General features: G+C 66.1%; 50 protein-coding genes and 2 tRNA genes (2 of these 52 running past the window's edge). 22 read left to right on the top strand and 30 right to left on the bottom strand.

The window, feature by feature from the left end:
• On the top strand, positions 1-626 hold the 3' portion of the coding sequence (locus tag SJY41_RS15400; protein ID WP_380783094.1) for a VacJ family lipoprotein. The gene continues 463 nt to the left of window position 1, outside the view; the window shows 626 of its 1,089 coding nt (coding positions 464-1,089); its start codon lies beyond the left edge, outside the window; the stop codon is at positions 624-626.
• Positions 627-1,077: 451 nt separating this feature from the next.
• Here SJY41_RS15400 and SJY41_RS15405 read toward each other — a convergent pair whose 3' ends face one another.
• Positions 1,078-2,301: a hemolysin family protein gene (locus SJY41_RS15405; protein WP_380783095.1), complete on the bottom strand. Its 1,224-nt coding sequence runs from the start codon at positions 2,299-2,301 to the stop codon at positions 1,078-1,080.
• 226 nt (positions 2,302-2,527) lie between these two features.
• On the opposite strand from SJY41_RS15405, the gene SJY41_RS15410 reads away from it, so the two are divergent.
• Complete coding sequence (locus tag SJY41_RS15410) at positions 2,528-3,202, top strand: OmpA family protein (protein ID WP_380783096.1); 675 nt, start codon at positions 2,528-2,530, stop codon at positions 3,200-3,202.
• Positions 3,203-3,337: 135 nt separating this feature from the next.
• Here the strand turns inward: SJY41_RS15410 and SJY41_RS15415 are convergent, their stop codons facing one another.
• From SJY41_RS15415 to SJY41_RS15440, 6 genes are all read right to left on the bottom strand, one after another.
• Positions 3,338-3,685 carry a tRNA-binding protein gene (locus SJY41_RS15415; RefSeq protein WP_380783097.1) on the bottom strand — a complete coding sequence of 116 codons (348 nt, stop codon included), beginning with the start codon at positions 3,683-3,685 and terminating at the stop codon, positions 3,338-3,340.
• Positions 3,672-4,346, bottom strand: a complete 675-nt coding sequence (locus SJY41_RS15420; RefSeq protein ID WP_056054264.1) for a glutathione S-transferase family protein — start codon at positions 4,344-4,346, stop codon at positions 3,672-3,674. Before SJY41_RS15420 ends, SJY41_RS15415 begins: the two co-directional genes overlap by 14 nt.
• A gap of 243 nt (positions 4,347-4,589) precedes the next feature.
• On the bottom strand, positions 4,590-9,116 hold the full coding sequence (gene gltB / locus SJY41_RS15425) for a glutamate synthase large subunit (protein WP_380783099.1): 4,527 nt from the start codon (positions 9,114-9,116) through the stop codon (positions 4,590-4,592).
• Positions 9,113-10,555, bottom strand: a complete 1,443-nt coding sequence (locus SJY41_RS15430; protein WP_380783101.1) for an NAD(P)-dependent oxidoreductase — start codon at positions 10,553-10,555, stop codon at positions 9,113-9,115. The genes gltB and SJY41_RS15430 overlap by 4 nt, the downstream gene beginning before the upstream one ends.
• A gap of 151 nt (positions 10,556-10,706) precedes the next feature.
• Entirely contained in the window at positions 10,707-11,516 is an 810-nt protein-coding gene (locus tag SJY41_RS15435; RefSeq protein WP_380783102.1) for an undecaprenyl-diphosphate phosphatase, read from the bottom strand.
• 69 nt (positions 11,517-11,585) lie between these two features.
• Positions 11,586-12,539, bottom strand: coding sequence for a complex I NDUFA9 subunit family protein (locus SJY41_RS15440; protein ID WP_380783103.1), 954 nt, complete (start codon positions 12,537-12,539; stop codon positions 11,586-11,588).
• A gap of 101 nt (positions 12,540-12,640) precedes the next feature.
• Here SJY41_RS15440 and SJY41_RS15445 point away from each other — a divergent pair.
• A tRNA-Leu gene (locus SJY41_RS15445) sits at positions 12,641-12,727 on the top strand.
• A gap of 93 nt (positions 12,728-12,820) precedes the next feature.
• Entirely contained in the window at positions 12,821-14,590 is a 1,770-nt protein-coding gene (locus tag SJY41_RS15450) for a hypothetical protein (RefSeq protein WP_380783104.1), read from the top strand.
• A 134-nt stretch (positions 14,591-14,724) separates the two neighbouring features.
• On the opposite strand, the gene SJY41_RS15455 is transcribed toward SJY41_RS15450, so the two are convergent.
• Together SJY41_RS15455 and SJY41_RS15460 are read right to left on the bottom strand one after the other, a co-directional pair.
• Positions 14,725-15,447: a hypothetical protein gene (locus SJY41_RS15455; protein ID WP_380783105.1), complete on the bottom strand. Its 723-nt coding sequence runs from the start codon at positions 15,445-15,447 to the stop codon at positions 14,725-14,727.
• Positions 15,448-15,476: 29 nt separating this feature from the next.
• Complete coding sequence (locus SJY41_RS15460; RefSeq protein WP_380783106.1) at positions 15,477-16,184, bottom strand: recombinase family protein; 708 nt, start codon at positions 16,182-16,184, stop codon at positions 15,477-15,479.
• Between the two features lie 1,448 nt (positions 16,185-17,632).
• On the opposite strand from SJY41_RS15460, the gene SJY41_RS15465 reads away from it, so the two are divergent.
• Positions 17,633-17,899 carry a hypothetical protein gene (locus SJY41_RS15465; RefSeq protein WP_380783107.1) on the top strand — a complete coding sequence of 89 codons (267 nt, stop codon included), beginning with the start codon at positions 17,633-17,635 and terminating at the stop codon, positions 17,897-17,899.
• A gap of 68 nt (positions 17,900-17,967) precedes the next feature.
• Here the strand turns inward: SJY41_RS15465 and SJY41_RS15470 are convergent, their stop codons facing one another.
• Positions 17,968-18,093 (bottom strand): hypothetical protein, encoded by a 126-nt coding sequence (locus SJY41_RS15470; RefSeq protein ID WP_380783108.1) that lies wholly within the window; start codon positions 18,091-18,093, stop codon positions 17,968-17,970.
• 121 nt (positions 18,094-18,214) lie between these two features.
• Here SJY41_RS15470 and SJY41_RS15475 point away from each other — a divergent pair, with 121 nt between their 5' ends.
• Positions 18,215-18,565 (top strand): hypothetical protein, encoded by a 351-nt coding sequence (locus SJY41_RS15475; RefSeq protein ID WP_380783109.1) that lies wholly within the window; start codon positions 18,215-18,217, stop codon positions 18,563-18,565.
• A gap of 859 nt (positions 18,566-19,424) precedes the next feature.
• On the opposite strand, the gene SJY41_RS15480 is transcribed toward SJY41_RS15475, so the two are convergent.
• Together SJY41_RS15480 and SJY41_RS15485 are read right to left on the bottom strand one after the other, a co-directional pair.
• On the bottom strand, positions 19,425-19,793 hold the full coding sequence (locus SJY41_RS15480) for a hypothetical protein (protein WP_380783110.1): 369 nt from the start codon (positions 19,791-19,793) through the stop codon (positions 19,425-19,427).
• Positions 19,794-20,208: 415 nt separating this feature from the next.
• Positions 20,209-20,282, bottom strand: a tRNA-Gln gene (locus SJY41_RS15485).
• A gap of 185 nt (positions 20,283-20,467) precedes the next feature.
• Between SJY41_RS15485 and SJY41_RS15490 the strand changes: the two genes are divergently transcribed.
• Positions 20,468-21,511 carry a Ppx/GppA phosphatase family protein gene (locus SJY41_RS15490; protein ID WP_380783111.1) on the top strand — a complete coding sequence of 348 codons (1,044 nt, stop codon included), beginning with the start codon at positions 20,468-20,470 and terminating at the stop codon, positions 21,509-21,511.
• A complete protein-coding gene (locus SJY41_RS15495) occupies positions 21,508-22,179 on the top strand; it encodes an RlmE family RNA methyltransferase (RefSeq protein ID WP_056053985.1) in 672 nt (223 codons plus the stop codon). The genes SJY41_RS15490 and SJY41_RS15495 overlap by 4 nt, the downstream gene beginning before the upstream one ends.
• A gap of 428 nt (positions 22,180-22,607) precedes the next feature.
• Here the strand turns inward: SJY41_RS15495 and rpoZ are convergent, their stop codons facing one another.
• Complete coding sequence (rpoZ, locus tag SJY41_RS15500) at positions 22,608-22,952, bottom strand: DNA-directed RNA polymerase subunit omega (RefSeq protein ID WP_133020221.1); 345 nt, start codon at positions 22,950-22,952, stop codon at positions 22,608-22,610.
• A gap of 140 nt (positions 22,953-23,092) precedes the next feature.
• Between rpoZ and SJY41_RS15505 the strand changes: the two genes are divergently transcribed.
• Entirely contained in the window at positions 23,093-24,253 is a 1,161-nt protein-coding gene (locus SJY41_RS15505; RefSeq protein WP_380784161.1) for a phosphatidylserine/phosphatidylglycerophosphate/cardiolipin synthase family protein, read from the top strand.
• Between the two features lie 301 nt (positions 24,254-24,554).
• Here SJY41_RS15505 and SJY41_RS15510 read toward each other — a convergent pair whose 3' ends face one another.
• On the bottom strand, positions 24,555-25,169 hold the full coding sequence (locus SJY41_RS15510) for a class I SAM-dependent methyltransferase (protein ID WP_380783112.1): 615 nt from the start codon (positions 25,167-25,169) through the stop codon (positions 24,555-24,557).
• Positions 25,170-25,350: 181 nt separating this feature from the next.
• Here SJY41_RS15510 and SJY41_RS15515 point away from each other — a divergent pair, with 181 nt between their 5' ends.
• Together SJY41_RS15515 and SJY41_RS15520 are read left to right on the top strand one after the other, a co-directional pair.
• A complete protein-coding gene (locus SJY41_RS15515) occupies positions 25,351-25,674 on the top strand; it encodes an antibiotic biosynthesis monooxygenase (RefSeq protein WP_380783113.1) in 324 nt (107 codons plus the stop codon).
• Entirely contained in the window at positions 25,671-26,981 is a 1,311-nt protein-coding gene (locus tag SJY41_RS15520; RefSeq protein WP_380783114.1) for an MFS transporter, read from the top strand. Before SJY41_RS15515 ends, SJY41_RS15520 begins: the two co-directional genes overlap by 4 nt.
• Before the next feature lie 795 nt (positions 26,982-27,776).
• Here the strand turns inward: SJY41_RS15520 and SJY41_RS15525 are convergent.
• Positions 27,777-30,050, bottom strand: coding sequence for a CDC48 family AAA ATPase (locus SJY41_RS15525; protein WP_380783115.1), 2,274 nt, complete (start codon positions 30,048-30,050; stop codon positions 27,777-27,779).
• Between the two features lie 283 nt (positions 30,051-30,333).
• On the opposite strand from SJY41_RS15525, the gene SJY41_RS15530 reads away from it, so the two are divergent.
• A complete protein-coding gene (locus tag SJY41_RS15530) occupies positions 30,334-31,218 on the top strand; it encodes a LysR substrate-binding domain-containing protein (RefSeq protein ID WP_380783116.1) in 885 nt (294 codons plus the stop codon).
• A 404-nt stretch (positions 31,219-31,622) separates the two neighbouring features.
• Here the strand turns inward: SJY41_RS15530 and SJY41_RS15535 are convergent, their stop codons facing one another.
• Positions 31,623-32,081: a peptidylprolyl isomerase gene (locus SJY41_RS15535; protein WP_380783117.1), complete on the bottom strand. Its 459-nt coding sequence runs from the start codon at positions 32,079-32,081 to the stop codon at positions 31,623-31,625.
• Positions 32,082-32,189: 108 nt separating this feature from the next.
• On the opposite strand from SJY41_RS15535, the gene mgtE reads away from it, so the two are divergent.
• Both mgtE and SJY41_RS15545 read left to right on the top strand, forming a co-directional pair.
• Entirely contained in the window at positions 32,190-33,599 is a 1,410-nt protein-coding gene (gene mgtE / locus SJY41_RS15540) for a magnesium transporter (protein ID WP_380783118.1), read from the top strand.
• Positions 33,600-33,630: 31 nt separating this feature from the next.
• Positions 33,631-34,035: a DUF1489 family protein gene (locus SJY41_RS15545; protein ID WP_380783119.1), complete on the top strand. Its 405-nt coding sequence runs from the start codon at positions 33,631-33,633 to the stop codon at positions 34,033-34,035.
• A 220-nt stretch (positions 34,036-34,255) separates the two neighbouring features.
• Here the strand turns inward: SJY41_RS15545 and SJY41_RS15550 are convergent, their stop codons facing one another.
• From SJY41_RS15550 to SJY41_RS15575, 6 genes are all read right to left on the bottom strand, one after another.
• Positions 34,256-34,978 carry a GIN domain-containing protein gene (locus SJY41_RS15550; RefSeq protein WP_380783120.1) on the bottom strand — a complete coding sequence of 241 codons (723 nt, stop codon included), beginning with the start codon at positions 34,976-34,978 and terminating at the stop codon, positions 34,256-34,258.
• Positions 34,979-35,015: 37 nt separating this feature from the next.
• Positions 35,016-35,747, bottom strand: coding sequence for a head GIN domain-containing protein (locus tag SJY41_RS15555; RefSeq protein WP_380783121.1), 732 nt, complete (start codon positions 35,745-35,747; stop codon positions 35,016-35,018).
• A gap of 195 nt (positions 35,748-35,942) precedes the next feature.
• Positions 35,943-36,476 (bottom strand): CarD family transcriptional regulator, encoded by a 534-nt coding sequence (locus SJY41_RS15560; RefSeq protein WP_380783122.1) that lies wholly within the window; start codon positions 36,474-36,476, stop codon positions 35,943-35,945.
• A gap of 203 nt (positions 36,477-36,679) precedes the next feature.
• Positions 36,680-37,021: a ferredoxin FdxA gene (gene fdxA / locus SJY41_RS15565; protein WP_031393648.1), complete on the bottom strand. Its 342-nt coding sequence runs from the start codon at positions 37,019-37,021 to the stop codon at positions 36,680-36,682.
• A 253-nt stretch (positions 37,022-37,274) separates the two neighbouring features.
• Positions 37,275-37,568, bottom strand: a complete 294-nt coding sequence (locus tag SJY41_RS15570; RefSeq protein ID WP_380783123.1) for an RNA-binding S4 domain-containing protein — start codon at positions 37,566-37,568, stop codon at positions 37,275-37,277.
• Between the two features lie 7 nt (positions 37,569-37,575).
• Positions 37,576-40,068, bottom strand: coding sequence for a helicase-related protein (locus SJY41_RS15575; RefSeq protein ID WP_380783124.1), 2,493 nt, complete (start codon positions 40,066-40,068; stop codon positions 37,576-37,578).
• 257 nt (positions 40,069-40,325) lie between these two features.
• Between SJY41_RS15575 and SJY41_RS15580 the strand changes: the two genes are divergently transcribed.
• Together SJY41_RS15580 and SJY41_RS15585 are read left to right on the top strand one after the other, a co-directional pair.
• Positions 40,326-41,831: a peptidoglycan DD-metalloendopeptidase family protein gene (locus tag SJY41_RS15580; protein WP_380783125.1), complete on the top strand. Its 1,506-nt coding sequence runs from the start codon at positions 40,326-40,328 to the stop codon at positions 41,829-41,831.
• 98 nt (positions 41,832-41,929) lie between these two features.
• Complete coding sequence (locus SJY41_RS15585; protein ID WP_380783126.1) at positions 41,930-42,340, top strand: GFA family protein; 411 nt, start codon at positions 41,930-41,932, stop codon at positions 42,338-42,340.
• A 67-nt stretch (positions 42,341-42,407) separates the two neighbouring features.
• Here SJY41_RS15585 and SJY41_RS15590 read toward each other — a convergent pair whose 3' ends face one another.
• From SJY41_RS15590 to SJY41_RS15615, 6 genes are all read right to left on the bottom strand, one after another.
• A complete protein-coding gene (locus tag SJY41_RS15590; RefSeq protein ID WP_380783127.1) occupies positions 42,408-44,078 on the bottom strand; it encodes an ATP-binding protein in 1,671 nt (556 codons plus the stop codon).
• A 78-nt stretch (positions 44,079-44,156) separates the two neighbouring features.
• On the bottom strand, positions 44,157-44,876 hold the full coding sequence (locus SJY41_RS15595) for a TIGR02186 family protein (RefSeq protein ID WP_380784162.1): 720 nt from the start codon (positions 44,874-44,876) through the stop codon (positions 44,157-44,159).
• A 32-nt stretch (positions 44,877-44,908) separates the two neighbouring features.
• Positions 44,909-45,823: a sulfite exporter TauE/SafE family protein gene (locus SJY41_RS15600; protein WP_380783128.1), complete on the bottom strand. Its 915-nt coding sequence runs from the start codon at positions 45,821-45,823 to the stop codon at positions 44,909-44,911.
• 69 nt (positions 45,824-45,892) lie between these two features.
• Entirely contained in the window at positions 45,893-46,897 is a 1,005-nt protein-coding gene (locus SJY41_RS15605; RefSeq protein ID WP_380783129.1) for a hypothetical protein, read from the bottom strand.
• Entirely contained in the window at positions 46,894-48,324 is a 1,431-nt protein-coding gene (locus SJY41_RS15610; RefSeq protein ID WP_380783130.1) for a glycosyl transferase family protein, read from the bottom strand. Before SJY41_RS15610 ends, SJY41_RS15605 begins: the two co-directional genes overlap by 4 nt.
• A gap of 239 nt (positions 48,325-48,563) precedes the next feature.
• Positions 48,564-49,058, bottom strand: coding sequence for an outer membrane protein assembly factor BamE (locus SJY41_RS15615; RefSeq protein ID WP_380783131.1), 495 nt, complete (start codon positions 49,056-49,058; stop codon positions 48,564-48,566).
• Between the two features lie 133 nt (positions 49,059-49,191).
• On the opposite strand from SJY41_RS15615, the gene SJY41_RS15620 reads away from it, so the two are divergent.
• Positions 49,192-49,698: a ubiquinol-cytochrome C chaperone family protein gene (locus tag SJY41_RS15620; RefSeq protein ID WP_380783132.1), complete on the top strand. Its 507-nt coding sequence runs from the start codon at positions 49,192-49,194 to the stop codon at positions 49,696-49,698.
• Positions 49,695-50,219, top strand: coding sequence for a YceD family protein (locus SJY41_RS15625; RefSeq protein ID WP_380783133.1), 525 nt, complete (start codon positions 49,695-49,697; stop codon positions 50,217-50,219). Before SJY41_RS15620 ends, SJY41_RS15625 begins: the two co-directional genes overlap by 4 nt.
• A 263-nt stretch (positions 50,220-50,482) precedes the next feature.
• Here SJY41_RS15625 and SJY41_RS15630 read toward each other — a convergent pair whose 3' ends face one another.
• The gene (locus SJY41_RS15630) at positions 50,483-51,019 is read right to left on the bottom strand and encodes a SixA phosphatase family protein (protein WP_380783134.1); all 537 of its coding nucleotides are present in this window, start codon (positions 51,017-51,019) and stop codon (positions 50,483-50,485) included.
• A gap of 8 nt (positions 51,020-51,027) precedes the next feature.
• Positions 51,028-53,730: an ATP-dependent DNA helicase gene (locus tag SJY41_RS15635; protein ID WP_380783135.1), complete on the bottom strand. Its 2,703-nt coding sequence runs from the start codon at positions 53,728-53,730 to the stop codon at positions 51,028-51,030.
• 314 nt (positions 53,731-54,044) lie between these two features.
• On the opposite strand from SJY41_RS15635, the gene SJY41_RS15640 reads away from it, so the two are divergent.
• The 4 genes from SJY41_RS15640 to SJY41_RS15655 all read left to right on the top strand — a co-directional run.
• Positions 54,045-54,350: a hypothetical protein gene (locus tag SJY41_RS15640; protein WP_380783136.1), complete on the top strand. Its 306-nt coding sequence runs from the start codon at positions 54,045-54,047 to the stop codon at positions 54,348-54,350.
• A 55-nt stretch (positions 54,351-54,405) separates the two neighbouring features.
• Entirely contained in the window at positions 54,406-55,971 is a 1,566-nt protein-coding gene (locus SJY41_RS15645) for a lysine--tRNA ligase (RefSeq protein ID WP_380783137.1), read from the top strand.
• A gap of 124 nt (positions 55,972-56,095) precedes the next feature.
• Positions 56,096-56,653, top strand: coding sequence for a 2'-5' RNA ligase family protein (locus SJY41_RS15650; RefSeq protein WP_380783138.1), 558 nt, complete (start codon positions 56,096-56,098; stop codon positions 56,651-56,653).
• A gap of 125 nt (positions 56,654-56,778) precedes the next feature.
• Positions 56,779-57,208, top strand: the 5' portion of a protein-coding gene (locus tag SJY41_RS15655; protein WP_380783139.1) for a histone deacetylase family protein. The gene runs 575 nt beyond the window's last position; the window shows 430 of its 1,005 coding nt (coding positions 1-430); the start codon lies at positions 56,779-56,781; the stop codon falls past the right edge of the window.

Genomic DNA, 57,208 nt, shown 5'->3' on the forward strand with positions numbered 1-57,208 from the left:
TCCTGAACTTCCTGCTTCAGTTCAAGCCCGGCAAGGCCGCGGAGACCGTCGGGCGGTTCGCGATCAACTCGACGATCGGCGCGGTCGGCGTGCTGGACATGGCCAAGCGCAAGCCCTTCCACCTGCCGCGGCGCTCGAACGGGTTTGCCAATACGCTTGGCTATTACGGCGTGAAGAACGGGCCGTTCCTGTTCCTGCCGCTGGTCGGCCCGACGACGATCCGCGACCTGCTGGGTGGTGCGGTCGATCGCCTGATCCTGCCGATCGGCGTCGGCAAACCGTTCACCAGCGCGACGTACACTATTCCCGCGGGTATTCTGGGTGCGCTCGATCACCGGTCGGAGTTCGATGAGACGCTGAAGGACCTTCACGACAATTCGCCCGATCCGTATGGGGCGACCCGCGCCTTCTATCTCAACCGGCGGCAGGCGGAGATCGATCATCTGCACGGGCGGGTCGAGGGCGATCCCGCGGGTATGTCGGGTCCACCCCCCAGTGTCGTGCCGTTCGTGCCGAGTGATCTCGAGCCGGGAGCCGTACCGCCGACCGACGGGGCGGCAGCGACTCCGGTGGTCGAGGCGCCTGTCGTCGATGCACCGGCCGTCCACGCAACGACCAGGCCTTAACGCGCCATCTCCGGCCAGAACCGTCACCCCGGCGCATGCTGGGGTGACGGTTGGGATATGTCGTGCATCAAACGGGGAGATCCCAGCGTGCGCTGGGATGACGGATTGTGAGAGCGGCGCCCTACCCCGAAGCATGGGGTCCGCGCGCCAACCTGTCCTTCGATACGCCGCTTGACGAGCTCAGCCGCTACTCGGGAGAACGGAGTGTGATGGCCGCTCCAATACCCGTCACCCCAGCGCGTGCTGGGGTCTCCCGGTTGGGATATGTCGCTTACCAAACGGGGATATCCCAGCCTGCGCTGGGATGACGGGCCTTGGGGCCGTCTTCCCTGCCCGTTCGTGCTGAGCGAAGTCGAAGCACCTGCGCTCTAGGCTTACCCTTCGACTTCGCTCAGGGCGAACGGAAAACGTGGGCGCCCAGTATCATCCTGCGTCGACGGAAGAGCAGCCCTCAGACTTCGCTCACCAGCAACTTGTCGATACGGCGCCCGTCCAGGTCGACGATCTCGAACTTCCACCCCTGTTCGACGAAGCTCTCGCCCTCGCCCGGCAGGTGACGGAACACCGACAGCGCCAGTCCCGCGACGGTCGCGTAGTCGCGGTCCTCGGGGAGGTCGATACCGAGGCGGTCGGCGAGCGAATCCGCCGCCATCGTCCCCGCCACCAGCAACGAGCCGTCTTCGCGGACCACTACCGAAGGCGCATCGTCGGGATCGGCATCCGACTTGAACTCGCCGGCGATCGCCGCGAGCAGATCGGCCGGCGTCACTATGCCTTCGAAATGACCATATTCGTCGTGGATCAGCGCCATCGGCACTTCGGCCTCGCGCAGCGCGAGCAGGGCGTCCATCGCATCGATCTGGTCGATCACCACCGGGGCCTTGCGCATCAGCGCGCGCAGGTCGAGCGGGTCGCCGCGAAACAGGGCCGCGGCGATGTCGCGGGCCTGGACGACGCCCTTGACGGTATCGATCGAGCCTTCGCCAACCGGCAGACGCGTATGCTGCGACGCGAGCAGGGTAGCGCGGATCTCGTCCGGCCCCCAGTTGCAGTCGAGCCAGTCGATCTCGGTGCGCGGCGTCATCACTTCGCGGACCGGGCGATCGGCGAGCCGCACGACGCCCGAAATGATCGAGCGCTCATGCTCCTCGATCACGCCCGACTTCGAGGCTTCGGCGACGATGAGGTGAAGTTCCTCGGCGGTGACATGCTCCTCGGTCTCGCGGTTGAGGCGGAGGATGCGGAAGATCAACGCGCTGGTGGAATCGAGGACCCAGACGACCGGCGCCGTACCGATCGCGAGCCAGCGCATTACCGGTGCCATGAAAGACGCGATCGCTTCGGGTGCCCGCAGCGCGAATTGCTTGGGGACGAGTTCGCCGATGATCAGCGACGCGAAGGTCGTGAGACCGATGACGATCGCGAACCCGGCGGTTTCCGCGGTCGACGCGGAGAGCCCCCAAGCCTGTAGCCGCGCCGCGGTCGGCATGCCGAGGCTGGAGCCCGAATAGGCGCCGGCGAGAATACCGATCAGCGTGATGCCGATCTGAACCGTCGACAGGAACTTGCCGGGGTCCGCCGCAAGGACGATCGCAGCGCGCGCGCCCTTCTTGCCCGATCGCGCCATCGCCTCGAGCCGGGCTTTGCGCGCGGAAACGATCGCGAGTTCGCTCATCGCGAACACGCCGTTCAACGCGACCAGCGCGAGGATGATCGCGACGTCGATCCAGGGGAAGGGGGAAGCGGTGCCATTGGCTCAGCGTCTCTTTGCAGGACAACGGCCCGGCGCACAACCATGCTCGACACATGCTCGCCGATATGGTCATCCCGGGTTCAGTGCGGATGCGGAACAATCGCCACCGACACCGGGTTATCCGGCACATGCCAAAGGGAGAAATTTCGTGAAGACCAAGCTGATCATCGGTGCGGCACTGGCCGCGCTCGTCGCCACCAGCGGCTGCACCACCGATCCGGAAACCGGACGCCAGACGATTTCGAAGACCGCGCTTGGCGGCATCGGCGGCGCGCTCGGTGGCTATCTGCTCGGCGACGTGGTCGGTGGGCGGCACGACCGGACCGAGAAGCTGCTTGGCGCGGGCATCGGTGGTCTCGCTGGTGCCGGGATCGGCGCGTATATGGACAAGCAGGAGCGCGACCTGCGCGCACGCACCGCCGGCACCGACGTGCAGGTGATCCGCCAGGGCGACGACTTGGTGCTGAACATCCCGTCGGGCATCACGTTCGCGTATGATAGCGCCGACGTGCAGCCGCAGTTCCAGCGCACGCTTGACCAGGTTGCCGACACGCTGTCGCAGTACAACCAGACGTATGTCGACGTGTACGGTCACACCGATTCGACCGGTAGCGATGCGTACAACCAGACGCTGTCGGAACGTCGGGCGCGGTCGGTTGCGGACTATCTTTCGGGCCACGGCGTGCAGAGCGCGCGCATCGGCACGCGCGGCTATGGCAAAACGCAGCCGATTGCGTCGAACGATACCGATGCAGGTCGTGCGGCGAACCGTCGCGTCGAGGTGAAGATCGTGCCGATCACGCAGAACGACCTGCGGTCTTAAGGGCCTCTATCGAGAGGCGTCTCCCCGCCAACCGTTCCCCCGCGAAAGCGGGGGTCCAGGAACCACGGGCGTTGCGCTTGGTACCCTGGGCTCCCGCCTTCGCGGGAGAACAGAATCAAGCGGGGATTTGACGGTTCAGAACAGGCGACCACCGTTCGGGACCTGTCCGGTCGGCGAAATCAGCACCACTTTCCCGTCCGCGTCGGGAAAGCCGAGCGTCAGGACTTCGGACATCATCGGGCCGATCTGGCGCGGCGGGAAGTTGACCACCGCGGCGACCTGGCGGCCGATCAGCGTCTCCGGCGTGTAGTGTTCGGTGATCTGCGCGGACGAGCGCTTCACGCCGATTTCTTCGCCGAAATCGATCCGGAGTTTGATTGCGGGTTTGCGCGCTTCCGGGAAGGGTTCGGCCTCGACGATCGTGCCGACGCGGATGTCGACCTTCTCGAAGTCCGGGAACGCTATTTGTTCAGAAATCGACATTGTCGTAATGCGCCGGGGGTGAGATCAGCTCCATCCGTTCGGACAGCAGCGGGCGGAAGCTCGGGCGGCTCTTGAAGCCGCGATACCAGCGCGCGGTCTGGTCGTGGCCCTTCCAGTCGATCCCGCCGAGGTAATCGGTGACCGAGATCTGCGCCGCCGCCGCGAGATCGGCGAGGCTCATGGTCGCGCCGCCGAGCCAGTTCCGGTGATCGAGCAGGTAATCCATGTAATCGAGATGCCCGACCGCGGCCTTCATCGCTTCCCGGAGCCCCTTCGCGTCGGGAGCGGTGCGGTGGGCGAGGCGCTTGACCATGCGCTCGTGGAGCAGCGGGCCGGTGACGTCGCGGTAGAAATGCGTGTCGAACCACGTGACCAGGCGGCGGATTTCGGCGCGGTTGGTCGCGGTGCCGTTGATCATCGCCGCCTTCTCGACGGTTTCCTCGAAGAACTCGCAGATCGCCATCGAATCGATCAGCGGGGCAACGCCGCGCGACGCGTCGACCATCACCGGGGTCTGGCCGGCGGGGTTCATGTCCATGAACTCGTCGCGGCGATCCCAGGGCGATTCGCGCACCAGTTCATAGCCGACGCCCTTTTCACCCAGCAGCAGGCGGACCTTTCGCGAGAAGGGACACAGGGGGAATTGATAAAGCTGCCACATGCCCATCGTTTAGGCGGTGGGGGGCGGGTGTGTCACTAGCGCGGGTTGGCGCCGCGAAGATTTGGTTCACGCGGAGGCGCGGAGACGCGGAGGTGTTGCGTTCCCTGCGAGCGAAGCTCCTTCACCACCGATCGCAATAAGAGAGATGCAGAGGGACTTTAGCTCCGCGTCTCCGCGTCTCCGCGTGAACCCATCTAACTTACACCACCCCAGCGGGCGCCCGGGTGGTGTAAGGGCTGGGGATTATTCCGCGGCAACCAACTCCGCGCTGTCGTCGAGCGGATGGCTCAGGCGGGTCAGCATTTCCTTCGGCACGATCTGCCAGAAATGGCCGGCTACCCGGTCCCAGTCCTCGAGCAGGCCCTTCGACCATTTGCTGTCGGTATGGTCGGCGTGATCACGGACCAGGTCGAGCAGCACGTCGGCCCAGTGGAGCGACTTCACGCGGTCCCAGGTGATGTTCTCCGGGTTGGCGCGCTTTGCGAAGACGCCGTCGGGATCGTAGACGAATGCCATGCCGCCGGTCATCCCCGCACCGAAGTTCGCGCCGACCGCGCCGAGAACGACCGCGATGCCGTTGGTCATGTATTCGCAGCCGTTCGCGCCGCAGCCCTCGACGACCACGGTCGCGCCCGAGTTGCGGACCGCGAAACGCTCGCCCGCCTGCCCTGCCGCGAACAGCCGGCCCGATGTCGCGCCGTAGAGCACGGTGTTGCCGATGATCGTGTTCTCTTGGCTCGCCAAAGGCGAACTCACCGCCGGACGGACGATGATCGTGCCGCCCGACAGTCCCTTGCCGACATAGTCGTTCGAATCGCCGAACACTTCGAGCGTGATCCCCTTGCACAGGAACGCGCCGAGCGATTGGCCCGCCGAGCCACGCAGCCGGATCGTCACGTGGTTGTCCGCCAGCGTCGACATGCCGAACTTCCGCGTGATCTCGCTCGACAACCGCGTGCCGACCGCGCGGTGCGTGTTGCGCACCGAATAGGTCAGCTGCATCTTCTCGCCGCGCGAGAACACCGCGGACGCGTCCTTGATGATCTGCGCGTCGAGGCTGTCGGGGACTTCGTTGCGGAAGGTCGACAGGCTGAAGCGGCGCTGGGAATCATCCGCATCGACCTTCGCCAGGATCGGGTTCAGGTCGAGATCGTCGAGATGCTCCGCGCCACGGCTGACCTGGCGCAGGAACTCGGTGCGGCCGATCACGTCGTCGAGGCTCTTCACGCCGAGCCGCGCGAGGATGTCGCGGACTTCCTCGGCGATGAAGGTCATCAGGTTGATCACCTTCTCGGGCGTGCCGACGAACTTCTGGCGAAGCGCATCGTTCTGCGTGCAGATGCCGACCGGGCACGTATTCGAGTGGCATTGGCGGACCATGATGCAGCCCATCGCGACGAGGCTCAGCGTGCCGATCCCGAACTCCTCCGCGCCGAGGATCGCGGCGATGACGATGTCGCGACCGGTCTTCAGCCCGCCATCGGTGCGCAGCCGCACGCGACCGCGCAGTCCGTTGAGCGTCAGCACCTGGTTGACCTCCGACAGGCCCATTTCCCACGGCGTGCCGGCGTATTTGATCGACGTCTGGGGCGAAGCGCCGGTGCCGCCGACATGGCCGGCGATCAGGATCACGTCGGCATGGGCCTTCGCGACACCCGCCGCGACCGTGCCGATGCCCGCCGAGCTGACGAGCTTAACGCAGACGCGAGCGCGCGGGTTGATCTGCTTCAGGTCGTAGATGAGCTGGGCGAGATCCTCGATCGAGTAGATGTCGTGATGCGGCGGCGGCGAGATCAGCGTCACGCCGGGCGTCGCATGACGCAGCTTGGCGATGAACTCGGTGACCTTGAAGCCGGGCAGCTGGCCGCCTTCGCCGGGCTTGGCGCCCTGTGCGACCTTGACCTCGATCTCCTCGCACGCGTTCAGATATTCCGCGGTGACGCCGAATCGGCCGGACGCGACCTGCTTGATCGACGAGTTCGCGTTGTCGCCGTTGGCGTAGGGTACGAAGCGCGACTTGTCCTCGCCGCCCTCGCCCGAGACGGCCTTGGCGCCGATCCGGTTCATCGCGATCGCCAGCGTCTCGTGCGCCTCGGGCGACAGCGCGCCGAGCGACATGCCGGGGGTGACGAAGCGCTTGCGGATCTCGGTGATCGCCTCGACCTGATCGACCGGCACGCCCTCCGCGGGGAAGTTGAACTGGAGCAGATCGCGCAGGTACACCGGCGGCAGATCGGACACGCCGCGGGAGAATTGCAGGTAGCTCGTATAGCTGTCGGTCGCGACCGCGGTCTGGAGCAGGTGCATCAGCTGCGCGGAATAGGCGTGCGTCTCGCCGGTGTGGCGCTGGCGATAGAAGCCGCCGATCGGCAGCGTCGCCACCGCCGGATCGAACGCGGCTTCGTGGCGGTCGGTCGCGTTGACGTGGAGCGAGGCATAGCCCTCGCCGCTGATCTTGGCGGGCATGCCGGGGAACAGGTCGTTGACCAAGCTGCGCGAGAGGCCGACGGCTTCGAAGTTGTAGCCGCCGCGGTAGGACGAGATGACCGCGATGCCCATCTTCGACATGATCTTGAGCAGCCCCTCCTCGACCGCGACGCGGTGGCGGCGGAGGCATTCGGCGAGGTCGAGATCGCCGAACAGCCCGCGCGACTGGCGATCGACGATCGCGGCCTCGGCGAGATAGGCGTTCACGGTGGTCGCACCGACGCCGATCAGCACGGCGTAATAATGCGTGTCGAGGCATTCGGCGGTGCGGACGTTGATCGACGCGTAGGAGCGCAGGCCTCGGCGGACGAGGTGCGTATGGACGGCGGCGACCGCGAGCACGCCGGCGATGCCGACGCGGTCTTCGCTGATCGCCTCGTCGGTGAGGAAGATCTCGCTCTTGCCCTGGCGGACGGCTTGCTCCGCCTCGTTGCGGATCCGCTGGATCGCCGCGCGGAGCTTTTCCGGGCCGCCACCGACGTCGAACGTGCAGTCGATCTCGGCGACCGCGTTACCGAAATGCGCCTTCAGCCGCGACCAATGCTCGCCCGTCAGGACCGGCGAATCGAGCACCAGCACGCGTTCGCGCTGGTCACGGACGTCGAGGATGTTGGCGAGGTTGCCGAACCGCGTCTTGAGCGACATCACGTGGCGCTCGCGCAACGGGTCGATCGGCGGGTTGGTGACCTGCGAGAAGTTCTGGCGGAAGAACTGGCTGATCAGCCGCGGCTTGTCGGAGATGACCGCGAGCGGAGTATCGTCGCCCATCGAGCCAATCGCTTCCTTCGCGGATTCGACCATCGGCGACAGGATCAGTTCCATGTCCTCCATCGTCTGGCCCGCCGCGACCTGACGGCGTGCGAGCTCGGCGCGGTCGTAGCGCACGACCGCGTCCTCGACCGAGGGCAGGTCGGCGAGCGTGTGGAATTCGCCGATCATCGCGGCGTAATCCGCCTCGCCCGAGATGCGATCCTTCACCGCGCGATCCTGCAACAGGATGCCCTCTTCGAGGTCGACCGCGATCATCTCGCCCGGTCCGAGCCGGCCCTTGGCGACAATCGTGGATTCGGGAACGACGACCATGCCGCTCTCCGACCCGACGATCAGCAGACCGTCGGAGGTCAGCGTGTAGCGCAGCGGACGCAGCGCGTTGCGGTCCATGCCGGCGACTGCCCAGCGGCCATCGGTCATCGCGAGCGCGGCGGGTCCGTCCCATGGCTCCATCACCGACGCGAGATACTGGTACATCGCGGTATGCTCGGCCGGCATGTCCGGGCTGGCGGCTTCGGGGACGAGCATCAGCTTGGCGGTCGGCGCATCGCGGCCCGAGCGGCAGATCGCCTCGAACACCGCGTCCAACGCGGCGGTGTCGGATGCGCCCGCCGGGATCACCGGCTTGATGTCCTCAGAATTATCGCCGAACGCGAGGCTCGCCATGCGGATCTCGTGGGAGAGCATCCAGTTCTTGTTGCCGCGGATCGTGTTGATCTCGCCGTTGTGCGCGAGGCAGCGGAACGGCTGCGCCAGCCACCATTGCGGGAAGGTGTTGGTCGAATAGCGCTGATGGAAGATCGCGACGCGGCTCTCGAAGCGCTGATCGCAGAGATCGGGGTAGAAGACCGACAGCGATTCAGCGAGGAACAGCCCCTTGTAGATGATCGAGCGGCACGACAGCGAACAGACGTAGAAGCCCTGGATCTGGGCGGCGATCACGCGCTTCTCGATCCGGCGGCGGACGAGATAGAGCGTCTTCTCGAACTCGGCGGCGTCCTGCTCCTCGGGCAGGGGCCCGGCGATCATGATCTGCTCGATCTCGGGACGCGTCAGCTGCGCCTTGGTGCCGATCACCGACACGTCGACCGGCACCTGGCGCCAGCCATAGATGGTGTAGCCCGCCTCGATGATCGCGCTCTCGACGATCGTCCGGCAATCCTCCTGCGCGCCGAGATCGGTGCGGGGGAGAAAAATCATGCCGACCGCGAGACGGTTCGGGCGGACCTTGTGACCCGAGGCGGCGACCGCATCGTCGAAGAACCGGACGGGCAAGTCGATGTGAAGGCCGGCGCCGTCACCGGTCTTGCCGTCGGCGTCGACCGCGCCGCGGTGCCAGACGGCCTTCAGCGCATCGACCGCAGACTGCACGACACGGCGCGAGGCGCGGCCATCGGTGGCGGCGACGAGACCCACGCCGCACGCATCGCCCTCGAATTCAGGGCGGTACATGCCTTCAGCGGCGAGACGAGCGCGTTGATCGATCATCGGGGAACCCTGTTCGTTGCTCATGCTGCCACCTTCGCGTTGGCTGCCTTGGTCTTCAGCCACTTGTGCATCGTCGCGGCGACGTCGCGGCCGTCGCGGATCGCCCAGACGACGAGGCTGGCGCCGCGGACGATGTCGCCCGCCGCGAACACGCCGTCGAGCGAGGTCATCAGCGTCTTGCCGTCGACCAGCACGGTGCCCCAGCGGCTGACGCCCAGTTCGGGGGTGGCGAACAGCGTCGGCAAATCCTCGGCGTCGAAGCCCAGCGCCTTGATGACGAGGTCCGCGTCGACCGAGTAATCGCCGGCGGGATCGGGTTCGGGCGCGCGGCGGCCGCTCGCGTCGGGCGCACCGAGACGCATTTTCCGGACCTTGACGCTCGACACGGTATCCCCGCCGTCGAAGCTTTGCGGGCCGGAGAGCCAGACGAACTCGACGCCCTCTTCCTCGGCGTTGGTCACTTCGCGCTGCGAGCCGGGCATGTTGGCGCGGTCGCGGCGGTAGAGGCACTTCACCGACTTGGCGCCCTGGCGGATCGCGGTGCGGACGCAGTCCATCGCGGTGTCGCCGCCGCCGATCACGACGACGTCCTTGCCCTCCGCATTGAGGCTGCCGTCGTCGAAGGCGGGGACGGCGTCGCCAAAGCCCTTGCGGTTCGACGCGACGAGGAAGTCGAGTGCGGCGACCACGCCGTTCGATCCACCGCCGGGAAGATCCATCGCGCGCGCCTTGTAGACGCCGGTCGCGATCAGGATCGCGTCGTGGCGCTGGCGGAGATCGTCGAGGCTCGCATCGGCGCCGACCGCGAAGCCTTCGTGGAAGACGATTCCGGCCGCCTTGAGCCGCTCGACGCGGCGCATGACGATCGGCTTTTCGAGCTTGAAGCCGGGAATGCCGTAGGTGAGCAACCCGCCCGCGCGGTCGTAGCGGTCATAGACGTGCACGTCGTAGCCGTGGCCGCGCAGATATTCGGCGGCGGTCAGGCCTGCCGGCCCTGCACCGATCACGCCGACCGACTGGCCGCGCGACTTGCCGGGGACCAGCGGCTCGACCCAGCCATTCTCCCAGGCGGTATCGGTGATGAACTTCTCGACCGAGCCGATCGTGACAGCCCCGTGCCCGGTGAACTCGATGACGCAATTGCCTTCGCACAGCCGGTCCTGCGGGCAGATCCGACCGCAAATCTCGGGCATGGTCGAGGTCGCATTGCTGAGCTCATAGGCCTCGCGCAGCCGCCCTTCCGCGGTCAGCCGGAGCCAGTCGGGAATGTGGTTGTGCAGCGGGCAATGGACCGAGCAATAGGGCACGCCACATTGCGAGCAGCGTCCGGCCTGCTCTTCCGCGGGCTCGACGGCATAGCGTTGCGCGATCTCGCGAAAATCGTCGGCCCGCTCGTGGGCGGTGCGCTTGTCAGGATAGGATTGCTCCCGGCCGACAAATTTGAGCATCGAATCGTTCGCCATGATAGCCTCCGACAGCCGCGTTATTGCGCGATCGAAGGCTTGTCACGACTAAAACAGCACATAGGTCAGTTATACTGCCTAATAAAACCAACTAATGAGCCCAATTTCGTGCGAGCAGTTCTCAAATAGGCTTATTGATACCGCAACGGCCCTAATTGCTGAGTAGCCAGATCAGCGCAGCCGAACCGGCGACGACGCGGTAGAGGGCGAACGGCACGAACCCGTGCTTCGTGACGATCCCGACGAACCACTTCACCACCAGCAGTGCGACGATGAAAGATACCGCGGCGCCGATCGCGATCGCGCCGAGGCCGACACCGCCGCCGCTCGCGATCGCATCGCGGTTCTTCAACAGCTCGAGCGCGCTCGCCCCCAGCATCGTCGGGATTGCGAGAAAGAAGCTGAACTCCGCCGCGGTGCGCCGCTCGACGCCCAGCGCCAGCGCGCCGAGGATCGTCGCACCGGAGCGGCTGACGCCGGGGACCATCGCAAGGCACTGCAGGAAGCCGATGCCGATTACCGTCTTCAGCGGGATGTCCGCAACGCCGCTGATGTCGCTGCGCGGCGCGAACCGCTCGACCGCGAGGATCGCGAAGCCGCCGACGACCAGCGCGATCGCAACGACTTCGGCGTTCCCGAGCAGCGCCTCGATATGCTTGTGGAGCGCGAGGCCGATCACCGCAGCCGGGATGAATGCGACCACGAGGTTGCGCAGGAACAGCCACGATTTCGGCTCGCGGCGGATCAGCCCCATGCCGACCGCCCAGAACGTCCGCCAATACAGCACGACGATCGCGAGGATCGCGCCGAGCTGGATGACGACGTTGAACACCTCCCAGCGCCCCGCATCATACCCGAGCAGCCGCGTGGCCAGGATCAGGTGACCGGTCGAGGAGACGGGCAGGAATTCGGTGATCCCCTCGACGATGCCGAGGAGGATGACGGTGAGAAGTTCGGTCAAGCGGCAGCTCCGGCGCGGTAGGTCAGGGCGATGTCAGGGCGGTGTCAGGGTAGCGTAGCACGCGCAGGTTCAGGTGACAGGGACTTCCGCATGCGTCTCGGCGCGGCGGCCGAAGCGTCCGGCCTTGCGGAAGCGGACCAGCCAGCCCGGCGCGACCGTCGACAACGGCGTCGCATCGATCCCGAGCGCCGCCAGACCATCGGTGCCGGTCACGACGTTGTCGGTCTGCAGCATTGCCCACTGATCCCTGGTGATCGGCATGCCCGGCAGGAAACCGGCCTTGGCGATCATCGCCCCGGCGAAATCGGGAAGCTCGACGATCGAGGGATCGCGGCCGATGGTCTTTGCGATCCAGCGGATCAGATTGCCCATCGTGATGACGTCGGGGCCGCCGAGCTCCAGCGTCTGGCCGCCGAATGTCTCTGGTGCCGCCGCTGCCGCGACGATCGCGTCCGCCACGTTGCCGACGAACACCGGCTGGAACTTCGCCCCTGCACGCAGGACCGGGACGACCGGCGCCTTGGCGATCATGCCGGCAAAGCGGTTCACGAACTGGTCTTCCTGGCCGAACACGATCGATGGCCGGAGAATCGTCGCGTTCGGGTACGCGTTGAGCACCGCTGCCTCGCCCTGCCCCTTCGACTTGCCATAGGCCGATGCCGAGTCAGGATCGGCACCGATCGCCGAGACATGGACCAGCGCGCCCACGCCGGCCTTGGCAGCGGCTTCCGCGACCGTTTGCGCACCGAGCGCCTGTACGCGCTGGAAATCGCCCGCCAGTACGCCGACCAGGTTCACCACGACGTCCGAGCCGTGCACCGCATGCGCGATCGTCTCGGGCTTGGTGACGTCGGCGCCGACGAACTGCGTCTGGCCGAGTCCGCCGAGCGGCTTCAGGAAAAACGCCTGCCGCGGATCGCGCTGCGCGATGCGGACGCGGGCGCCCGTCGCCAGCAGCGCCTGTGCGACATAGCGGCCGACGAAACCGCCGCCCCCGATCAGCGTCACCAGTTTGTCGTTCATCGCCGTCCGTCCAATTTCTTTTGCCTCCGCGCCCCTTGCCCCAGCAAGAGGTGTGTTGACAAGCATCGCGACCGTCCACTAGAGGCGCCCTCCTACCCCGTGCCCGGATGGCGGAATTGGTAGACGCACCAGCTTCAGGTGCTGGCGATCGCAAGGTCGTGGAGGTTCGAGTCCTCTTCCGGGCACCATTTTCCCCGTAAGGGGTTGAGGCGACGAGAAAAGTCCACATTCCCGTGAGTTACCCTCCCAAATCCGGTACAAGGAATGGGACAAACTCCGTCATGGGCAAGTCGCTCAATTGGGTTCGCGAAGAACCAACAGGCCGCCTCATTTTCCGCCGCGCCTACCCCGAAGCCATCCGAACTTTTCTGCCGAAGGCCGGACAGCGGGAGCTGAAGGTCCCATTGCGGGCCAAGCGTTACATGACGCCGGAAGCGTTCCGACTGTACGACCAAGCCATCAAGCGCTTCGAAGCGGACGTGCGCCACGCCCTCGCCGCTCAGGCCGTGGAGGACCGGAAGGCTACCGGCACGGTCGACGCACTCACACCGGACCTAATCGCCTACCTCGTGACTGCCTTCAAAGCCGACGACCTGGAGCTAGAACAGGAAGCCCGGTGGACCGCTCGCCCCCTTGAAAGGAAACTGGAGGCCCGTCAGCGACTGGAGGAGAATTGCCGGGCGGACCTGACGGAAGCACTCCAGCTTCGCGCCCTTGGGGACATGGAAACGATCCTCAGTCAGTGGGGAGGACCGGCCTTTGACCACGCGGAACTACACGGCGTCTTGGTAGACCGCACTGGGGCGGAGTTTATCGGCTACGTCCGCGCCTTCCATGATGCCCAGATTGAGACATGGCAGGCCATCCTCCGGCGCCTCCAGGGCGAAGACGTCCCCACGCCCGTCGTCCCGCCGCGCCCAGCCGAGCCCGCCAGCGTCGCCCCGCTGCCAGCGGCCCCCGCCCGGACCGGCCAGACATTCGAGGCGATCGTAGAGGCACTCATGGAGAGCCCCACAAAGCCCATGAGCGCTACGACGAAGGAGAGTGTGAGGACGGCGCTCCGGTTCTTCCGGGAGTCCGTAGGCGCCCCCCGCCCCGACGAGATCAACCGTGCGATGGTAGCTGATTGGCTTGAACTCCTGGCCCAGCGCCCCTCCAAGCTGCCCCAAGAATTTCGCAAGGTCCCACTGCCTGCCCTAATCGAACTCTACCACGACCGGCCTGAGGTTCCCCGGCTGTCCGCCAAGACGCTCGTGCAACACCTCAGTGCTCTCGGGGCACGCTGGACCCAGGCGGGCCAACGAGGCCGGCTGGACCGAGAAGCACCCAACCCGTTCAAGGACCATGACCTGGACCGGACAAAGAAGCCCCGCACGCCCAAGGGGTTCTCCAGCGGCGAGCTGGCGGCGATCTTTGCGCTCCCGCTGTTCACCGAAGGCTCTAGGCCCCTCGGAGGCAAGGGGCACGCTTCTTACTGGGTTCCGCTTCTCCTCCTCTTCACGGGGGCAAGGCCTGAGGAAGCCGCGCAACTCCTAGTCGACGACATTTACAGGGACGCCAAGACTGGCCGCTGGGTCCTTCGCATCACCGACGAGGGCGAACACCCCCACAAAGGTCGACAGGGCTTGAAGACCGACGAGAGCCCCAGGAGCTTCCCGATCCCCCAGCCGCTGATCGACCTGGGCCTACTTCGCTACCGCCAAAGCCTGCTGGACTCTAAGGAGGTCGCGCTTTTCCCAATGCTCAGGACGAAGGGCCGAAGGGGCTACCTCTTTTCCGGCTTGGGCTTGTGGTGGAGCGACTACCTGACAGCGAACGGCGTTCACCTACGGGGGACGGGACGGCAACCTACACGCGAGTTCCGCCACACCTGGAGCACGGCGGCCCGAGCCAGCGGCATCCCTCGGGAAAACATGGCGTACATCCAGGGCCACAAGCTGCCCGACGAGACGGCAGGGGAAAGCTACGGCGACCTGAGCCCTCTAGGGTTCGCACTCGACCGACTACGGTTCGACGGTCTCGACCTGAGCGGTGTGAAACCCTGGACATGAGCGTAAACGCCGACCATTTCCCCGCACTGTCAAATTTGACACGCCGAGCCGAAAGACATGAGGTTTTCTGCGGGTTTCCGCCTGTTTTACCGATAACAACATCCTGAGGCCCCTGAAGGCCCCCGCCGGCCTCCTTAGAACGGATGGGCGACCGCCGGCTCCAAGGGTCTCGCCGGTCCCTCGCCGTTCTCCCAGGCCGCCAGCAGGGTCCGGGCGGCGGCCAGTAGTCCCCTCCGGTCCTCCTCTTCAAGTGAATGGAGTAGGGCCGCGAAGGCCTCCAGGTGCCGGCCAGCCTCGTCAGTCCGCCACGCCGTCAGCAGATCGATCGTCGGGCCCTCCAGATCGTCGCCGTCCTCCTCCGGCCCCTCCCCGTCACTCCACGGCTTGAAGGTAGGCCCTTCATTCAATTCCAAGCCCAACTCCCTCAGGCGAGCACGAACCGTCTCATGGCTGTACATGCCGTTAAGGGCCGCCGAGATCACGCGGGAGGACTTCGGGACCTCAGGCGACTCTAGGTGCCGGCCAGCCTCCACGAAGGCCTCCCAGACCTTCCGCTTGTCGGCACGGCCCAGGGCCTTCCCGTGCGTGGTGTTGGCGATCATCGCCTCCCCTCGGGCCTCCTCCAGGCTCATCCGAGCGACGGACGCTTCGATCCCTGAGACCCCGTAGTCCTCATGGGCGAAATAGCGATGGAAGCCGTCGACCAGATACAGGGCTTTGCCAATCCGGGCGACCTTCACGGGCGGAAGGGGCTTGCCGGCCTGGAGCATCCCGAGAAGCGTGCGGACGTGCTGGCGATCAATCCCGCCCGCCCGGAGCTGGAAATCCTCTCGGAGGATGACCGCCTCCAACGCCAACGTCTCCTCCTGCCATTGCCGGACTGAAGTCACGCCGCGTCCTCCTGGGCGTCCTGAGGCTCCAGCCGTGCCATCAGGTTCCGCACAGACGAAGCGTGCCACCGTCCGCCCCTGGGTGTGAGAATACCTTCCTCATTCAACGCCGCCGCAAGGCCCCCGAGGGACGCAATGCCGCCCGCCCGGAGCCGCTGGATGACCGGACGGAGCTGGTCGGCCCTGGAGGTGGCATTGGCGGACACAGCGGCGATAGCGGCTCCAGTGCCCTTGCCGGCCCGCCGGAACGCTGCCGCCCCGTTCGGGTTGCCCAGGCGGACCCCACGGGCCTTAGCGACCGCAAGGGCCTCCTTGGTCCGCCGGGAGATCGCCTGCCGCTCCTGCCGTGCCACAAGGGCCATGATGCCGACCGTGAGATCGTTAGCGTCCGGCATGTCAGCAGCGACGAACCGGACCCCGCTGTCCTGAAGGGTGAGGAGGAAAGTGGCGTCCCTGGACAGCCGGTCGAGCTTGGCGATCACCAGCCGCGCCCCGGTCAGCTTCGCCTGCTCCAGGGCCTTCAGCAGCTCCGGGCGGTCCGAACGCTTGCCGCTCTCGACCTCTTGGAATGGTGGAGCAACGATCGACCAGCCCCGCGAGGCGCACAGGGTCTCTACGGCTACCCGCTGGGCCTCCAGGCCAAGGCCCGATGCGCCCTGCCGTGCGGTGCTCACCCGATAGTAAACCACAGCCCGTTCGATCACTTTACCGCTCCGTTCAAATCTGTCTGACGTTCGTTAGACAGTTTTGTATGGTATGGTCAAGGGCCTTTTAGGAGTGCGGCTCGGGAACGGCAGTCCGACGATTGGGTTACGCGATCATGGACACGGCACCGCACATGGTAGCGCTTGCTCAGCGGCAAGGCATTAAGGCGGCCTACGAGCCCCACATGACCCCTATGGACTGCCCTTGGCCCCCCGAGATGCACGAGGAGGTCCATGCGTGGCTTACAGGCTACAGTGTGGGAAGGCTGAGACGGCAGGGGGCGGAGAGATCGGTAGGGAGTTAGGCCGGGCACGGAGCGAACTGAAGGGCCTCAGGTCCTATCCTGGCCTAGCACCGCTATGTTACAATGTCACATCAGCACACAGGCTACGGCTTTCAGGCCTAATGTCCCCGGCGGTTCGCGACAGGGCCGGACCGAAACGCCAATGTCCTCGACGAAGGCCGCCAGTCCTCTCCAGGTCCCTACGCTCGGCGGCGGCGCCCGTCATCCGGCTGACGTCACGGGACAAGGAAAACCTCAGCTCATTCAGACATTTAGGGTCCCCTTGGGTCCCCTACTGCCCAGCCGGGGGAGCCCATTGCGATCGTCATCAAGCGGGTTCGAAATCGACGGCTTCGCTCGCGCCGCCACAGCGCCAGTCCGACCCTGAGTACACCCGCCGGTCCCTGGAGGATCGCCCAACGCGAGCGCCCGAATATTTCTGGAAAACGGTAGAGTGGAGCAGGAGAGGCTAGGCGCCCAGATCGGGGCCTATTGGCCTGCCGGATCGAATGGGAGATGGTAGTCAGATTAAACGGGGGGCTTCATGAGTACAGGATTTGTCACGACCTACTGGACGGCGATCACGATCGTCATCGCCCTGTATGTCCTCAGCGTACCAATTTGCACGGCGCTAGTCGCGTCAAGCAGGGGAAGAGACTGGGCCAACTGGTTCTGCGTGGGCATCTTGATCGGGCCTCTGGGACTAATTGCAGCGGTGGGTTTGGCACCGATCGACCGGGAGGAGAGACGGGCGCGTACCGGATACCGTTCAAAGAAGCGGACTTGCCCTTGGTGCGCCGAGGCTGCCTACTTGGAGGCCGTCGTGTGCCCCCATTGCCGCAATGATCTGGAACCGGAGGAGGAGGAGGAGGAGGACAACAACCGGAACGGATCACGGCGATAATGCTTGGGTCCCCTATCGCCCCCTCAGGTTCCATCCAGGCCGGACCGAAGGCCGCTGAGATCGATCGGGCCGGCTGTTTCCCGAGGGGGTTCCTGAGGGCTCCACGGGTCCCATTCGGGACGATCTAGAAAACGGCAGAAATCCGCCATTCCTGAATTAGTACGACCGTATAGAGGAACCGATCCTCCGGCGCCGTCCCGCAGATAGTGCCACGTATAGTACAACCAGCCTGCGCAGGCCTTTCGAATATGGACCATATTATGCCTACCCGTTCCGCCCCCATCAATGGCGCTCTCACCCCCTTCTTCCGTCCCGCACCCGGCGGCGGCGCCCTCTCGGACCAGGAGCGCCAGATCGCCCTCCAGCGACAGCGCACCCAGGCCCTCCAGTCCGCTGAGCTTCCCGGCATGGGAGCTATGACCGATCGGGAGCACCAGCTCGCCACCGCACACGCTGCGAAGGTTCCCGGCTTGGGCGCCCTGACCGACCGCGAGCGGTGGTTGATCGCAAACGCTCACCGCTACTGAGCATCACGCCTACCCTCAGTCTCCTTCGGGAGGCTGGGGGTTTCTTTTTGTCCTGTGTACACGCCGCCTTAATCGCAGTTCCAGTCCTCGGTCGTGCCTTCCTCGGATCGCGCCGCGCCGAATGTCGGACGCAGGAAGAGCCACAAGCCGACGACTACTGCTGCGATAAGGCCGCCGGTTTCCAGATTAATCATACCCTATAGTCTCCATCCACACGCCAGAAACGTCTTAGCGGGCGATTGATGCTTTGGCCGTCTTCCCCGCTGGGGTTATTTTTCGACTTCACGCTGACTCACTGATGCGTAAGATGCCGGCATGGATACCGAACGCCAACCGGCCCTGCGGACTTGGCAGGATTGCCTAGTCGACACGATCCTGGAGGAGCTGGCCCTGGGCATGAGCGTCGCCATCCAGCTCCCCGGTTTCTCTGGGCCCATGCTGGTAGAGGATGCAGTCGTGGAAGGCGCCCTGGTGCTCCTCAGCGACCAGCCGGGCACTCGGCACTACATCGGCTCGATGGCTGGCGTTGTGCTCCTCGCTGCACCCCTGGAGGGCAAAGGGACGGGGACGTGGCGCCCCCACGCCTGGACGCCGACCATGACGCTCGACGGGAAACGACCGGACATCAGGTCCATCAGGCCAGTGCCGGGATCGCACGACGTCTGACCGTCACCCCAGGGCGCCTAGATCATAACTAAACGAGGCGGGTGTAGTGAACTCCGGGGTCCTCCAGGTCCTCCGCAAGCTCTTCTAGGGCTTTCGCGGTCTCCAGTAGTGCTTGTGTCATCGCGTCTCCCTCAAAGGTCTCAGCGAGAGCGCGGTATTCGGTAGCCTCGGCCCGAAGCTGTGGGACGGTCTTACTCATTCCGGCATGATAACAACGCGGTAGTCGGTCGGCTAGGCGTTTGGGCACGGGAGGAGCGACAGGGCAGGGCCTCGTTGCATTTAAGGTAAAGGTTGTTAACCTACATCACGTTTGCTGCCGTGAAGACGACGGAACGCACCCGGAGAGTTAACGCGAGTCGACTTCCATGCCCGTCAATCCCGATGAGACCGTAGAGGACCTGAGGATACGGCTGGAAGAGGCTATGGCGCTCGCCGATAGGCTGGATTTGGCGATCGTCAGCGCCTGGATAGCCCACGCAGTCGATAGCGTGAACAGGCTGAGACGGTAGGGCACGCGAGGGAACATGAAGCCCTCCAGGTTCATCGCGCACCAGGAGAGACGCCTTGGTCGCTCGCTCTCAGTTGAAGAAGTCGCGGCAATCCAGGCTGCTAGAGAGGCCTGCGTCGGGGGGAGGAGCGTGACTGTGAAGGCGATGTGGGCGGCGGTGGCGCTATTCCCCGGTGGCGGTAGGTGCATCAGTCCCTCGCCGTCCTGCGAATGTCTGGGGTGTGCCACAGGCCCCTCCAAAGGGCCTTCGCCTGAAACCGACCGGAAGCCTCACTGAGCCCCATGCGGGAGCCGCCGCTACCCTTCCCCCAGATAACTACCATAGGCTCTCAGTGACTCTCCAGGGCCTTTCTAGCCCACCCAGGCCAGCAGGGTCTCCAGGTCCTCCAGTGTAAGCACGATCCGCTGTGCCCCTGAGCCGTCAGCCGGGACCTGATCGACGACGTAAATGCCGCATCCCATGTAATGGCCCGTAGTTCCCTCCCCCAGGTCGACCGTCGCGCCGCTGAAGGCCCGCAAGGTCTCCAGGCCCGCCGATGTCAGCACGGCCTCTTGGCCTTCCTGGGACTCAGGGTCGACTTGGTCGATCGCGACGACGCCGCAGCCAAGGTGATCCGCGAACGTGTTCCCGTCGCCCAGGTGAAGCTCCAGGCCCCCTTCAGATAACTCATTGACCGGCTCCAGGACATCGCAATCCAGGCCTGCATTGATCGGCGTCATCAGCATCTCTTACCTCTTCCGTGTATACGCGGCTCCCCGCGACCACCCCTTGATTACACAGTTCGAAATCCGGTACAAGACATGGGACAATCACAGCCGAAGCGGAGTCGATAACCCGCGGATAACTGTGGACTTTCGGTCACTGGAGCCCCGTCCTCTTCCGGGCACCATTTTTAGCGCCGAGGCGATGCCAAGCATCCAGCCTGCGCCGAGCATCATGATCGATGCGATATTCATACCTTACGCGAATTGCGGCGAGCGGTGTTTGTGTCATGTCCCGCGACCATGCGGGTAAACGCGGTCGACCAGATTCATGGCTGGCGACGCGCCCGACGCTCGTTAGACGCCGTCGCCTACACCCAGGATGCGATCTGAATTCGTGCGGGAATGCCTCGACCGCTCAGGCGGGAAGCGCTGGATGCCCCGTGAGGATTCGAACCTCAATAGGCGGTATCAGAAACCGCAGTCTTACCATTAGACGACGGGGCATCAGCGAGGGCGGGCTCTACGGGGGCGGTTTCGTGCTGTCAACGCCAAGATGATGCCGTTCCGCCAGTTCGCTTGCGTAATCGCGCCGCGGCGCTACATTCGTATCCAAGCACCGGGCGGGTATTTTCCCGCGGCGGCAGACATAGATAGCGAGTTTTACGGCGATGGGGGATGTTTCCACCCGAATGCCGTTCCGGCAGGGCAGTCCTGCCCGTCCGGCGGCGACCCGGCCCTCTCGTGGGCGGTGGGCCGATGCGCAGGCGTTTGCCGCGCTCGATCTTGGCACCAACAATTGCAGATTGCTGATCGCGCGACCGCAGGCCGGCGGGTTTGCGGTGATCGATGCGTTCTCGCGAATCGTGCGGCTGGGCGAAGGACTAGCCTCGACCGGCAAGCTGAGCGATGCGGCGATCGAGCGGACGATCGCGGCCCTGCGCGTGTGTTCGGACAAGCTTCAGCGGCGCAACGTGACCTTGGCGCGGTCGGTCGCGACGGAAGCATGTCGGCAGGCGTCGAACGGCCCCGCCTTCATCGCGCGCGCGCTGGCCGAGACGGGAATCCACCTCGACATCATTTCCGCCGAGGAAGAGGCACGGCTGGCGGTGCTCGGCTGCCATGCGCTGATCGAGCCGGGCGAGGATCCCGCACTCGTGTTCGATATCGGCGGCGGGTCGACCGAGCTCGTGCTGGTCGATACCTCGACGCCGATCCCGACCGTGCTCGACTGGCATTCGGCACCGTGGGGCGTGGTGTCGCTGACCGAACATGCCGGCGGTGGTGAGGGCGAAGACGGCCGCCGCGCCGCCTATGCGAAGATGCGACAGGTCGTCGCGGACAGTTTCGCCGGGTTCGCCGCACGGCTGCCCCGGCATATCGAGCGGCCGCGGTTGCTCGGCACCAGCGGCACGGTGACGACGCTTGGCAGCGTGCATCTCGGGCTCAGCCATTACGACCGCTCGGTGGTTGACGGGCTCATCGTGCCGGCGTCGGCGATGCGGCGGATCAGCGCCGACCTTTCCCATATGTCGATCACGGAGCGCGCCAAGCTGCCGTGCATCGGTAACGAGCGCGCCGACCTGGTGGTCGCGGGCTGTGCTATTCTGGAGACGATCATGGATTTGTGGCCCGCCGAACGGCTCGGCATCGCCGACCGCGGCATTCGCGAGGGCATCCTCCGGCGCCTGATGGGCGCACCCAAGCCCGGAAAAGCCTCAGGAGTGGCAGCATGAGCCGGGGCGGGTCCGGCGGTCATGTCCGCGTGCTCACCGCGCGCAAGCGGACCGCGCAGTCGACGCGCTGGCTCGAACGCCAGCTCAACGATCCGTATGTGAAGCGCGCCAAGGCCGACGGCTATCGGAGCCGTGCCGCGTACAAGCTGATCGAGCTCGACGAACGGTTCGAGCTGATCCGGGGCTCGAAGCGCGTGGTCGATCTCGGCATCGCGCCGGGTGGCTGGGCGCAGGTGATCCGCAGGCGGATACCCAAGGCGGCGGTGGTCGGGATCGATTTGCTCCCGGTCGATCCGATCGAGGGCGTGACGATCTTCGAGATGGATTTTCTCGACGATGCAGCCCCTGGCAAGCTGATCGAAGCGTTGGGTGGCGCGCCCGATCTGGTGCTGTCGGATATGGCGGCGAATACGGTCGGGCATCCGCAGACCGATGCTTTGCGGACGATGGCGCTGGTCGAGACGGCGCTTCACTTTGCCTGCGAAGTGCTGGAGCCGGGCGGGACGTTCGTGTCGAAGGTGTTCGCGGGCGGCGCTGATTCCGAGCTGGTTGCGGAGATGAAGCGGAACTTCAAGACCGTGAAGCATGCCAAGCCGCCGGCTAGCCGTAAGGGGTCGGTCGAGTGGTTCGTGGTTGCGCAGGGGTTTAAAGGCCGAGACCCGAAATAGCGCTGCTATTTCGGACCGGTCGAAAGCCCGGCCAGCGTTGCGCAGCAACAACTGACGACGCGGCTTAGCCGCGGCGCCCTGCCTCAGGGTGGTCGCAAGCAATGCGGCTGGAATGAATCATAAGCATGTTTCCCCGCGAAGGCGGGGATCCAGACTGGGCTCCCGCCTTCGCGGGAGAACAAGGAGAGGGCGTGGGTCGGCGGTTTGCCTGAAGCACGTGCCCTCACCCTTCCCACGACAAGTGCCGCGGGCCCCTTCCCTCTCCCCTTCAGGGAGAGGGCATAAACACAAGAAGAAAGCCCGCGAACCTCTTGGGTCTGCGGGCTTTTCTATTTCACGCCGCGGCAAAGCCGCGTCGTCGGCCGGGCTATGCTCGCCGGCCGGGGTTTCGGCCGAGACGCAGATTAGCTTTCGCTAATCCTGCTGCCTCAACCCTCGTAATCAGCCCCGAGATTCTGGTTCCGCGGTGGGGCCGCAGCGGTAAGCCGCAATGCCTCGGCCGAAGCAGCCAGGCTGCCGACGGCATCGACCTCGTCGTCGTCGTCGACGCGAACCTTCTGCAGGCCCTGGATGACCTGTTCCTTGAGATGCGTCGGCTTGACGTTCTCGTCGGCGATCTCGCGCAGCGCGACGACCGGGTTCTTGTCGCGGTCGCGGTCGAGCGTCAGTTCGGCGCCGCCCGAGATTTGGCGCGCACGCTGGGCCGCGAACAACACCAGGTCGAACCGGTTGGGGATCTTGTCGACACAATCCTCGACGGTAACGCGCGCCATGCGGCTTCCTTCGTAACAACGATAGAATGAGAAAGCGTCGCCTACGGGCAATGACCCGCTAAGTCAAGAAAACCGCCGCGAGGCGGGCATGGACCGGGCGCGGGTTGCCACCGGAGGCCCCCTTGTCCATCACGCCGGCCATGGACGATCCCGAAGAACAGCCGACTTTCGCCGTCGATGGCAACCAGATGAGGTTGCTCGATACCGGCCCCCGCCGCCTCGACGCGGTCCTCGCGCTGATCGATGGCGCCGAGCGCACCTTGCGCGTGCTCTACTATATATACGCCGACGACGACACCGGCCGGCGTGTCAACGCTGCCCTGATCGCGGCCGCCGAACGCGGCGTGGAGGTCGCCCTGATCGTCGACGGCTTTGGCAGCGACGATGCATCGAAGGCCTTTTTCGAGCCCCTGGAGGCAGCCGGCGTTTCCGTGTGCCGGTTCTCCGCGCGGTTCGGTCGGCGCTATCTGCTCCGCAACCACCAGAAGCTCGCGCTGGCAGACGAGACGCGGATCATCATCGGTGGGTTCAACATCGAGGACGATTATTTCGGCACCGCGGCCGAGCAGGCTTGGCGCGACCTGGGCTTGCTGGTCGAGGGCCCGGCGGCGGGGCGGCTCGCCGGCTATTTCGATGCCCTGAAGGACTGGATCCACGAACCCAAGGGCAAGCTGCGGCGACTGAACGCCGCGCTGTCGCATTGGAGCGAGACCAAAGGCGCGACACGGTGGCTGATCGGCGGACCGACACGGCGGCTATCGCCCTGGGCGCGCGCGGTGCGCGACGACATGCGGCGGGGGCGGCGGATCGACGTAATCGCGGGGTATTTCACGCCAAGCCCCGCGCTGCTGCGGCGGCTCGACAAGGCCGGGCGTAGGCAGGCCGACGTGCGGATCGTCACCGCCAGCAAGTCGGACAACAACGCGACCATCGCCGCTGCGCGGTTCACCTATGCGGGGCTGTTGCGCAAGGGCGTGCGCGTGTTCGAATACCAGCCGACCAAGCTGCATACCAAGCTCTACGTGATCGACGATGCGGTCCATATCGGCTCGGCGAACTTCGACATGCGGAGCCTCTTCATCAATCTCGAGCTGATGCTCCGGATCGAGGATGCTGCGTTCGCGGCGCATGTCCGCCGGTATATCGACGGCGAGGTCGCGAAATCGATCGAGGTGACCAAGGCGCTATACAAGGCGAACACCGGCTGGGTGCAGCGGTTGAAGCAGCTCGGTGCGTATTTCCTGGTGGCGGTGGTCGACCCGGGGCTGTCGCGTGGACTGAACTTCGGGATCGACGAATAGGGGGCGACGAGTACGACGAACTCGCTCCACTCCCAAACTCCGTCACCCCAGCGAAAGCTGGGGTCTCCCCGTTGGCACGTGCCGAGACTCGAACCGGGATACCCCAGCTTTCGCTGGGGTGACGGCGCGAGTTTGGGAGTTGGTGGGGCGTTCGGATTGGCATTCGCGCTGGTCAGCGCACTCAGCGCCGACGGCAAAGCCGCCGTCGGACGGGTTCGGCTATTTTAGCCGACCCGCCGGCCGGGCCTGACGCTACGCGGCGCTTTGCTTGCGCATCGACGCGGATGTGACCGCGCCTGCGTCAGTCCTTCCAAGCCCAGTACAATTGCGCGGGCGGCACGTTCCACCACTCCATGTCGTGATCGATCGATTCGAAATGCGGGGTCAGGAAGTCCTTCACCTTGGGCGAGAACTGATAGACCAGGAACGCTCCACCGGTGCGCAATACCGCCTGCGTCGCCTTGGCGATCGCCGGACCGACGCCGGGGGGCAATGTCGAAAAAGGCAGCCCCGACAGGACGTAATCCGCTTTCTCGAAACCGTGGTCGGCGACGATCGTCTCGACCTCGTCCGCCGACCCCAGCACCGCGAAGAAGCGTGGATCGGTGATCGTGTGACGGAGATAGTCGATGAAGTCCGGGTTGGTGTCGATCACGACGAGCTTCGCATCCGACGCCATGCGATCGAGAATCGGACGGCAGAAGGTGCCGACGCCCGGGCCGTATTCGACGAACAACTTGCAGTTCGCCCAGTCGACCGGACCCAGCATCTTGCGGATCAGCTTGTCGGACGACGGCACGATCGAGCCGACCATGACCGGATGTTTCAGGAACCCTGAAAAGAACATCTGCCACGGGGACGGCACGCCGGCGGGTCGGCTGCGTGCACGCCGGGTGGCGGTGGTCGAACTGGGCATCGCGTTCCTTACGGTCAGGGGTCCCGCGCGCTGGCGAGGCTTTGGCCCTCCCGTCGCACGAATTCCGAACGCGTTTCAAGACCCGCAGGTTGCATCGGGCGACGAACCGATGCGGAAGTCGTGCGGTGCCAAGTATTTCCGCGCGCTTTGCCAACCGCACGCCATCGCTTAAGCACGGACCATGAACCAGGGACGAACGGGGGAGATAGCGGTCATTTTCGTATCGTTCCGTAACGATGCGGACGCGATCGGCTATGGCGAGGCAGCTACAGCGATGGGCGCGCTCGCCGCTGCGCAATCGGGGTATCGGGGTGTCGACAGCGCGCGCGAGGCAGGCGGCATGGGTATCACCGTCAGCTACTGGGCTGACGACGCGGCCGCGATCGCCTGGCGCGACAACCCCGATCACGCCGCGATTCGCGAGTCCGGCCGGGACCTCTGGTACGACAGTTATTCGGTGACGGTCGCGCGGATCGACCGTGCCTATAGCTGGGCGCGTTCATGACCGGCGCCGCCCAGGACGGGCCGAGGATCGACCGCCGGTTCGCGCTCATGTTCCTCGTCATGCTGACGATCGCGGCAGGCAATACCGCGTTGCAGTCGGTGCTGCCCGCGCTCGGTCGATCGCTCGGCGTCGCGGACAGCGCGGTGGCGGCGGCGTTTTCGGTGTCGGCGTTGCTGTGGGTGATCGCCGCGCCGTTCTGGGCGAACCGCTCGGATCGGCATGGCCGGCGGGCGATGATCCTGCTCGGGGTCGGCGGGTTCAGCGTCTCGCTCACCTTGTGCGGCGTCTTCCTGCTGGCGGGGATCAACGCGTGGATCGGCGGCACCACCGCATTCCTGTGCTTCATTGGCGGACGGCTGATCTACGGGACGTTCGGCTCGGCCGCACCGCCCGCGGTGCAGGCGCTGGTCGCCGGCGAGACGACGCGCGAGGAGCGGACCAAGGCACTGACGTTGCTCGCCTCCGCATTTGGGCTCGGCACCATCCTGGGGCCCGCGATCGCGCCGTATCTGATCCTCGGCTCGATCGGTGGAATCGAGATCGGGCTGGCCGGCCCCGCCTTCCTGTTCGCGGTGTTCGGCGTGGCGGTGTGGATCACGGTGCGGCGGATGCTGCCCGATGACCGGATCGTCGCCCCGCACGACACGCACGGCGCGAGTTCGGCGTACCCCTCGATCGGTGGTGCGCCAACCGGGGCGTCGGTCGCCGCCGCCACGGAGTCGCATGTCGAGCATGTCGGCTATACCGATCCCCGCGTCCGCGCGTGGATGATCGCCGGACTGGTGATGGGTCACGCGCAGGCGATGACCGGGCAGGCGATCGGTTTCCTCGTCATCGACCGCCTCCACGTCGCGCCCGCGCTTGCGCTGGAGCCGACCGGCATCGTGCTGATGATGGGCGCCGGCGCAGCGCTGCTCGCACAATGGGGGATCATCCCCCGGCTGAACATGAGTCCCAGGCAATTGGTGCTGACCGGGCTGGTGCTGGCGGCCGCGGGCACCGCGCTGACCGGCATCGCGACCTCGCTCTACACGATCGCGACCGCCTATGCGCTGGCGAGCCTGGGGTTCGGGTTCACGCGGCCGGGGTTCACGGCGGGCTCGTCGCTGGCGGTCGGACCAGGGGCTCAAGGCTCGGTCGCGGGCAAGGTGACGAGCATCAACGGCGCGAGCTTCGTGCTGGGACCATCGATCGGCGTCGGGCTGTACGAAGTGCAGCATTCGCTGCCGTATCTGGTCGCCGGCGCGGCCTGCGTGGTGATGATCGCCTACGCCTATGCGACGCTGAAGGATGCGAAGGAAGGCTAGGGTGGGTTAGGCCAAGAACGACTGGTTTCCGGTTCATTACGATTGCGTAACGATTGCCGTATTGTTCAGCGTGGATGACTCAATATTTATCTGAAACCGCCCACTTGTCGTTCAGGCTGGCGACGACGCTTCCCGATTGCCGCCGTTAATTTTCTCCTACATCGTGGCGCAATGACATGGATCGCCGAGATAATCGTCCAAGGCTTCTGGGAAGGTGCTGTCGAAGTTGTTTACGACAAATGGGGATGGGTTGGCGGCGCGGTGGCTCTGTTAGGACCATTCGTAGTTGGTGGAGTGGTGTTGTGGATCATCTTCGGATGACCGCAGACGCCCAATCGCAGACGTTTGAAGGGAAGTATGCCGCTCCCTATTGTGGACGGTCATTCATTCGGTATCGTCGCACAGATGACCGGTAAAGCAGACATCTCGGCTCGGATCGTGGCGATCTGCTACACGCTCGTCATCATCGCAATGGCATGGTTTACGTTTGCGTTCTTTGGATTTGAACTTGGAGGTGACGTAGGCGGGTCGATCGTGTTCGCATTGATCGTGCTATCTCCGATCCCCGTCTGCATTCTCTGCTTCCGAAGAGATTAGCAGCCCGACCGCTTTCCTCCCAAGTTGGCCCCGCCCGAAACTACAAGCTTACCAAAGCTGGTCAGCAAAAGCGCTGCGGCGCCCTGCTTGCGAATCGGTCAGACCGCACCCGCCCCCGGCAAGAGCAGGTTTCGCCCCTTCCCTCCGCCGACTGAGACAGGATGAGGCGCCGGAGGCGGCGACGGGTGCGGAGCGGGTTTAGTCGTCCGTCCTTGCCGGAAAGGCGAAGCCCAGGGGTTGGATGGCGGTGGCGTCCTGTTTCAGGCGGGCGGCCATCTGTTCGTATTCGCGTTCCGTTTCCGGAGTCACGCTGGCGCGGGACTCCTTCAGCGCGCCCTCGAAGTCGGCCATCGTGACTTCGAGCGACTCGATCGAGCGACGTAGCGCGACCAGGCCCGCGCGGCGGACGACGTCCTCCAGGTCGGCACCGGTGAAGCGATCGGTGCGGTCCGCCACGCGGTCGAGATCGACGTCGGACGCGAGCGGCATCTTTTCGGTCTGGATGCCGAGGATGCGGCGGCGCCCCGCCTTGTCCGGCACGCCGACATACACCAGCTCGTCGAACCGGCCGGGACGCAGCAACGCGGGGTCGATCAGGTTGGGGCGATTGGTCGCGCCGATCACGACGACCGATTGCAGCTCCTCCAGCCCGTCCATCTCGGCCAGGATCGTGTTGACGACGCGTTCGGTCACCTGCGGCTCACCCGAGCCGCTGCCTCTTGCCGGCACCAGCGAGTCGAGTTCGTCGATGAAGATCACGCACGGCGCGACCTGGCGCGCGCGCTGGAACAGGCGGGTGATCTGCTGTTCGCTCTCACCGTACCATTTGCTCAGCAGGTCGGACGATTTGGTGGCGATGAAGTTCGCCTCCGCCTCGCGCGCGACCGCCTTGGCGAGCAACGTCTTGCCGGTGCCGGGCGGGCCGTAGAGCAGGAAGCCCTTGGCCGGACGGATGCCGAGACGACGGAACGCGTCGGGGTTCTTGAGCGGGAGTTCGACGCCCTCCTTCAAGCGCATCTGCGCATCGTCGAGACCGCCGACATCGGCCCAGCGCACGGTCGGCGCCTGGACCATGACTTCGCGCATCGCCGAGGGCTGGACGCGTTTCAGGGCGCCGAGGAAATCCTCGCGGGTGACCGACAATTCATCGAGGACTTCGGGCGGGATCGTCCGTTCCTCGAGGTTGAGCTTGGGCATGATGCGACGGACTGCCTCGATCGCCGCCTCGCGTGCCAGCGCGGCGAGATCGGCGCCCACGAAACCGTAGGTGGTGCGCGCCAGTTCATCGAGATCGACGCGGTCGCCGAGCGGCATGCCGCGCGTGTGGATGCCGAGGATCTCGCGACGGCCGCGTTCGTCGGGCACGCCGACAACGATCTCGCGGTCGAACCGGCCCGGACGGCGCAACGCTTCGTCGATCGCCTCGGGACGGTTGGTGGCGGCGATCACGACGAGGTTCGCACGTGATTCGAGGCCGTCCATCAACGTCAGCAACTGCGCGACGAGACGTTTTTCCGCCTCGCCCGACACTTGGCCGCGCTTTGGTGCGATCGAATCGATCTCGTCGATGAACACGATCGAGGGCGCTGCCTTCGCCGCTTCCTCGAAGACCTCGCGTAGGCGCGATTCAGATTCGCCATAGGCCGAGCCCATGATCTCGGGACCGTTGATCAGGAAGAACTGCGCATCCGATTCATTGGCGACGGCGCGGGCGAGACGCGTCTTGCCGGTACCGGGAGGACCATGCAGCAACACGCCCTTGGGTGGGTCGACGCCCAAGCGCTGGAACAATTCGGGGTAGCGCAGCGGCAGTTCGACCATCTCGCGCAACTGGTCGATGGTCTGCGCCATGCCGCCGATATCGTCATAGGTGACGTCGGCGCGGCGTGCGGCCTGCGGCTCCTCATATTCGGAGCGGAGTTCGATCTCGGTATTCTCGTCGATGTGCACGACGCCCTTGGGGCTGGCGGCGATCACCGCGAGGCGGATCTCCTGCAACGCATATGCCGGCGCGTTCATGAACTGCTGGACGTTGGGCGGCATGTTGCCGACGCGCTGATGGCCCGCGGTCGCGACGATATCGCCCTGGCAGATCGGTCGGCCGAGGAACGTGCGCTTCAGCGCGTTGGTCGAGCCCTGCAGGCGAAGGTTCTGCTGCGCGGGAGCGAAGACGACGCGCGTGGCCGGCTTCGACTCGGCCTTGCGAACCTCGACGAAATCGCCCGAACCTACCCCGGCATTGGCACGCTGGAGGCCGTCGAGGCGGAGAATGTCGAGACCCTCGTCCTCGGGATACGGGCCGACGGCGCGCGCGGGGGTGTTCTGCTTGCCGAGGATCTCGATGACGTCGCCCTCGCCGATCCCGAGCGTCGCCATCAACGCGCGCGGCAGATGCGCCAGGCCGCGGCCGCTGTCTTCGGGACGCGCGTTGGCGACCTGGATCTTCCGCGTGGGGGCTTCGCTGTCGGGCATCTCAATTCCTTCGAACTCGAAGCGTGTGAGATGGGGAGCCGGTTCCGCCGGTGCGAGGACTTGAACAGCGCACCGGGTCGTAAAACGACAAAAAAAGGGCCGGCCAATGAAGGCCAGCCCGTGAAAGTTTTTAGGAGAGGATGCCTGAAAGGCGAGGTCTTTTTGCGTCGCGGCGGTTCATGTTGCAAGTGCGAATGAAACCGCTACGATTGCGCTAACTGCAATCGCGTGCATGAATGCGTTCAGCGGTCATTGTCACAATCGTCGAGTCGAAAGAGAGATCATGCGCAGGCTGCCGCCACTGGGGGCTATCGAAGCATTTGTGCAGGTCGCGCGGCTGGGCTCGATCAAGGCCGCTGCCGAGGATCTGGCGCTGTCGGCGCCGGCGCTCAGTCGGCGCGTCCAGAGCCTGGAGCGGTTCATCGCCAAGCCGCTGTTCGCGCGGCGACATCAGGCGATGGTCCTGAACGACGACGGCGAACGGTTGCTCGCGCAGATCGCGCCGGTGCTCGATTCCCTTTCCGATGCCGTCGAGTCGATGACGTCGGGCACCGAGGTGCTGCGACTGCGGCTGGGGATTCTCCCGCTTTATGCCTCGCAGAAGCTGTTCCCGCATCTCGGCGAGCTGCGCACGACGCATCCCGAACTGCATCTCGACATCGATACTGCCGCGCATCTGGTGTCGCGGCTCGGCGACGGGCTCGATGCGGTGATCGCGTTGTCGCGGGAGATCGATCCCATCTTCTACGCGCGACGGCTGGATCGCAATTCGGTGTATGTGATCGGCGCGCGCAGCCTGCTGGAGCGCGCCGATCCGATCACGCGGCCGGAGCAACTCGCGACACTGACCGCGCTGGTCCACCGCGACATGACGGATACGTTCACCGCGTGGCGGACGGCGGCTGGCCTGGAGGACATCGAGCCGCTGGCGATCGACCACTTCGATTCAGGCGCGCTGATGCTGGAGGCCGCGGCGCAAGGGCTCGGCGTCGCATTCATGCATGCGAGCCATTTCGAGGATGCGAACGATCCACGCCTGGTCCGGCTGTTCGATATCGAGGTGGAGAGCCCGTACAGCTACTGGTTCGTGTGCCGCCCGCGGGCGCTACAGACCAAGCCGGTGAAGCTGTTTCACGACTGGCTGATACGGACGGTAGCGGAGGTCTAAGCGGCTTGCGTCACGCTGACGCGAGACTCGCACAGACCCGGCCGGCAGGTCGCTCAGCGAACCTGACCGACGCGGCTTTGCCGCGGCGCAGCCCATAGCTTGAGGTGCCTGCCTATCACAGTCTCCCCAACTACCCGTCACCCCAGCGAACGCTGGGGTATCCCCGTTGGGAAGCGCCGAGGCTCGAACCGGGATATCCCAGCTTTCGCTGGGATGACGGGGTGGGGTGGGATGACGGGATTGCCGTTGACGGATGTGGGGCCTGAGTAGCGAAATCAGGGCAGCGGCCACGACGCGCTTCGCATCCGAAGCGCGCCGCGGCAAAGCCGCGCCGTCGAACGGAGCTATGCTCCGCCGGCCGGCTTCGGCTGTCTCCGGCGCAGCTGGGCTGCGCCGGTGCAGCCTTAAGCTGCCCGTGCCTTCACGATCTTGCCCGGCGCACGCGGCGGCTCGCCCTTGGGCAGTGCGTCGACCAGGTCCATGCCGTCGGTGACTTCGCCCCAGACGGTGTACTGCTTGTCGAGGAAACGGGCGTCGTCGAACACGATGAAGAACTGCGAGTTCGCCGTGTCGGGCTGGTTGGTGCGCGCCATCGAGCACACGCCGCGGACGTGCGGCTCGGCCGAGAATTCAGCCTTGAGGTTGGGCTTGCTCGAGCCACCGGTGCCGTCGCCGCGACCACCGTCACCGCCCTGCGCCATGAAGCCCGGGATCACGCGGTGGAAGGGGACGCCGTCGTAGAAGCCTTCGTTCGCCAGTTCGACGATCCGCTCGACGTGCTTGGGCGCCAGATCGGGACGCAGCTTGATCGTGACATCGCCGCCATCGAGGGTCAGCGTGAGCGTTTCGGGGGTATCAGCCATTCATGTTCTCCTGAATTGATGCGCGGCAGATAGGGAGCCGCACTCCGACTGGCAAATGCACGCCGCCCGCGTTAGGGCCCAACCGCGCATCTTTTAAGGGAGGCAGCCATGAGCGAACTCGAGCTTCCCAAGGTCGAAACCGACACCCAGCCAGAAAATCAACTCGATCGCGACGATCATCTGCGGCCCGAATTCGTCCGCGCCGTGCTCGATGCGGTCGAGGATGGCGACGACGAGGCGGCGCGGGCGCTGGTCGAGCCGCTCCATCCCGCCGACATCGCCGATCTGTTCGAGCTGACCCCGCAGGAGGATCGTGCAGCGCTGGCGCGTGCGGTCACTGACCTGCTCGACGGCGACGTGTTCGCCGAGATGAACGATTACGTCCGCGAGGACCTGATCGATGCGCTGACGCCGACCGAAGTCGCCGATCTCGCGTCCGAGCTCGATACCGACGATGCCGTCGCGATCATCGAGGACATGGACGAGGACGAACAGCGCGCAGTGCTGCGCGCGCTCGATCCCGACGACCGCGCGGCGATCGAGGAGGCGCTGAGCTATCCCGAGGAGTCCGCCGGCCGCCTGATGCAGCGCGAGCTGATCGCGGTGCCCGAGCATTGGACCGTCGGCGACGCGATCGATTATCTGCGCGGCCACGAGGAGCTGACGACCGATTTCTGGGAAATCTTCGTCGTCGATCCGGCGCACAAGCCGATCGGCACGTGCCAACTGTCGTGGATGCTGCGCACGCCGCGCGGGATCGCGATGGCCGACGTGATGAAGCGCGAGCAGACGCTGATCCCGGTCGACATGGACCAGGAGGAAGTCGCGCTGCGCTTCCAGAAATACGCACTGATCTCGGCCGCCGTGGTCGATCATGGCGGGCGGCTGGTCGGGATGATCACGGTCGACGACATCGTCCACATCATCTCCGAAGAGGCTGGCGAGGATACGCTGCGTCTCGCTGGCGCAGGCGATGGCGACATCAACGAGCCGATCGGACTGACGGTGCGGACCCGGTTCACGTGGCTGGTCGTCAACCTCGGCACGGCGATGGTCGCGTCGTCGGTGGTGGGACTGTTCCAGGGTACGATCGCGAGCTTTGCGCTGCTGGCGGTGCTGATGCCGATCGTCTCGGGGATGGGCGGCAATGCCGGCACGCAGACGCTGGCGGTGGTGGTGCGCGCGCTGGCGACCAACCAGCTGACGAGTTCCAATACCGTGCGGATGATCGGGCGCGAATTCCGGATCGCCGCCGCCAATGGCGTGATGCTCGGCGCGCTGATCGGCTGCGGGACGTATGTCATCTTCCGTAACACCGACCTGTCGCTGGTGATCGCGGCGGCAATGCTGACGAACAACCTCGTGGCGGGGCTGTCCGGCGTGCTGGTGCCGATCACGCTCGACAAGTTCCGGATCGATCCGGCGGTGTCGTCCGCCGTGTTCGTGACGACGATGACCGACACGATGGGGTTCTTCTCGTTCCTCGGGCTGGCCAGTCTTTGGGGTCTGCACGGTTGAGCGCCGCGATTTAGCGCCCATATCCAGCCACATGGCGCTTCACCTCACCAAAGTCGCGTTCGGCGCGGAAAGCGTCGATCATCTGGCCGAGCGGCTCCGGCTGCGCGGCGAAGAGGGGCCGGTGTTCCTTACCACGCGCTATCTGCCAAAGCGGCATGAGGAGGTGGCGGGTCAAGGCTCGATGTTCTGGATCCTGAAGCACCAGCTGATCGCGCGCTCGCCCATTCTCGGGTTCGGCGAGGCTGAAGAGGGCCGCGTGGCGATCCATATCGATCCAAAACTGGTGCTGGTCCAGGCGCGGCCCAAGCGCGCGCACCAGGGGTGGCGGTATCTGGAAGGGGCGGACGCGCCGCTCGATCTGGGGGGCGATGCGACCGGGCTGGACGTGATGCCGCCGGCATTGATGACGAAGCTAGCCGAGCTGGCGCTGATCTAGCCGCCGGCGGTTCGGATACTGCTGGCCCCTGGATCGGCATCCAGCGCTGCGCGGTCTAGCCCCTGCCCCCGTGCGTCATCCCGGCAAAATTCGGGATCTTCCCGTGTGGCGTCGGTGATCTGCCTCGAAGATGCCCAGCTATCGCTGGGATGACGGTTCGTGGCGGAGTGGACACCTGCAAAACGCTTGTCCCGCGTTCGAACGAGCGCCCCCTCCTCTGTCACGGCCGAGAAGCCGCCGCCCCCGCCTGCCCGCACGCAACCGGCCCGCCGGCCGCCGCGTCGACCCGGCACTTCGCGTTACCGGCTATCGTTACGGTACCCAGCCCGCTGTTGGTGACCTGAGCCGTATAGCGAGCCGCAGCCTTGATCTCGCCGACTCCGTCGAGATGCGCGATCAGGTCGTTGACCTGCAGCGCCGACGCATCGATCACGCCCGGCCCGCTCGTTATCAGACGTCCCCGCGCAGCCCGGCCGGCAAGCGTCATCTGGCCGGTGCCAATCAGCGTTGCGTTCAGTTGATCCGTATCCGCCGCCGTCAGCGCGAGGCTGCCATTCCCACTCACGGTCACATCGACTCGCATGCCCCGCATCCTGGCGATCGTCAGACGGCCTCCTGCCGCGACGCTTGCAGACGTAAGCCCGGGAGTCGACAGCGTCACGACGATCGGCCCCGCGCTACCGCCGCTGGCCCGTTCACCCCAGCCGCCAGCATCCTTGCGGACCGACAGGGTCGTACCATCGACGCGCACGACGACGGTATCGTCGCCGCGTGGCCCGGAGATCGTCGCGCGCGGCGAGCCGATCGAGACCCGAACCTCGAACGGACCTTCGACGCGAATGCGATCGAAGCTGCCGACCGACACGGTTCGGCTGGCGATCGGAGCCTGCCCGGCAATTGCCGGCGAGGACAGGAGGAGGAGCGGGGCGAGCAGGTATCTCATGCGCGCGATCGTTCCCGCTTCCATCCCCCCACGCAAGTCACTTGCCGCAGCGAACCTCGCCGGAGCCCATTTTCGATGTCGTGCAGCGCGAGTTCGGGCCGAGATCGACATTACCCGAGCCCATCATGTCAACGGTTGCCGCGCCGTTCACGATCGCACGGACGCTGCCCGAGCCACCGATCTCGATCTTGGCGGACGTCGCCTGGAGCTTGGTGCCGTCGACATTGCCCGACCCGGCGATCTCGACCTTGAGATCGCGCGCGGTTCCGCTCGCCCGTGCGGTGCCGGAGCCCGCGACCGAGAACTTGGCGCCATCGACCTGGATCGCGGCAACGATCAGATTGCCGGAGCCGGCGATTCCACCCTTGAACCCGTCACCCTCGACACGGTCGATCGCCATGTTGCCCGAACCGGAAACGTTCGCCTGGGTAAGGCGTGGCAACGTGACGTACACCTTGACCTTGCCGGCTTTGCTCCAGCCGAAGTTCGTCCCGTTCTTCCGACCGATGTTGAGCGTTTCGCCATCGCGGTCGATGCGCAAGCGATCGAGTTGCTCGGTCGGGCCCTCCGCACGGATCGAGAAGCCGGTGCCGACGCGGACGTCGACATCATCCGACCCGCGCAGATCGATCCCGTTGAAGTCGGTGACCTGGTAGATGCGGGTCGTGCCGGCGCCGGAAGCAGCCGCGCCCGAACCTTCGTCGTCGCCGTTCCAGCTGAACGAACATGCCGCCAGAGGAATGATCAGCCCGAGCGCAAGAAAGTTCATCGCATCCTCCTATGTGTGTTGCCGTATCAATACACCGATTCAGCAGAACGCCAAGGGGGATTGCAGGAAGCCACCGCGCCCGGCCGTGCCATCCCGTGGGATAACGCGCCGCGGTCGTTCGAACCACGCGTGGCCCTGAACGAAAAAGGGCGGCCCCGCAGGACCGCCCTTTCGTCTCGGCAAGCTACCCAGCGGTTACGCGGGCACCTTGTCCTTGTTGTAGATCGCGGCCGCGGCGCGGAGGATCTCGAGGATCTTCTCCTGCGCCTTGGGCTCGTCGAGCTCTTCCATCGCGGCCAGTTCGCGCGCGAGGCGGCTGGTCGCACCTTCGAAGATCTGGCGCTCGGAATAGCTCTGCTCGGGCTGGTCGTCGGCACGGAACAGGTCGCGGACCACTTCGGCGATCGACACGAGGTCGCCCGAATTGATCTTCGCCTCATATTCCTGCGCACGGCGCGACCACATGGTGCGCTTGACCTTGGGCTTGCCCTTGAGCGTGTCCATCGCCTCGCGCATGGTCTTGTCCGACGACAGCTTGCGCATGCCGACGCTTTCGGCCTTGTTGGTCGGCACGCGGAGCGTCATGCGCTCCTTCTCGAACCGCAGGACGTAGAGTTCGAGGGTCATGCCGGCGATTTCCGAGCGTTGCAGCTCGATCACACGGCCGACTCCGTGCTTTGGATAAACGACGAAATCACCGACATCGAAGGACAGTGCCTTGGCAGCCATTTGGGGCCTTTCCGGATCAGGCCTCGCCACGACGCCTCGACGAAGGACTCGTCGGTGCTACATCGGGGAGGGACAGGTCTAACTCACGCCAGGCGCACGACATCAGTCATCGCGCCCGTCGCGGACCCAATAGCAGCTTTGCAACAAAATTACCAGCCGAACATGGCAGGCGGCTTGCCCCATCCGGGATTAGCCGTGACTTGTCAGTCGCCTGCGCCGGGTTCTGGCGAGAAATACTTGTCGAACTTGCCTTCGACACCCTTCATCGCGTCGGCATCCGGCGGCGTCTGGTTGTCGTTGCGGGTGACGTTGGGCCACTGCGCCGAGAAGGTCGTGTTCAGCTCGAGCCACTGCTCCAGCCCGCTCTCGGTGTCGGGCAGGATCGCTTCGGCGGGGCACTCCGGCTCGCACACGCCGCAATCGATGCACTCGCTGGGATTGATCACCAGCATGTTCTCGCCTTCGTAGAAGCAATCGACCGGGCACACTTCCACGCAGTCCATGTACTTGCAGCGGATGCAGGCATCGGTGACGACGTAGGTCATTGCAGAACTCCTGGGCCGGATTCCTTTCCGGCGACGAACGCGCCAGCGACTATGCGCGCCTGCCCGTCGCGTCAATCATAGCAAGCCTTCTGCGAGACGTTATCAGGCTTTGCCGCTCTCGTATCCTCCCCCGCCAGGGGGAGGTGGCTGGCCCTTGCCAGACGGAGGGGGAGGTAAGCGATAACCGCTGTGGCGTGGTCCTCCCCCTCCGTCGCCTACGGCGCCACCTCCCCCTAGCGGGGGAGGATAAAGATCATTCCGAAGCAGGATCGCGCACCGTGCCGGCAGGCGTCCGACCGGCAATCAGATCCTGATAGCACCCCTGCGCCTCGGGCGCCGGCCCGCGTCGCGCTGGCAGCGCCTCCACCCGGATCACCCGCACCTGATCGGCCACCGCAAACGTCAGCACATTCCCCACCCGCACCGGGCAATGCGCGCGATCGATCGGACGGCCGTCGATGCGGAGATGCCCCTTTTCCGCGATCGCCTGCGCGGCGCTGCGGGTTTTCGCAAGCCGCACGAACCACAGGAATCGATCGATCCGCATCGCGCCTTCAACCATGGCGAACCAGTGCGGCAAGCCCGGCAAAGGCGTTCTGCCGCGACGGATCGATCGGCGCGGACGGGACGGCACGCGCCGGCGGACGGCCGCGCCAGACCCAGCGCGGCGTCTCCCCCGCCAGCGCCTTGAAGCCGAGTTCGGCCATCAACCGCTCCAGCGACGCAGGGTCGAGTCCGATCGAGGTGGCGAGCGCCGGATCGGGCGCGAACGGCGTACGGCCCTGACGCGAGTCGTGCGCGGCACGGGCGATACGCTCGATCAGGTCCACCCGGACGGCCTGAAGACCGAGCGGACGGTAGCCGGCCTCCAGCGTCGCGCCGTCACTGCCGCGAGCCAGGACGGTGGCGCCCTCGCGTGGTGCAGCGATCGTCCTGCCCGCGGCGCTGGCGAGAGAGCGCCGCCAACGCGCGGCCTCCGGCTTCATCAGGCGCGGATCGAACAGGTCCAGCGCACCGATCGTGATGCCGATCTTGCGCAGCCATTTGCGCTCGTCGGCATCGATCGCATCGAGCGAGAGCCGCAGCGGCAGCCGTGGCACGATCCCGCCCGCCGCCTCGATCGCGCTCGCCACGATGCGCAGCGCGGGTGTCGCCTTCGCATTGCGACTGGCATCGGCGAGCTTGACGAGCACGCCCAGCCGCCGGTCGAGCATGGTGCCGAGCCACGTCGTCAGCCGCGCCTCGATCTTGTCGCGCGCGGGCTTGTCGAGGCAGTCGAGCGAGCGGTCGAGCAGCAGCTTCGGCCGCGCGAAAGACGGCCCTGCACCGAGCTTGGCGACCGCATGCCCCGCCCAGATCAGCTGCGCCGCATCGTCGAGCGCGATGTCGGCATCGGGCGCATCGACCAGCGACTGGCCGCGCCGCGAACGCTCACCGGCGAGACGCTTTTCAGCAGCGGCGAGCAGCAGCCGCTTGTCGCTCGCCCGCGCGTCCGCCGCGACCGTGAAACGGAAACCGTCGAGACGGCCGATCGGATGGTCCTCGACCATCACCTCGCCCTCGGGGCCGATCACCACCGGCAGCGCGCCTGCATCCGCCCCGATCTGGCGCATCAGCGCGGTGGTGCGCTTGTCGACGAACCGCTGCGTCAGGCTCGCGTGCAGCGCATCCGACAGGCGTTCCTCCAGCGCCGCCGTGCGCGCCGCCCAGAGCGTCGGCTCGGCCAGCCAGTCCGCGCGCTGCGCGATATACGCCCAGATCCGCGTCGCGGCGATCCGCCCGGCGATCACCGGCACGTCGCCCGCCACCGTATCGAGCCGCGCAATCTCGTCGGCGAACCATTGGTGCGGGATATGCCCCCGCCCCTCGCTCAGATGCCCGAACAGCCGCGACACGAAGCGCGCATGGGGATCGAGGCCAACTTTGCGGAAATCGGGCACGCCGCACGCCGCCCACAACCGCGCGACCATCGACGGATGCCGCGCACGCTCGCGGACCCACCCCTCTTCGGCGAGCCGCTTCAGTACGCCCAGGTCGAGCGCCTGAGGCGCGGCGCGCAGGACGCCCGCGGGAGGGCGCGCCTCCAAGCTGGCGACCAGCGCGTCGATGCTGGCGAAATCGGGCTCGCCCTGACGCCAATAGAGATTTTCGAGGCGAGGAAACCGGTGCTCCTCGATCGCCAGCACCTCCTCGGGCAGGAACGCGCCGGGGCCGTCGTCGGACAGCGCACCGAACGTGCCGTCGCGCTGGTGCCGCCCCGCACGGCCGGCGATTTGCGCCATTTCCGCCACCGTCAGGCGACGCTGGCGCTTGCCGTCGAACTTGTTGAGGCTGGCGAACGCGACATGCGCGACGTCCATGTTGAGCCCCATCCCGATCGCGTCGGTAGCGACCAGATAATCGACCTCGCCTGCCTGGAACATCGCGACCTGCGCGTTGCGGGTACGCGGCGACAGCGCACCCATTACGACGGCCGCCCCGCCGCGCAGACGCCGCAACATCTCGGCAACCGCGTAAACCTCTTCCGCGGAGAACGCGACGATCGCCGACCGCTTGGGTAGTCGGCTGATCTTCTTCGCGCCGGCATAGGTCAGCGTCGAGAAGCGCGGGCGGTTGACGATCTCGGCCTTGGGCACGAGCGCCTTGATCATCGGACGGAGTGCTTCGGAGCCGAGGATCATCGTCTCCTCCCGCCCCCGCGCGCGCATCAGGCGATCGGTAAAGACGTGACCGCGCTCGGTATCGGCCCCGAGTTGCGCTTCGTCGATGCCGACGAACGCAACGTCCCGGTCGGGCATCGACTCGGCAGTGCACAGGAACCACCGCGCGTCGGGCGGCACGATCTTTTCTTCGCCGGTGACCAGCGCGACGCGGTTGGCGCCCTTGATCGCGACCACCCGGTCATACACTTCCCGCGCGAGCAGTCGCAGCGGAAAGCCGATCATGCCGCTGGAATGCGCGCACATCCGCTCGATCGCGAGATGCGTCTTGCCGGTGTTGGTCGGGCCGAGAACCGCGGTCACGCCACTGGAGGCATCGTCGCTCATGGCAGACAACATCGGGGGTAAAGCGCGCCGGTGCAATAACCTGGCAGCAATTCCATCCCCGTTTGACGGAGGATTTCGGTACGTTTCACGCCACCGCCCTCCGCACATTCTTGCTCAGCCCGGCGGAGGCACGTCTCGGCGCGTGCAGGTAACGGGGGGTGCACGGTTAAGTCGACTTTAGCATATGGCGATCACAACGAATCGACCGGTGCCAGGGTGGTGGCGCCGGTTCGAGATCCAAGAGCTTGGGGCGGCGCGTGTTTCTTCAGAACGATCAGGGCCTGGAACTGGCCGGCAGCGGTGCTGGTCGGGCATTCGGCCGCGCATCCGCGCCGCCAGCACCTGAACCTTCGCACGCGAGACGACTGCGCGATTCCGCGGCACGAATCGACTGGGTCCCCGATCTCGGTGACCGCATCGGCAGTGTCGACTGGTGGCGCGGACTGGCGACATGCACGGCGTTATGTGCCGCGACCTGGGCACTGGCGCCCACGTTCAGGCCGATGGCCGGCGCGGTGCCGGCGCCGCTCGCGGGTGCCGAATGGGACGAGTCCCGGGCGCAGGGCATCTCGCCGCTTGGCCAGGGCGCGGACACGGGACGGCGGATGGCGGCGAACGATCTCGTCGCCCCCCTCGCCGAGGTGCCCGAACGTCCGACCCTCGAGCTCTCCGCGACACTGGGCCAGGGCGACGCGTTCGACCGCGTGCTGATGCGCGCGGGCGTCGGCCGCAACGATGCCGAGAACGCCGCCGCGCTGGTCGCGCAGTCGGTCGATCCAAGCGCGATTCCTGCCGGCACGCGGATCGCGCTGACGCTCGGGCGGCGGCCGGACCGGACGGTCGCGCGGCCGCTGGAGAAGCTCGATTTCCGCGCACGGTTCGATCTCGCGCTGTCACTCTCGCGCAGTGTCGGCGGGCTGAGCGTCGACCGCAAGGCGATCGCGATCGATTCGACCCCATTGCGCATCCAGGGTCTGGTCGGCTCCAGCCTCTACCGATCCGCGCGCGCCGCAGGCGTGCCGGCCAAGGCGGTCGAATCCTTCCTCAAGGCGATCTCGACTCGGCTCTCGATCGGCCGCGACGTCACCGCGTCGGACAGCTTCGACGTGATCGTCCAGCGCGAGCGCGCCGCGACCGGCGAGACGCGGATCGGCGACCTGCTGTTTGCGGGGATCGACCAGGGCCGCCGGAAGGTGCAACTCGTCCGGTTCGCACCCGATGCGGCGAACGTGGATCCCGACGATGAAACGAGCCGAGGCGGCTGGTTCGACGCGAACGGCCAGACCGAGCGCCGTGCCGTCTCCGGCATGCCGGTGCTGGGCCACATCACGTCGAACTTCGGCCTGCGGATGCACCCGCTGCTGGGCTTCACGCGGATGCACAAGGGCCTCGACATCGGCGCGCCCTACGGCTCGCCGATCCATGCGATGACCGACGGCATCGTCGCGTTCGCGGGGCGGACCGGGGGCTACGGCAACTTCGTCAAGCTCGTGCACGGCGGCGGCATGGCGAGCGGCTACGGCCATATGAGCCGTATCGCGGTGTCGTCGGGTACCCGCGTGCGAGCGGGGCAGGTGATCGGCTATGTCGGCTCGACCGGCATGTCGACCGGCCCGCATCTGCACTGGGAAGTGTGGAAGAACGGCGCCGCGATCAACCCGCGTTCGGTATCGTTCGCGAGCGTCGCGATGCTGTCGGGTGAAAAACTTCGCGCCTTCAAGGCGAAGGTGGCACAGTTGCTGGCGGTAAGGGTTGGCGGGTAACGCCCATAGCTAGCCGCTTGAGGCCGCCCTCGCGCGGACCGATTGCGGACGCTCATTCATCCTTGGCGATGCCGTTGAATTCTGACTAGCGTCCGACGATGATCCACTCCGGTTCCTGCCATTGCGGTGGCGTTCGTTTTACCGTGGACTACGAGCCGGTCGAACTGACGACCTGCGATTGCTCTCTTTGCATCAAGCGCAACGCCCTGATGGTGAAGGTGCCGGAGGCTGCTCTTTCGCTTCAGGAGGGGCAGGAGTTGCTCGCGACCTATGAGTGGAACAGTCGGGCGGCCAAGCATCATTTCTGCCGCCAATGCGGCATCTACGTTTTCCATCGGAAGCGGGCCGCACCTGATCATTTCGGGGTAAATGTCTTCTGTTTGGACGGCTTTGACATTGGATCCCTGCCGGTGCGGGCTACCGGAGGCAAAGGCATGAGCGTGGTGTCCGATGCCCCCCGTGATGAATGGCCGGGGCCTCGCACACTGGGATCGAATACCAACGATTAAGTCATTCGAAGCGTCGTAAGCAGCCGGCCCCCTTCCTCGCCAAAGCAGACATCGATTTCGAACGCCTCTACTTCCCCTGTGCTCGCCAGCGCTGGATCGTGCGGCCGATGATCTGCTCTTCGCCGCCGACGTCGCGCCATAGCTCCGAGAACAGCGGGTCGCCCGATGCAGGCCGCTTCGACTCCTCGAGCCCGTCGAAGCTTACGCGGATCGGGATGGTCACGCCTTCGCCGCAGATGATACATTCGCGATTGCGCAGTTCCGGGATCGAATTGAGGAACCCGCGCGCGCCTTCGGGCATGGCGGCGCGGACGAACGCCTGGTCGCGGTCGTTGTTGAGGCGCATCGCGATGATCGTGCCGCACTGCGACAGCACGCCCTCCGCCAGGTCCGACGGGCGCTGGGTGATCAGCCCCAGCGACACGCCGTATTTGCGGCCTTCCTTGGCGATCTGGCCGAGGATCCGACCCACCGAGCTCGTCGTCTCCTGACCCGCCGGAATGTAGCGATGCGCCTCTTCGCAGACGAGCAGGATCGGACGTTGCGGTTCGTTGCGCGACCAGATCGCGAAGTCGAACGTCATCCGCGCCAGCATCGCGACGACCACCGAGGTGATGTCAGACGGCACGCCCGAGACGTCGATGATCGAGATCGGCTTGCCGTCGCCAGGCAGGCGGAAGACGCGTTGGAGGAAGCTCGCCATCGTGTCGGCGACCAGCATCCCCGAAAACATGAAGCCGTAGCGCGGATCGGTCTTGATCTCGTCGATCTTCGACTTCAGCCGGAGATAGGGCGTGGTGTCGCCGGCGCGATCCATCTTGCCCATCTCGGCGTAGATGATGGCCGTCAGGTCGCTCAGCAGATACGGGATCGGCGCGTCGACGGTGAGCTTGGCGATCTCCTGTCCGAGGCGGCTCTTGGCCTTGGCGGCGAGCAGGCATTTGGCGAGGATGTCGGCATCGAATTGTCGCGCCGAGCCGCTGCTGGTCAGGAAGACCTCGCAATGCTCCTCGAAGTTCATCAGCCAATAGGGCATCTGCAGGTTCGAGACGTCGTAGATCGCGCCGTTGGTCTTGAACGCGGCGGCATATTCGCCGTGCGGGTCGATCATCACGATGTGACCCTGCGGCGCGAGCTCGCAAATCCGGTGGAGAATCAACGCGGCGCTGGTCGACTTGCCCGTACCGGTCGAGCCGACGAGCGCGAAATGCTTGCCGAGCATCGCATCGACGTACAGCGCGGCGCGGATGTCGGCAGTGGGGTAGACCGTACCGATCGTGATATTGGCGCGGTCGTCGGCAGCATAGACCTGTTTCAGGTCGCTGGTCGTGATCGGGAATACCTCGCAGCCGGGCATCGGATACCGCGTGACGCCGCGCCGAAACCCGTAGAGCTTCCCGGTCAGCTGCTCCTCGCCCCCCTCACCGAGATAATCGATTTCAGCGGCGACGCAGGTGCCCGCAGCGTCCTCCAGTTTCAACGAACGGATATTGGCAACCAGCCACGTCCGGCCGAGCCGCATCTTGATCTGGCTACCGATCTGGCCAGCGCCGGCGACGACCGGATCGGGATCGTCGCTCAAGACCGTGATCGCGGCACGATCGAGCAATATGCGGCTGCCCGATCCGGCAATCGAAAAGACCACGCCCAGCGGCATCGTGGCAGGACTCAGGCCCGGCAAGCTCCCTGCGCGCGAGGGCGCCCGAAGGAACGCGTCAGGTCCCGGCATTTCGCTCATTCTGGCACTTTCCCCAGTCATTCCAGCGAGCATGTGCCATTCAATGCGTAAATATCCGGTGAGGACGGCGACGGTCTTTTACACGCGACGCGCGATCCAGCCCGCCGCCCAACCCAGAAATACCGAGAGCGCGACGGCCACCAGACCGTAGACGACGGACGAACGATCCGCGGCGCGCGCGACGAAACGCTCGAACCCGGACTTGCGGATATCGATGTCGCGCACCGCTGCCGCGAGCACCCGGCCGTCGCGGATGAGAAAGGTTTCAGCGGTGAAACGGCCGACCGGAACGCGGGCGGGGATCGTGACCCGCGCGCGATAGAGCACGCCGTCGGTAATCTCGACGGCTCGCGGGGCTTCGTAATAGAGACCGGAACGGCGCTTGAGGTCGACTAGGCCTTTCTGGAACCGATCCTGGACCGGTGCGGGGGCGCTCGACGCCGGCGAGAGTTGCAAGCTGTCTAGCCCGAGCTCGTAGATCGCACGCGTGCGATCGTCGACGAGACGGTCGATCGGTTTAGACGAGGCGATCGCATAGAAGCTGGGCGCAGACCGGTAGCGCAGGCGCGATGCGTTGACCCAGATCCCCGCGACCTTCTCCTTCTCGCGCATCAGAATCGACTGGGTCGGCCCTTTGACGACGACGACGATGTCGGTGGGTTGCTCGCCGGTGGGCAAGCGCCCACCCGGATACAGGATCGCGCCGAACAGCAGCAGTTCCGCCCCCGTAAAGCTGTAGGCGATTTCGATATTGCGCTGCGACACGTCGGGGACGAGCACGGGCTTGGCCTGCGCCATCAGCAGCGGGGCGAGCAGCAGGAGCCTGCGCTTCACGAAAGCGTGACCGAGAAGATCTCCTCGGGCCGCCAGACCAGGCCGAGCAGGATCCGCGCACCGACCAGCAGCACCATGACCGCGAGCCCGAGGCGGAGATATTCGGGGCGGAACTTGGTTGCGAACCGCGCGCCGACCTGCGCGCCGACCACCGAACCGAGCAACAGCAGCGCGGCCAGGACGATGTCGACGGCCTTGGTCGTGGTCGCGTGGACCATCGTCGCGACCGCGGTCACGAACAGGGTCTGGAACAACGACGTGCCGACCACCACCGACGTTGCCATGCCGAGCAGGTAGATCATCGCCGGCACGAGGATGAAGCCGCCGCCGATACCGAGCAGGATCGTCAGGATGCCGGTGAAGAAGCCGAGCAACAGCGGCGCGAGCGGCGAGATATACAGTCCCGACGCGTAGAACCGCGTCCGCAGTGGGAGCGCCGCGACCAGCGGGTGATGACGACGCTTGCGGGCCTTGGGCGGACGTCCGGTACGCGCGCGACCGATCGTGCCGATCGATTCGCTGGCCATCATCCCGCCGATCGAGCCGAGCATGACCACGTAGACGATCGCGATGACGGTATCGATCTGCCCGCTTTGCTGGAGCAGGCGGAACAGCCACGCACCGAAGAACGAGCCGAGGATGCCGCCCGCGACGAGCACGCCCCCCATCTTGGTATCGACGCCCTTGCGCCGGAAATGCGCGAACACGCCCGAGACGCTCGCGCCGGTCACCTGGCTCGCGGACGAGGCGGCGGCAACGGTCGGCGGGATGCCGTAGACGATCAGCAGCGGTGTCGTCAGGAAGCCGCCACCGACTCCGAACATGCCGGACAGCAGGCCAACGCCTCCGCCGAGCAGGATGATGACGAGCGCATTGACCGACAGGTTGGCGACGGGGAGATACAGATCCACGCACGCAGCGTTACACTGGATTCTCGCGGGGGGGCTAGGCTGGATGACGGGTGGCGCGGGGCGAATGTCTCAAAAATCGCTGCCGACCGACAGCGCCGGGCCCGACCCAGGGCGCGCGGCCCCTGCAACGCGTTCGCGCCAGTCGAGCGTCAGACGGATCGACTTGCCGACGACCGGCATCGTGGCGACGAGCGAGGGACCGACGTCGAAGCGTTCGGCGGCCCGTTGCGCGCTACCCCAGGCGCCGACGCCGATATCGATCCGCGTGCCGCCGATCTTGCCGAACCGGTGCGTGATGCGCGCGGAGGCATCGACAAAACCCTCGATCCCGTCGCGCGCGATCGCACCCGCCTGACCGTAAGCTTCGAGGCGGATGCCGGGCACGATATCGGTCGGGCCGTAACCCGCGATCACCCCGACCGTTGGCCCGCCGCGTCCGCCGTCGAGCACGAAGCGTCGCTCGGCGACGAGACGGATGGGGAGCCGGGTCGGCTGCCATTCGACACCCAACGCCGCCTCTCGCCCTGCTCCCCGGAGCGGCGTGGCGACCCGCGCGACCAATGCGACCCTGCGACGGCTACCGAGCGCATAGGCAAGTCGCAGGCCGCCCTGCGACGCGCCGAGCTGCCCACCCGACACGGTGCCGGCGGGGCCGCCGCGCGCGAGCACCCAGATGCTGCCCGTCAGTCGACTCGCGGTTTTCGGCACGACCGGGGGCGCGTGCGGCGTGGGAATGCCGTAGACCTGAGCAACCGCCGGGTGCGGCGGGTCGGGACCTGCGATCGCGATTTCGCGCAGCTGTCGCTGCGGTCGCAGCGCCGGCCGCGCCATTGCTGGGGGCGCGATAAATCCAAGCGCCGCCGCAATGGCATCGCGTGCAACAGGCATGCGCGCGACCATGGGTAGCCGGTCACGAACCGCAGCCAGGGCCCTGGGTGCCAAAACCTCGAGCACGCGGGGGATCAGTCCGGATGCGGGCAGCGAGTCGAACTCTGGCACCAGCAGCGCCACGCGGACCATGATCCAGCCACCCAGCGCCACGCCGAGAAACCTCAGCGGGCGTCCGGCACTCATCGCACCGTTGCAGCGATGCCAAGGCTGCGCGTGCAGGCCAATGGGTCCGCCGGCAGATCGGGAAATTCGTGACGCGTCTTGTCCCAGACCGGTGCAGCACCGCGCAGCGTCCCGATATAGGCGATCACGGCGCGCGGCGCAGCGATCAGCGATACGAGATTACCGATCAGGAACCGCGGCAGCGCCCAGAACGCCTCGCGCACGCCGTAACTGCGCGCCGTGAAGATCATTCGCATGCCGAGTCGCCATCCCAACAGCCCGCTGTTGGCGACGAGCAACCAGAACGCGACCGGGTGCCCGTCGCCGGAATAGGGCGATGCCGGACCCGCTTGGGCGTGCAGCAGCAGCGACATCACCCATATCGGGATGGCCAGATAGCCGACCGCGAGGATCACGACGGCGAGCGGCGCACGCCGGTCGCGCATCCGCATCCAGTGGTCGGCGATGGCGCGCGGCCGGGCCCAGCCGGTACGGTCCCAGCCGGCGAGCGCGATGCCCATCATCCACCGCGTCTTCTGCCGCGCCGAACTCGCGAGCGTGCAGGGAAAATAGGCACGAACCGCGACCACCGCGCCGGTCTCGTCCGCAGCGACACGCGCGAAGAGGCCCCGCGCGCCGAGATCGGCGAGCCGCAGCCCGAGTTCGTAATCCTCGGTCAGGCTGGTGGCGTCGAACGGATCTCCACCGCGCGCCTGTGCGACGATCGCCAGGACCGCCGGGGTGATCGCGCACCCCGTGCCGGCGAGTGGCATCGCCGCGCCCAATACGGTCCGAACGACGATCTGCTTGGCGTGCGCCTCCGCAAACTCGTCGGCATAATGTCCCGACACCAGCCGCGCGCCGCTGTGGACGAGCGGCAGGACGGGTAGCTGGACCACGTCGTAGCGATCGATCAGGCTGTCGAAGACACGTAATTCCTGGGCGTGCACGACGTCTTCGGCGTCATGGAGTATGATCGCCTTGGTCCGCCGGCCGTCGCGCGCATCGTCGCGGCACAGCGCGTGCCACAGCGTGTTCAGGCAATCCGCCTTGGTCGTGGGTCCGTTTCGTGGCCCGATCACGAGGCGGATGCGGGTATCCCGCTCGGCGACGGCGACGACCGCATCGATCGTCCCGCGATCGTTCGGATAGGCGCCGACATAGATGTGGTAATCATCGTGGTCGTACCGATCGAGCGCGGTCGCCAGCATCCCGCCGATCACCGCCATCTCGTCCCATGCCGCCACGAACACGGCCATACGGCCGGACGTCACTGGCGGCGGCAACGTGGCGAGAGTCAGGCGGGGCCGGCGGCCGGATCGGATACGGTGACCGACATAGACCAAGTCGACGAGCAGATCGTCGATCCCGCCCAGAAACAATCCCGCTCCGGCGAACAGCAGCATTTCACGCGCGAATGCGTCGATGATCCACAGCGACTCGCCCAAGATCCACCCCCGGAACGAAGGTAGCGCGACCAATGCCCATTACGGATATAGTTCGTATCCGAATCGGATGTTTGTCGAATCGACGTCGCGCGACGAACCAACGCGTCACATGCGCGTTACGCCCGAGATCCCATTCCCCTTTCGGGATCGGCGCCGACCCAAGCCCGGCCCGGCCGCACCTTCGCGTAGCATGAGGTGCGGCCAAACCCTTTGCCGGGTTCGACCACCGGCGCCGGACGTTATGGCTGGTCGCGGCCGCCGGGTGCATTGTTGCCACCACCGCCGGCGCCCGCTGCGCCGACCGTACCGATGTTGCCGAACAGATCCTGGAAGAACCCGCGCTCGCGACCCAGGGTAGGCGTCTTCTTGCCGTACGGCGCGATCGACGAGACCTGGTCGAGCCCGCCGCGACGGATGGTCGTGACGGTTCCCTTCGCGTCGAAGCTGATCTGCAGCGTGATCTGCGCATTCGGCCGCGGATTGCGGAAGGCGAGGTTGCGGCTGTCGCGCGCGAGATAATACCAGTCGCCCTGGTCGAACTGACCCGCGAGCGTCGGCTTGCCGAGCGTCTGGAGCACCGACTGGCGGTTGTCGACGCCCGGCTGGACCGAGTTGACGAGGTCGGTATCGACGACATAGCCCTGGTGCGAGCGCAACTGGGTGCAGCCACCGCTCGCCAATGCGGCAACCGCAAGCGCTGCGGCGAGACCCGTACGGGCGGAAAACACGCTCATATAAACTCCCAACCGGGGCACGCGAAAACACGTGACGGGTCCCATGCGATTGCATCGGCCGCCGATCGCCTCGATATGCGAGGATGCGCGGGCAAACAAGCCGAAGCGCGGTCGATGTTTGAAGGACGACGGATTGGGCTGGTTCGGAAGACTGCTCGGCGAGAAGCCGGACGAGGCGCTGCCGCTGTACAACGCGGTGGTCGCACGAGCTCGCGCGGAACACTGGTATCTGGCCGGCGCGGTGCCGGACACGGTCGACGGCCGGTTCGACATGATCGCGACGTTGCTCGCGTTCGTGATGCTGCGGCTCGAGGCGGAGCTGGCGGGTGGTGAGCCAGCGGCGAGGCTGGCGGAGCGGTTCGTCGATGACATGGACGGGCAGCTTCGCGAAATCGGGATTGGCGACATCATTGTCGGCAAACATATCGGCAAGATGATGAGCATGCTCGGCGGGCGCCTCGGCGCGTACCGCGAGGGACTGGCGGCGGGCGACGTCGCGCCGGCGCTGGTGCGCAATCTCTACCGTGGTGCCGCGCCCGACGACGCCGCGCTGACGCATGTCCGCGAGTCGGTGATGGCGTTTCACGTCGGGCTGGCGGCGATGCCTTTGCCGAATCTGTTATTGGGAGAATTGCCGTGAAGCCCGAGTTCAGCCGCCCCGAACGCCTCGACACGATCGGCGAGCGAGAGCGGATCGTCGAGATCGTCGCGACCGAGGACGAGCGCGCGGCCTTGGCGAAGCGGTTTGCGATGGTTTCGATCTCGCACCTCGACGCGCGGTTCGCGATCAAGCGCACCGATAGCGGCATCGTGGTGAAGGGTCGCGTGACCGGCGCCGCGGTGCAGCCGTGCTCGGTGACCGACGAGCCGCTCGATACGCAGATCGACGAGCCGGTGGCGCTGCTGTTCGTCGAGCAACTGATCGCGGAGGGCGACGAGGTCGAACTTTCCGACGATGCGCTCGACATGGTCGCGATCGAAGGCGGCACGATCGATCTGGGCGAGGCTGCGGCCGATACGCTGGCGCTGTCGATCGATCCGTTCCCGCGGGGGCCGAACGCCGCGGCGGCGCTGGCGGCGGCCGGGGTGATCAGCGAGGACGAGTTCCGGCCGGCGAATGCGTTCTCTGATCTGAAGGCGCGGATGGCAGGGAAGAGCTGAGCGGTCCGCGCGGTCTAGGGCTTGTTCGAGATCAGCTTGCCAAAAACCTGCACCACCCCGGCGTAGGCCGGGGCCCAATTGGAAAGGTGGGTGTAACGACGGACCACCCTACGCCACTATTCGCTCCCAATTGGGCCCCGGCCTACGCCGGGGTGGTACGCATTTGGGGGCAACCTCCCGCCTCCTTGTTCTTCCACGCTCTTGTTCTCCCGCGAAGGCGGGAGCCCAGTCTGGGTCCCCGCCTTCGCGGGGAAACAAGGAGGTCAGTCGGCGTCCGGCCCCAAGGTTGGGTCGAGATCGCGCGGTCGCACGAAGCGAGTGAGCCGGGCAGTACCAGCCGCAATGTCTCCCCAGTCCCCCTCGAACTGCAATTCCGCTAAACTCGCCGTCGGATATTTGTCCTCGACCGCATCGCGTAGCGGGTCGGCGCCGTCGGCGACCAGCATCAGCACGAGATCTTCCAACCCCGGATTATGCCCGATCAGCAGCGCGCTCTCGGTCTCTGCCGAAAAGCCGTGGACGACATCGAGCAACGTCGCCGCCGAGGCGAGGTATACGCGCCGGTCCCAGTCCGGTGCCAGCCGGCGCCCATAGCCCGACTCGATCTGGTCCAGCGTCTCCATCACGCGCACCGCGGGCGACGCGATGGCGTGGTCGAACTGCAATTCGAGACTGCGCATGTGACGACCGACCATTGCGGCGGCGCGCTTGCCCTTGGCGTTCAGCGGGCGATCGAAGTCGCGTGCGACCGGATCGTCCCAGCCGGATTTGGCGTGGCGCAACAGCGTCAGCGTCTTCATGGGAATCCTCAAGCCGGTTCGTGGCTTTCATGCCCCACGCGCGGGCTGGAGGAAAGCCGGCTTGCGACCCGGGCCACCGCTTCTTCGAGCGTGACGCGCGCGATCGGCACGCCGGGCGGGAACGCGCTGAGCAATCGCGACGGCATCGCGGCCGACAACATCACGAACACACCCGAGTCGTCGGCGCGGCGGATCAGCCGGCCGAACGCCTGTGCGAGCCGGGCGCGGACGAGCCGGTCGTCATAGGCCGAGCCCCCACCCGCGAGCCGCCGCGCCGCGTGCAGTACGGAGGGTTTTGCCCAGGGCACGCCCTCCATTACCACGAGTCGCAGCGACTCGCCGGGGACGTCGACGCCGTCGCGGAGCGCATCGGTGCCGAGCAGCGACGCACCCGGATCGTCGCGAAAGATATCGACCAAGGTGCCGGTATCGATCGGATCGACGTGCTGTGCGTGCAGCGGCAGGCCTTCGCGCGCGAGTCGATCGGCGATCCGGCCATGAACACCGCGCAAGCGCCGGATCGCGGTGAACAGGCCTAGCGTGCCGCCGCGGCTGGCGACGATCAGCTGCGCATAGGCGTTGGCGAGCGCGCCGACGTCACCGCGCTTCACGTCGGTGACGATCAGCACTTCGGCCTGGCGGGTATAGTCGAACGGGCTCTTCGCCTCGAACCGCGCGGCAGGGCGCAGGAGATGCGGCGCGCCGCTGCGGGCTTCGGCGACTTCCCAATCGCCGCCGCCGGTCAGCGTCGCGGAGGTGACGAGCGCGCCGTGGGCGGGCTTCAGGACGATCTCGGCGAACGGCCGAGTGGGGTCGAGCCAGTGCCGGTGGAGGCCGATGTCGAACTCGCGGCCTTCGATCCGGTCGACCGCCAGCCAGTCGACGAAATCGGCGTCGACCGGTCCGCCGACGCGCGCGAGCAGCGACAGCCACGAGGCCACCGTTTCCGCGCGCCAGCCGATCGAGGCGATCGCGCCTTCCACCCGCGCGCGGGCGGGCGCGTCCATCCAGTCGGGTGCTTCGGCGAGCACCGCTTCGAGGCGACGACCGAGCGTCACGAGCGGGCGGACGAGTGCGTCGAGCGCGGCGGCGGCGGGCGCGGCGGCCTCGATCAGCGTCGCATCGGGTTCGGCGAGTTCGGTCTCCAGGCCGTAGCCTGCGTCACCCGGTTGCTCGGCTCGCGCGTAGGTGAGCCCGCGGACGGCGGCGAGCAGCGTCTCGATCGGCCCGAACGGCGCGCCTTCGCCGAGACGTTGCAGCCAGCCATCGGACGCCAGCGCCCCGGCCGCAGTCACCGCGTCGCTGATCGCCCGCGCGCCCTGTTCGTCGTAGCTGGCGAGATCGGACAGCCGTGCGGCGAGGCCGCGCCGCCGACCGCGACCGCTCGATTCGGGGCCGAGGATCCAGCGACGCAGTTCGATCGTCTCGGCGCCGGTCAGCGCGGTCGCGAACATCGAATCGGCCGCGTCGAAAATGTGGTGGCCCTCGTCGAACACGTAGCGCGTCGGCCGCGTCGCGAGTTCGCGGCCTCGCGCGGCATTGACCATCACCAGCGCGTGGTTGGCGATGACGATGTCGGCGTCGGACGAGGCACGGGCGGCGCGCTCGATGAAGCATTTCCGGTAGTGCGGGCAGCCGGCATACACGCATTCGCCGCGCCGATCGGTCAGCGCGGTCGAGCCGTTGCGGCGGAACAGCGTCGGCAGCCAGCCCGGCAGGTCGCCACCGACCATGTCGCCGTCCGCGCTATACGCCGCCCAGCGCGCGACGAGATGCGCGAGGATCGCCGCGCGGCCGGCGAATCCGCCTTGCAGCGCATCCTCGAGGTTGAGCAGGCAGAGGTAGTTCTCGCGGCCTTTGCGCGTGACGACCTTGGCTTTGCGGATCGCGGCGTCCGGATACAGGCGCGCGGTTTCCTGGCCCAGCTGGCGTTGCAGCGTCTTCGTGTAGGTCGAGATCCACACCGCGCCGCCGGCTTTCTCGGCCCAGAGCGAGGCGGGGGCGAGGTAGCCGAGCGTCTTGCCGATCCCGGTGCCGGCCTCGGCGAGAACGAGGTTGGGCGTGTCGCGCATCGCACGCGGCGCGAAGGCTGCGGTCGCGGCGCCGGCATAGGCCCGCTGGCCGGGGCGTTCCTCGGCGCCGTGGCCGGTGAGGTCGACGAGCCGCGCTTCGGCATCGCCCGGCTCGATCGTGACGGTACGCGGCGCGGGTCGCGGCGCGTGCTCCTCCCATTCGGGGAGCGACGAGAACAGCCAGCGTTCGTTGACCGCGGGTTTCTTCAGGCGCTCGGCGACGACCGGCGCCCACGGCCAGCGCAGGCGGAACAGCGACTGCGCCGCCGTCCAGGCACCCTCCCGCTCGGGCCAGTCGCCATCGGTGAGCGCCAGCATCGCCTCTGCCGCACGCAGCAGGAACGGCGCGACGTCGGCATCCTCGGTCGGCACGTCGAGCCCGGTGACTCGCGCGATCCCCTTCGGCGTCGGTACCGCGAACTGCGCGGGGCGGAGGAAGGCGTAGAGTTCGAGCAGGTCGAGCCCCGACAGGTCGGGATACCCCAGCCGCTGCCCGACCAGCGGCGCGTTGAGCATGATGACCGGCGTATCGGCAGCGATCCGGATCGCCTCGCCTCGCCCGATCGGACGCGCACCGTCGGCATTCGCGATCCAGATGCCGGCGTGGCTGGCGTGGAGGGCAGGATAGCGAAGCGGCATCCCGGGGACTTTGCGGGACGGAGAACGAAAGGGCAACCTTTTGCTGCCTTGCTGCCTTGCGAAGGTGGGATGCCCGGGCTCGCCAGCTCTCGCCCCCCCCTACTCCCGTCATCCCGGCGAAAGCTGGGATCTCTCCGTGGCGAGCGCGACACTCGCCCCATGAATATCCCAGCTTTCGCTGGGATGACGAGGGGTTGGGAAAGAGGTGGCCGCGATCTTGTCATCGAGACAGGCCGTTACGCAACTGGCACGGACGATGTGCGTTGCACCTCTATCGATACCGAACTTTACCTACATCAACAGGGACAATCATCATGCGGAAGTTTCTCATGGCATTGAGCGCGCTCTCGCTCGCAATTCCGGCCGCTGCCGTGCTGCCGACCGGCAAGGCCGAGGCGCGGTCCAAGCGTGAATATCGCGGCCACGATCGACGGTATCGCACCCAGCGCTGCCGTTACTCGAGCGGTACGACCGGTTTGGTCGCGGGTGGCGTCGGCGGCGCGGTGCTTGGCAATGCGGTCGGCGGCGGCTTGCTCGGCACGGTCGCGGGCGGCGCAGCGGGCGCGCTCGGTGGCCGCGCGATCGACCGGTCGATGACCGCGAAGAAACGCTGCCGCTAAGGGTGTGCGGCGGTGGGGTGACGGACACGGGCGCAGGCGCTAATCGCCAAACGCTATGACCGATGACATCCGCACCGCCGCCCTAGAATCCAAAGCCTGGCCGTACGAGGAGGCGCGGAAACTCCTCAAGCGATATCCACAGGGCAAGCAGGGCGCGCCGGTGCTGTTCGAGACCGGCTATGGACCGTCGGGTCTGCCGCATATCGGCACGTTCAACGAAGTGTTGCGCACGACGATGGTGCGCAACGCCTTCCACGCGCTGAGCGACACGCCGACGCGGCTGATCGCGTTTTCGGACGACATGGACGGGCTGCGCAAGGTTCCGGACAACGTCCCCAATGGCGACATGCTGCGCGAGCATCTCGGCAAGCCGCTGACGCAGATCCCCGATCCGTTCGGGACGCACTCCAGCTTCGCCGCGCACAACAACGCGATCCTGCGCGAGTTCCTCGACCGCTACGGCTTCGACTACGAGTTCGCGTCGTCCACCGAATATTACACCGGTGGGCGTTTCGACGAGGCGCTGAAGGGTGTGCTCCGTCACTTCCAGGGTATCCAGGACGTGATGCTGCCGACGTTGCGGGCCGAACGGCGCGCGACCTATTCGCCGGTGCTGCCGATCTCGCCGACCAGCGGCATCGTGCTGCAGGTGCCGATCGAAGTGATCGACGCCGAAGCGGGCCTGATCGCGTTCGAAGACGATGGCCAGCGGATCGAACAGTCGGTGCTCGGCGGCAAGGCCAAGCTGCAGTGGAAGGTCGACTGGGCAATGCGCTGGGTCGCATTGGGCGTCGATTACGAGATGGCCGGCAAGGACCTGATCGATTCGGTGACGCAGTCGTCGAAGATCGCGCGCGTGCTTGGCGGGCGCCCGCCCGAGGGCTTCAACTACGAGATGTTCCTCGACGAGAACGGCGAGAAGATCTCGAAGTCGAAGGGCAATGGCCTCAGCCTCGACCAGTGGCTGACCTATGGTCCGCAGGAATCGCTCGCCTTCTACGCATACCGCGAGCCGAAGAAGGCGAAGTCGCTCCATATGGGCGTGATCCCCCGCGCGGTGGACGAATACTGGCAGTTCCGCGGCAATTATGCAGGCCAGGATCTGAAGCAGAAGCTCGGCAATCCGGTGCATCACATCCACGACGGCAAGCTGCCCGAAGGCGAGCTGCCGGTGACGTTCGGGCTGTTGCTCAACCTCGTCGGGGTGATGGGCGATGCGAGCAAGGACCAGGTCTGGGGCTATCTGGCGAACTACGTGCCGGACGCGTCGGCGGAGAAATATCCCGAGCTCGACCGGCTGATCGGCCATGCGCTGGCCTATGGCCGTGATTTCGTCGCGCCGACGTTGAAACGCCGCGCGCCCGAGGGTGTCGAGGTCGCGGCACTGGAGCAGCTGGATGCGGAACTCGCGGCATTGCCGGCGGAGGCAAGCGCGGAGGATATCCAGAACATCGTCTATGAGATCGGCAAGACCGGCGGGTTCGAGAACCTGCGCGACTGGTTCAAGGCGCTGTACGAGACGCTGCTGGGGTCCGAGCAGGGCCCGCGGATGGGCAGCTTCATCGCGCTGTACGGCGTCGGGAACTCGCGCAAGCTGATCGCGGAGGCGTTGGCGCGGTAGGCGGGAACGCCCCTCACGAAGCACCACCCCGGCCCCCGCCGGGGTAGTGAACCCCGTATCCACCTCGACAATCCTCATGGAACATATAAAGAACAGCGCTGTCTTCTCGCACGCGGAAACCGGCATGTTCCATCGACCGATCACCGGCCATCGCCTGTTCTTTGCGATCCGCCCGCCGCTCTCTCTAGCGCGCCAGATCGCCGCGGCGGCATCGTGGTTTGACGTTCCCGAGCAGAAACGGCGACCCGAGCATCTCCACGTGGCGATCGACATTCTCGAAGACCATGACCGTGTATCGACGGCGTTGGAGCGCGATCTCAAAGCGATCGGCGACGCGGTCGAAGCCGCGCCGTTTGCGCTCCAGTTCGATACCGCGGTCGGCAGCGATCGATCCATCGCCCTGCGTCCGCGCCGCGAGAGCGCCTCCCTCGCAGCCCTGCATCAGCGGATCGCCGTGGCTCGCGAGTCCGCAGGGTTGCGCGCCCGCGCGGACTATCGGTTCAGTCCGCACATGACGCTCGGCTACCGCGACGGCGCGCCCTTCACGCAGGATATCGCGCCGATCGGCTGGACCGCGGACGCGTTCGTGCTGGTCCACAGCCATGTCGGCCGGGCGCGGCACGACGTGATCGGGCGCTGGCTGCTGAACGGCAACGACGATCGGCAGCTGGCGCTGTTCTGAGCTGGGTTCTGAGCTGGGTTCTGAGCTGGGTTCCGAATTTGCCGTGCGGCTCGCGTCCGGTAGGAGGATCCTGGGCGCAGGCAATCGGTTGTTCCTCCATGACCGTTGCGTACCAGGGAGCAAAGATGCGGCTGTTCTTCGACGAGTCCCAGCGAACCCATGCGCCCGCGCGCGAATTGCACAACGGCGCGTTCACCGCCTATGCCGAGACACCCGCGCGTATCGACGCGATCCTGCGCGCGCTGGGGCCGGTCGAGGCGCCGGATGATCGCGGCGAAGACCCGATCCTGGCCGTGCATTCGGCCGCCTATGTCACGTTCCTGAAGGATGCCGCGCGGCTGTGGCGCGAGGCCGGGCGCGAGGGCGATGCGATCCCCTACACCTTCCCGATCCGCGGCCGCCGTCCGCTCGATCTCACCCGGATCGATGCGATCATCGGCGCACACAGCTTCGACGCAACCACGCCGATCACGCCCGAGGCCTGGGCTGCGTCCTATGGCAGCGCACAATCCACGCTCGCCGCGACGCATGCGGTGCTCGACGGCGATCGCGCCG

Source organism: Sphingomonas sp. R86520, from assembly GCF_042466285.1.
Taxonomy (GTDB): Bacteria; Pseudomonadota; Alphaproteobacteria; order Sphingomonadales; family Sphingomonadaceae; genus Sphingomonas.

Bases quoted from the DNA above. Each gene is read 5' to 3' on its own strand.
- SJY41_RS15405 (WP_380783095.1), bottom strand. From the start codon at position 2,301: ATGAGCGAACTCGCGATCGTTTCCGCGCGCAAAGCCCGGCTCGAGGCG.
- SJY41_RS15415 (WP_380783097.1), bottom strand. From the start codon at position 3,685: ATGTCGATTTCTGAACAAATAGCGTTCCCGGACTTCGAGAAGGTCGAC.
- SJY41_RS15420 (WP_056054264.1), bottom strand. From the start codon at position 4,346: ATGTGGCAGCTTTATCAATTCCCCCTGTGTCCCTTCTCGCGAAAGGTC.
- gltB (WP_380783099.1), bottom strand. From the start codon at position 9,116: ATGAGCAACGAACAGGGTTCCCCGATGATCGATCAACGCGCTCGTCTC.
- SJY41_RS15430 (WP_380783101.1), bottom strand. From the start codon at position 10,555: ATGGCGAACGATTCGATGCTCAAATTTGTCGGCCGGGAGCAATCCTAT.
- SJY41_RS15440 (WP_380783103.1), bottom strand. From the start codon at position 12,539: ATGAACGACAAACTGGTGACGCTGATCGGGGGCGGCGGTTTCGTCGGC.
- SJY41_RS15450 (WP_380783104.1), top strand. From the start codon at position 12,821: ATGGGCAAGTCGCTCAATTGGGTTCGCGAAGAACCAACAGGCCGCCTC.
- SJY41_RS15465 (WP_380783107.1), top strand. From the start codon at position 17,633: ATGCCTACCCGTTCCGCCCCCATCAATGGCGCTCTCACCCCCTTCTTC.
- SJY41_RS15470 (WP_380783108.1), bottom strand. From the start codon at position 18,093: ATGATTAATCTGGAAACCGGCGGCCTTATCGCAGCAGTAGTCGTCGGC.
- SJY41_RS15475 (WP_380783109.1), top strand. From the start codon at position 18,215: ATGGATACCGAACGCCAACCGGCCCTGCGGACTTGGCAGGATTGCCTA.
- SJY41_RS15480 (WP_380783110.1), bottom strand. From the start codon at position 19,793: ATGACGCCGATCAATGCAGGCCTGGATTGCGATGTCCTGGAGCCGGTC.
- SJY41_RS15490 (WP_380783111.1), top strand. From the start codon at position 20,468: ATGCCGTTCCGGCAGGGCAGTCCTGCCCGTCCGGCGGCGACCCGGCCC.
- SJY41_RS15495 (WP_056053985.1), top strand. From the start codon at position 21,508: ATGAGCCGGGGCGGGTCCGGCGGTCATGTCCGCGTGCTCACCGCGCGC.
- rpoZ (WP_133020221.1), bottom strand. From the start codon at position 22,952: ATGGCGCGCGTTACCGTCGAGGATTGTGTCGACAAGATCCCCAACCGG.
- SJY41_RS15505 (WP_380784161.1), top strand. From the start codon at position 23,093: ATGGACGATCCCGAAGAACAGCCGACTTTCGCCGTCGATGGCAACCAG.
- SJY41_RS15510 (WP_380783112.1), bottom strand. From the start codon at position 25,169: ATGCCCAGTTCGACCACCGCCACCCGGCGTGCACGCAGCCGACCCGCC.
- SJY41_RS15515 (WP_380783113.1), top strand. From the start codon at position 25,351: ATGAACCAGGGACGAACGGGGGAGATAGCGGTCATTTTCGTATCGTTC.
- SJY41_RS15520 (WP_380783114.1), top strand. From the start codon at position 25,671: ATGACCGGCGCCGCCCAGGACGGGCCGAGGATCGACCGCCGGTTCGCG.
- SJY41_RS15525 (WP_380783115.1), bottom strand. From the start codon at position 30,050: ATGCCCGACAGCGAAGCCCCCACGCGGAAGATCCAGGTCGCCAACGCG.
- SJY41_RS15530 (WP_380783116.1), top strand. From the start codon at position 30,334: ATGCGCAGGCTGCCGCCACTGGGGGCTATCGAAGCATTTGTGCAGGTC.
- SJY41_RS15535 (WP_380783117.1), bottom strand. From the start codon at position 32,081: ATGGCTGATACCCCCGAAACGCTCACGCTGACCCTCGATGGCGGCGAT.
- mgtE (WP_380783118.1), top strand. From the start codon at position 32,190: ATGAGCGAACTCGAGCTTCCCAAGGTCGAAACCGACACCCAGCCAGAA.
- SJY41_RS15545 (WP_380783119.1), top strand. From the start codon at position 33,631: ATGGCGCTTCACCTCACCAAAGTCGCGTTCGGCGCGGAAAGCGTCGAT.
- SJY41_RS15550 (WP_380783120.1), bottom strand. From the start codon at position 34,978: ATGAGATACCTGCTCGCCCCGCTCCTCCTCCTGTCCTCGCCGGCAATT.
- SJY41_RS15555 (WP_380783121.1), bottom strand. From the start codon at position 35,747: ATGAACTTTCTTGCGCTCGGGCTGATCATTCCTCTGGCGGCATGTTCG.
- SJY41_RS15560 (WP_380783122.1), bottom strand. From the start codon at position 36,476: ATGGCTGCCAAGGCACTGTCCTTCGATGTCGGTGATTTCGTCGTTTAT.
- fdxA (WP_031393648.1), bottom strand. From the start codon at position 37,021: ATGACCTACGTCGTCACCGATGCCTGCATCCGCTGCAAGTACATGGAC.
- SJY41_RS15570 (WP_380783123.1), bottom strand. From the start codon at position 37,568: ATGCGGATCGATCGATTCCTGTGGTTCGTGCGGCTTGCGAAAACCCGC.
- SJY41_RS15575 (WP_380783124.1), bottom strand. From the start codon at position 40,068: ATGAGCGACGATGCCTCCAGTGGCGTGACCGCGGTTCTCGGCCCGACC.
- SJY41_RS15585 (WP_380783126.1), top strand. From the start codon at position 41,930: ATGATCCACTCCGGTTCCTGCCATTGCGGTGGCGTTCGTTTTACCGTG.
- SJY41_RS15590 (WP_380783127.1), bottom strand. From the start codon at position 44,078: ATGAGCGAAATGCCGGGACCTGACGCGTTCCTTCGGGCGCCCTCGCGC.
- SJY41_RS15595 (WP_380784162.1), bottom strand. From the start codon at position 44,876: ATGGCGCAGGCCAAGCCCGTGCTCGTCCCCGACGTGTCGCAGCGCAAT.
- SJY41_RS15605 (WP_380783129.1), bottom strand. From the start codon at position 46,897: ATGAGTGCCGGACGCCCGCTGAGGTTTCTCGGCGTGGCGCTGGGTGGC.
- SJY41_RS15615 (WP_380783131.1), bottom strand. From the start codon at position 49,058: ATGAGCGTGTTTTCCGCCCGTACGGGTCTCGCCGCAGCGCTTGCGGTT.
- SJY41_RS15630 (WP_380783134.1), bottom strand. From the start codon at position 51,019: ATGAAGACGCTGACGCTGTTGCGCCACGCCAAATCCGGCTGGGACGAT.
- SJY41_RS15635 (WP_380783135.1), bottom strand. From the start codon at position 53,730: ATGCCGCTTCGCTATCCTGCCCTCCACGCCAGCCACGCCGGCATCTGG.
- SJY41_RS15640 (WP_380783136.1), top strand. From the start codon at position 54,045: ATGCGGAAGTTTCTCATGGCATTGAGCGCGCTCTCGCTCGCAATTCCG.
- SJY41_RS15645 (WP_380783137.1), top strand. From the start codon at position 54,406: ATGACCGATGACATCCGCACCGCCGCCCTAGAATCCAAAGCCTGGCCG.
- SJY41_RS15650 (WP_380783138.1), top strand. From the start codon at position 56,096: ATGTTCCATCGACCGATCACCGGCCATCGCCTGTTCTTTGCGATCCGC.